The 54436-nt window shown below is 58.2% G+C and carries 61 protein-coding genes (1 of these 61 cut by a window edge); 19 read left to right on the plus strand and 42 right to left on the minus strand.

The window, feature by feature from the left end:
- The first annotated feature begins 751 nt into the window (after positions 1–751).
- Complete coding sequence (locus D8U71_RS24625) at positions 752–1726, plus strand: D-glycerate dehydrogenase (RefSeq protein ID WP_130888890.1); 975 nt, start codon at positions 752–754, stop codon at positions 1724–1726.
- A gap of 139 nt (positions 1727–1865) precedes the next feature.
- On the plus strand, positions 1866–2375 hold the full coding sequence (locus tag D8U71_RS24630) for a DUF2165 domain-containing protein (RefSeq protein ID WP_130888891.1): 510 nt from the start codon (positions 1866–1868) through the stop codon (positions 2373–2375).
- An 18-nt stretch (positions 2376–2393) separates the two neighbouring features.
- Here D8U71_RS24630 and D8U71_RS24635 read toward each other — a convergent pair whose 3' ends face one another.
- A complete protein-coding gene (locus D8U71_RS24635; RefSeq protein ID WP_130888892.1) occupies positions 2394–3296 on the minus strand; it encodes a DMT family transporter in 903 nt (300 codons plus the stop codon).
- Positions 3297–3436: 140 nt separating this feature from the next.
- Here D8U71_RS24635 and D8U71_RS24640 point away from each other — a divergent pair, with 140 nt between their 5' ends.
- Positions 3437–4312 carry an AraC family transcriptional regulator gene (locus tag D8U71_RS24640; protein WP_071174437.1) on the plus strand — a complete coding sequence of 292 codons (876 nt, stop codon included), beginning with the start codon at positions 3437–3439 and terminating at the stop codon, positions 4310–4312.
- A 335-nt stretch (positions 4313–4647) separates the two neighbouring features.
- Here D8U71_RS24640 and D8U71_RS24650 read toward each other — a convergent pair whose 3' ends face one another.
- The 6 genes from D8U71_RS24650 to D8U71_RS24675 form a co-directional block, all read right to left on the minus strand.
- Positions 4648–7077 (minus strand): TonB-dependent receptor, encoded by a 2430-nt coding sequence (locus D8U71_RS24650; protein ID WP_130888894.1) that lies wholly within the window; start codon positions 7075–7077, stop codon positions 4648–4650.
- 212 nt (positions 7078–7289) lie between these two features.
- On the minus strand, positions 7290–8279 hold the full coding sequence (locus D8U71_RS24655; protein WP_130888895.1) for a FecR domain-containing protein: 990 nt from the start codon (positions 8277–8279) through the stop codon (positions 7290–7292).
- Complete coding sequence (locus D8U71_RS24660) at positions 8276–8842, minus strand: RNA polymerase sigma factor (protein WP_016771621.1); 567 nt, start codon at positions 8840–8842, stop codon at positions 8276–8278. The genes D8U71_RS24655 and D8U71_RS24660 overlap by 4 nt, the downstream gene beginning before the upstream one ends.
- A gap of 1 nt (position 8843) precedes the next feature.
- Complete coding sequence (locus D8U71_RS24665; protein WP_122610800.1) at positions 8844–9170, minus strand: DUF3325 domain-containing protein; 327 nt, start codon at positions 9168–9170, stop codon at positions 8844–8846.
- Positions 9170–10753, minus strand: a complete 1584-nt coding sequence (locus tag D8U71_RS24670) for a PepSY-associated TM helix domain-containing protein (protein ID WP_130888896.1) — start codon at positions 10751–10753, stop codon at positions 9170–9172. Before D8U71_RS24670 ends, D8U71_RS24665 begins: the two co-directional genes overlap by 1 nt.
- Positions 10750–11055: a DUF3649 domain-containing protein gene (locus D8U71_RS24675; protein ID WP_041479671.1), complete on the minus strand. Its 306-nt coding sequence runs from the start codon at positions 11053–11055 to the stop codon at positions 10750–10752. The genes D8U71_RS24670 and D8U71_RS24675 overlap by 4 nt, the downstream gene beginning before the upstream one ends.
- Before the next feature lie 145 nt (positions 11056–11200).
- Between D8U71_RS24675 and D8U71_RS24680 the strand changes: the two genes are divergently transcribed.
- The 3 genes from D8U71_RS24680 to fecA all read left to right on the plus strand — a co-directional run bounded on the left by D8U71_RS24680 (position 11201) and on the right by fecA (position 15082).
- Entirely contained in the window at positions 11201–11731 is a 531-nt protein-coding gene (locus D8U71_RS24680) for a sigma-70 family RNA polymerase sigma factor (protein ID WP_122881974.1), read from the plus strand.
- Complete coding sequence (locus D8U71_RS24685; protein ID WP_130888897.1) at positions 11728–12660, plus strand: FecR domain-containing protein; 933 nt, start codon at positions 11728–11730, stop codon at positions 12658–12660. Before D8U71_RS24680 ends, D8U71_RS24685 begins: the two co-directional genes overlap by 4 nt.
- Positions 12661–12748: 88 nt before the next feature.
- Positions 12749–15082, plus strand: coding sequence for a TonB-dependent Fe(3+) dicitrate receptor FecA (gene fecA / locus D8U71_RS24690; RefSeq protein WP_130888898.1), 2334 nt, complete (start codon positions 12749–12751; stop codon positions 15080–15082).
- A gap of 275 nt (positions 15083–15357) precedes the next feature.
- Here the strand turns inward: fecA and dcm are convergent, their stop codons facing one another.
- The 7 genes from dcm to D8U71_RS24725 are packed head-to-tail and all read right to left on the minus strand — an operon-like array spanning position 15358 to position 19912.
- A complete protein-coding gene (gene dcm / locus D8U71_RS24695; protein ID WP_130888899.1) occupies positions 15358–16209 on the minus strand; it encodes a DNA (cytosine-5-)-methyltransferase in 852 nt (283 codons plus the stop codon).
- Positions 16170–16370 (minus strand): Com family DNA-binding transcriptional regulator, encoded by a 201-nt coding sequence (locus tag D8U71_RS24700; protein WP_130888900.1) that lies wholly within the window; start codon positions 16368–16370, stop codon positions 16170–16172. Before D8U71_RS24700 ends, dcm begins: the two co-directional genes overlap by 40 nt.
- Positions 16371–16372: 2 nt before the next feature.
- Entirely contained in the window at positions 16373–16882 is a 510-nt protein-coding gene (locus tag D8U71_RS24705; RefSeq protein WP_130888901.1) for a DUF4376 domain-containing protein, read from the minus strand.
- On the minus strand, positions 16876–17886 hold the full coding sequence (locus D8U71_RS24710) for a glycine-rich domain-containing protein (protein WP_130888902.1): 1011 nt from the start codon (positions 17884–17886) through the stop codon (positions 16876–16878). The genes D8U71_RS24705 and D8U71_RS24710 overlap by 7 nt, the downstream gene beginning before the upstream one ends.
- Positions 17886–18437, minus strand: coding sequence for a phage tail protein I (locus D8U71_RS24715; protein WP_130888903.1), 552 nt, complete (start codon positions 18435–18437; stop codon positions 17886–17888). Before D8U71_RS24715 ends, D8U71_RS24710 begins: the two co-directional genes overlap by 1 nt.
- Entirely contained in the window at positions 18430–19551 is a 1122-nt protein-coding gene (locus D8U71_RS24720; RefSeq protein WP_130888904.1) for a baseplate J/gp47 family protein, read from the minus strand. Before D8U71_RS24720 ends, D8U71_RS24715 begins: the two co-directional genes overlap by 8 nt.
- Positions 19535–19912: a GPW/gp25 family protein gene (locus D8U71_RS24725; protein ID WP_130888905.1), complete on the minus strand. Its 378-nt coding sequence runs from the start codon at positions 19910–19912 to the stop codon at positions 19535–19537. The genes D8U71_RS24720 and D8U71_RS24725 overlap by 17 nt, the downstream gene beginning before the upstream one ends.
- A 93-nt stretch (positions 19913–20005) precedes the next feature.
- On the opposite strand from D8U71_RS24725, the gene D8U71_RS24730 reads away from it, so the two are divergent.
- The gene (locus D8U71_RS24730) at positions 20006–20875 is read left to right on the plus strand and encodes a hypothetical protein (protein ID WP_130888906.1); all 870 of its coding nucleotides are present in this window, start codon (positions 20006–20008) and stop codon (positions 20873–20875) included.
- Here D8U71_RS24730 and D8U71_RS24735 read toward each other — a convergent pair.
- From D8U71_RS24735 to D8U71_RS24755, 5 genes are read right to left on the minus strand one after another with little or no spacing between them, the layout of a single operon-like run.
- Positions 20872–21405, minus strand: a complete 534-nt coding sequence (locus D8U71_RS24735) for a phage baseplate assembly protein V (RefSeq protein ID WP_130888907.1) — start codon at positions 21403–21405, stop codon at positions 20872–20874. The genes D8U71_RS24730 and D8U71_RS24735 overlap by 4 nt on opposite strands.
- Before the next feature lie 22 nt (positions 21406–21427).
- Complete coding sequence (locus D8U71_RS24740; protein WP_130888908.1) at positions 21428–22462, minus strand: late control protein D; 1035 nt, start codon at positions 22460–22462, stop codon at positions 21428–21430.
- On the minus strand, positions 22450–22656 hold the full coding sequence (locus D8U71_RS24745) for a tail protein X (RefSeq protein ID WP_130888909.1): 207 nt from the start codon (positions 22654–22656) through the stop codon (positions 22450–22452). The genes D8U71_RS24740 and D8U71_RS24745 overlap by 13 nt, the downstream gene beginning before the upstream one ends.
- Positions 22656–23534: a phage tail protein gene (locus tag D8U71_RS24750; protein WP_130888910.1), complete on the minus strand. Its 879-nt coding sequence runs from the start codon at positions 23532–23534 to the stop codon at positions 22656–22658. Before D8U71_RS24750 ends, D8U71_RS24745 begins: the two co-directional genes overlap by 1 nt.
- Positions 23534–26110, minus strand: coding sequence for a phage tail tape measure protein (locus D8U71_RS24755; protein WP_130888911.1), 2577 nt, complete (start codon positions 26108–26110; stop codon positions 23534–23536). The genes D8U71_RS24750 and D8U71_RS24755 overlap by 1 nt, the downstream gene beginning before the upstream one ends.
- Before the next feature lie 18 nt (positions 26111–26128).
- Between D8U71_RS24755 and D8U71_RS24760 the strand changes: the two genes are divergently transcribed.
- A complete protein-coding gene (locus D8U71_RS24760) occupies positions 26129–26389 on the plus strand; it encodes a hypothetical protein (protein WP_130888912.1) in 261 nt (86 codons plus the stop codon).
- 59 nt (positions 26390–26448) lie between these two features.
- On the opposite strand, the gene D8U71_RS24765 is transcribed toward D8U71_RS24760, so the two are convergent.
- Positions 26449–26763, minus strand: a complete 315-nt coding sequence (locus tag D8U71_RS24765; RefSeq protein ID WP_130888913.1) for a phage tail assembly protein — start codon at positions 26761–26763, stop codon at positions 26449–26451.
- 162 nt (positions 26764–26925) lie between these two features.
- On the opposite strand from D8U71_RS24765, the gene D8U71_RS24770 reads away from it, so the two are divergent.
- Positions 26926–27219 carry a hypothetical protein gene (locus D8U71_RS24770; protein ID WP_130888914.1) on the plus strand — a complete coding sequence of 98 codons (294 nt, stop codon included), beginning with the start codon at positions 26926–26928 and terminating at the stop codon, positions 27217–27219.
- A 48-nt stretch (positions 27220–27267) separates the two neighbouring features.
- On the opposite strand, the gene D8U71_RS24775 is transcribed toward D8U71_RS24770, so the two are convergent.
- Both D8U71_RS24775 and D8U71_RS24780 read right to left on the minus strand, forming a co-directional pair.
- Positions 27268–27627 (minus strand): DUF6124 family protein, encoded by a 360-nt coding sequence (locus D8U71_RS24775; RefSeq protein WP_122746585.1) that lies wholly within the window; start codon positions 27625–27627, stop codon positions 27268–27270.
- Positions 27628–27747: 120 nt separating this feature from the next.
- A complete protein-coding gene (locus tag D8U71_RS24780) occupies positions 27748–28113 on the minus strand; it encodes a hypothetical protein (RefSeq protein ID WP_122692007.1) in 366 nt (121 codons plus the stop codon).
- 785 nt (positions 28114–28898) lie between these two features.
- Between D8U71_RS24780 and D8U71_RS24790 the strand changes: the two genes are divergently transcribed.
- Both D8U71_RS24790 and D8U71_RS24795 read left to right on the plus strand, forming a co-directional pair.
- The gene (locus D8U71_RS24790) at positions 28899–29096 is read left to right on the plus strand and encodes a hypothetical protein (RefSeq protein ID WP_130888916.1); all 198 of its coding nucleotides are present in this window, start codon (positions 28899–28901) and stop codon (positions 29094–29096) included.
- Between the two features lie 390 nt (positions 29097–29486).
- A complete protein-coding gene (locus D8U71_RS24795; protein ID WP_241664256.1) occupies positions 29487–30014 on the plus strand; it encodes a hypothetical protein in 528 nt (175 codons plus the stop codon).
- A 19-nt stretch (positions 30015–30033) separates the two neighbouring features.
- On the opposite strand, the gene D8U71_RS24800 is transcribed toward D8U71_RS24795, so the two are convergent.
- Positions 30034–30615 carry a hypothetical protein gene (locus D8U71_RS24800; RefSeq protein ID WP_130888917.1) on the minus strand — a complete coding sequence of 194 codons (582 nt, stop codon included), beginning with the start codon at positions 30613–30615 and terminating at the stop codon, positions 30034–30036.
- 923 nt (positions 30616–31538) lie between these two features.
- Here D8U71_RS24800 and D8U71_RS24805 point away from each other — a divergent pair.
- Together D8U71_RS24805 and D8U71_RS24810 are read left to right on the plus strand one after the other, a co-directional pair.
- Positions 31539–32264, plus strand: a complete 726-nt coding sequence (locus tag D8U71_RS24805) for an HNH endonuclease (protein WP_130888918.1) — start codon at positions 31539–31541, stop codon at positions 32262–32264.
- A 57-nt stretch (positions 32265–32321) separates the two neighbouring features.
- Positions 32322–32825: a hypothetical protein gene (locus D8U71_RS24810; protein ID WP_130888919.1), complete on the plus strand. Its 504-nt coding sequence runs from the start codon at positions 32322–32324 to the stop codon at positions 32823–32825.
- Between the two features lie 346 nt (positions 32826–33171).
- On the opposite strand, the gene D8U71_RS24815 is transcribed toward D8U71_RS24810, so the two are convergent.
- The 9 genes from D8U71_RS24815 to D8U71_RS24855 all read right to left on the minus strand — a co-directional run bounded on the left by D8U71_RS24815 (position 33172) and on the right by D8U71_RS24855 (position 42760).
- The gene (locus D8U71_RS24815) at positions 33172–33696 is read right to left on the minus strand and encodes a phage major tail tube protein (protein WP_130888920.1); all 525 of its coding nucleotides are present in this window, start codon (positions 33694–33696) and stop codon (positions 33172–33174) included.
- On the minus strand, positions 33697–35121 hold the full coding sequence (locus tag D8U71_RS24820; RefSeq protein ID WP_130888921.1) for a phage tail sheath subtilisin-like domain-containing protein: 1425 nt from the start codon (positions 35119–35121) through the stop codon (positions 33697–33699).
- 5 nt (positions 35122–35126) lie between these two features.
- Positions 35127–35357, minus strand: coding sequence for a hypothetical protein (locus D8U71_RS24825; RefSeq protein WP_130888922.1), 231 nt, complete (start codon positions 35355–35357; stop codon positions 35127–35129).
- Entirely contained in the window at positions 35354–35800 is a 447-nt protein-coding gene (locus D8U71_RS24830; protein WP_130888923.1) for a Gp37 family protein, read from the minus strand. The genes D8U71_RS24825 and D8U71_RS24830 overlap by 4 nt, the downstream gene beginning before the upstream one ends.
- Positions 35797–36231 (minus strand): DUF1320 domain-containing protein, encoded by a 435-nt coding sequence (locus tag D8U71_RS24835; protein ID WP_130888924.1) that lies wholly within the window; start codon positions 36229–36231, stop codon positions 35797–35799. The genes D8U71_RS24830 and D8U71_RS24835 overlap by 4 nt, the downstream gene beginning before the upstream one ends.
- 3 nt (positions 36232–36234) lie before the next feature.
- Complete coding sequence (locus D8U71_RS24840) at positions 36235–37215, minus strand: major capsid protein (protein WP_122692019.1); 981 nt, start codon at positions 37213–37215, stop codon at positions 36235–36237.
- A 12-nt stretch (positions 37216–37227) separates the two neighbouring features.
- Complete coding sequence (locus D8U71_RS24845) at positions 37228–37596, minus strand: head decoration protein (RefSeq protein WP_130888925.1); 369 nt, start codon at positions 37594–37596, stop codon at positions 37228–37230.
- A 2-nt stretch (positions 37597–37598) separates the two neighbouring features.
- Positions 37599–38486, minus strand: coding sequence for a phage protease (locus tag D8U71_RS24850; RefSeq protein WP_122746595.1), 888 nt, complete (start codon positions 38484–38486; stop codon positions 37599–37601).
- A 257-nt stretch (positions 38487–38743) separates the two neighbouring features.
- A complete protein-coding gene (locus D8U71_RS24855; RefSeq protein WP_130888926.1) occupies positions 38744–42760 on the minus strand; it encodes a hypothetical protein in 4017 nt (1338 codons plus the stop codon).
- Between the two features lie 610 nt (positions 42761–43370).
- On the opposite strand from D8U71_RS24855, the gene D8U71_RS24860 reads away from it, so the two are divergent.
- Positions 43371–43607 (plus strand): hypothetical protein, encoded by a 237-nt coding sequence (locus D8U71_RS24860; protein WP_130888927.1) that lies wholly within the window; start codon positions 43371–43373, stop codon positions 43605–43607.
- Positions 43608–43680: 73 nt separating this feature from the next.
- Positions 43681–44919, plus strand: a complete 1239-nt coding sequence (locus D8U71_RS24865; protein ID WP_206663214.1) for a S8 family serine peptidase — start codon at positions 43681–43683, stop codon at positions 44917–44919.
- Between the two features lie 127 nt (positions 44920–45046).
- Here the strand turns inward: D8U71_RS24865 and D8U71_RS24870 are convergent, their stop codons facing one another.
- The 10 genes from D8U71_RS24870 to D8U71_RS24915 form a co-directional block, all read right to left on the minus strand.
- Entirely contained in the window at positions 45047–45523 is a 477-nt protein-coding gene (locus D8U71_RS24870; protein ID WP_130888928.1) for a phage virion morphogenesis protein, read from the minus strand.
- 103 nt (positions 45524–45626) lie between these two features.
- Positions 45627–46427 (minus strand): phage minor head protein, encoded by an 801-nt coding sequence (locus D8U71_RS24875; RefSeq protein WP_130888929.1) that lies wholly within the window; start codon positions 46425–46427, stop codon positions 45627–45629.
- Position 46428: 1 nt separating this feature from the next.
- Positions 46429–47922 (minus strand): DUF935 family protein, encoded by a 1494-nt coding sequence (locus D8U71_RS24880; protein ID WP_130888930.1) that lies wholly within the window; start codon positions 47920–47922, stop codon positions 46429–46431.
- A complete protein-coding gene (locus tag D8U71_RS24885) occupies positions 47919–49526 on the minus strand; it encodes a hypothetical protein (RefSeq protein ID WP_130888931.1) in 1608 nt (535 codons plus the stop codon). Before D8U71_RS24885 ends, D8U71_RS24880 begins: the two co-directional genes overlap by 4 nt.
- Positions 49523–50074 (minus strand): phage protein Gp27 family protein, encoded by a 552-nt coding sequence (locus tag D8U71_RS24890; protein ID WP_041478366.1) that lies wholly within the window; start codon positions 50072–50074, stop codon positions 49523–49525. Before D8U71_RS24890 ends, D8U71_RS24885 begins: the two co-directional genes overlap by 4 nt.
- 2 nt (positions 50075–50076) lie before the next feature.
- Positions 50077–50370 (minus strand): hypothetical protein, encoded by a 294-nt coding sequence (locus D8U71_RS24895; protein ID WP_041478368.1) that lies wholly within the window; start codon positions 50368–50370, stop codon positions 50077–50079.
- A complete protein-coding gene (locus D8U71_RS24900; protein ID WP_041478369.1) occupies positions 50367–50672 on the minus strand; it encodes a DUF2730 family protein in 306 nt (101 codons plus the stop codon). The genes D8U71_RS24895 and D8U71_RS24900 overlap by 4 nt, the downstream gene beginning before the upstream one ends.
- Before the next feature lie 149 nt (positions 50673–50821).
- On the minus strand, positions 50822–51385 hold the full coding sequence (locus tag D8U71_RS24905; RefSeq protein ID WP_130888932.1) for a hypothetical protein: 564 nt from the start codon (positions 51383–51385) through the stop codon (positions 50822–50824).
- 278 nt (positions 51386–51663) lie between these two features.
- Positions 51664–52086 (minus strand): hypothetical protein, encoded by a 423-nt coding sequence (locus D8U71_RS24910; protein ID WP_130888933.1) that lies wholly within the window; start codon positions 52084–52086, stop codon positions 51664–51666.
- A gap of 18 nt (positions 52087–52104) precedes the next feature.
- Positions 52105–52527: a helix-turn-helix transcriptional regulator gene (locus tag D8U71_RS24915; protein ID WP_130888934.1), complete on the minus strand. Its 423-nt coding sequence runs from the start codon at positions 52525–52527 to the stop codon at positions 52105–52107.
- 120 nt (positions 52528–52647) lie between these two features.
- On the opposite strand from D8U71_RS24915, the gene D8U71_RS24920 reads away from it, so the two are divergent.
- The 4 genes from D8U71_RS24920 to D8U71_RS24935 all read left to right on the plus strand — a co-directional run.
- A complete protein-coding gene (locus D8U71_RS24920) occupies positions 52648–52884 on the plus strand; it encodes a DNA-binding protein (RefSeq protein WP_041478373.1) in 237 nt (78 codons plus the stop codon).
- Between the two features lie 247 nt (positions 52885–53131).
- Positions 53132–53434, plus strand: a complete 303-nt coding sequence (locus D8U71_RS24925) for a helix-turn-helix domain-containing protein (RefSeq protein WP_122746621.1) — start codon at positions 53132–53134, stop codon at positions 53432–53434.
- Between the two features lie 9 nt (positions 53435–53443).
- Positions 53444–54373: a hypothetical protein gene (locus D8U71_RS24930; protein ID WP_130888935.1), complete on the plus strand. Its 930-nt coding sequence runs from the start codon at positions 53444–53446 to the stop codon at positions 54371–54373.
- A 3-nt stretch (positions 54374–54376) separates the two neighbouring features.
- Positions 54377–54436 carry the 5' portion of a DDE-type integrase/transposase/recombinase gene (locus tag D8U71_RS24935; RefSeq protein WP_130888947.1) on the plus strand. 1704 nt of this gene lie beyond the right edge of the window, so only the first 60 of its 1764 coding nucleotides appear in the window; it begins with the start codon at positions 54377–54379; its stop codon lies off the right edge, out of view.

The raw sequence follows: 54436 nt of genomic DNA on the forward strand, positions 1-54436 counted from the left end.
GGCCGCCTCCGCTGGCAAGCCAGCTCCCACAGGGACGGGGTGAATCTGGCAGAGATGGGTTGGCAGTGGAGACGCTTTCGCGAGCAGGCTCGCTCCCACAATTCTGGATCGTGTACATCAGCGAGATATGAGTCGGCTGTCAGGCCGCCTTCGCTGGCAAGCCAGCTCCCACAGAAAAGCAAAAGCAAGATCAAAAGATCGCAGCCTTCGGCAGCTCCTACAGTTGGATTGGGTACAACCTCAAGATCAGGTCGGCTGTCAGGCCGCCATCGCGAGCAGGCTCACTCCTACAAAAGCAAAGGCAAAGCAGCGCAGCTGCCCGCGGCGAAGCCGCCCCACTCAACAATGAGCGTTAGCTCGAGTGCTCTTGATCTTGATCCACCGGCGACGTCGGAAGGCTGAGTGGAGGGATTGATCCGGGCGTGGGAGCGCAGCGACCGTCTGGCGCAGCCAGACACAGCGGAAGGAGGTGCAGCGAAGCAAACCGGAGCCGCTGCGCCCGGATCAGTCCCGGAGCGAAGGGACCCGAGCCTGCGAGGGCCGAACGTAGGAGCTAGCGTTTTTTGCTTACTTTTTTAGGCGCTTGTAAAAAAGTAAGTCGCCGTCAGGCGAAACCGCCAGCCGCCGCACCGAAACCTTCGGATATTCACACCAGACAAACCAAGGCATGGTCGGCCCAGAGGCCGCCAAGACAACCCGAGCGAGAAAATGTTAGCGTGCTTGCAATCAAGCCCCGACGAGCCCAAGCCCAATGAAAAAAACAGTCCTGGCCTTCAGCCGCATCACCCCGCCCATGATCGAACGCCTGCAAGAAGAATTCGACGTCATCGTCCCCAACCCCAAGACCGGTGACATCAACGCCCAGTTCAACGAAGCCCTGCCCCACGCCCACGGCCTCATCGGCGTCGGCCGCAAACTCGGCCGCGCACAACTGGAAAGCGCAACAAAACTCGAAGTGGTTTCGAGCGTCTCGGTCGGCTACGACAACTACGACCTCGACTACTTCAACGAACGCGGGATCATGCTCACCAACACCCCCGACGTGCTCACCGAAAGCACCGCCGACCTCGCTTTCGCCCTGATCATGAGCAGCGCCCGCCGCGTCGCCGAACTCGACGCCTGGACCAAGGCCGGCCAATGGCAGGCCAGCGTCGGCGCCCCGCTGTTCGGCACTGATGTGCACGGCAAGACCCTCGGCATCGTCGGCATGGGCAACATTGGCGCCGCCGTCGCCCGCCGTGGTCGTTTCGGCTTCAACATGCCGATCATCTACAGCGGCAACAGCCGCAAGACCGAACTGGAACAGGAGCTCGGCGCACAGTTCCGCAGCCTCGATGAGCTGCTGGCCGAAGCCGATTTTGTCTGCCTGGTAGTGCCACTGAGCGACAAGACCCGTCACCTGATCAGCCATCGCGAACTGGCGCTGATGAAGCCGAGCGCGATCCTGGTCAACATCTCGCGCGGCCCGGTGGTCGACGAACCGGCACTGATCGAAGCCCTGCAAAACAACCGCATCCGTGGCGCCGGGCTGGACGTCTATGAAAAAGAACCGCTGGCCGAATCGCCGCTGTTCCAATTGAAGAACGCCGTGACCCTGCCGCACATCGGCTCGGCCACCACCGAGACCCGCGAAGCCATGGCCAATCGCGCCCTGGCCAACCTGCGCAGCGCCCTCCTCGGCGAACGGCCGCAGGATCTGGTCAACCCGCAAGTCTGGCGCGGCTGAAAAAAAGGCCGGCGCAACATTGCGCCGGCCTTCACCTTACATAACTTGCAACCGAACAAAAACGCCGGACCCAGCAACAGCAATATAAGCTCTCGCAACTTATCAACTTATTGATTAATTGCCATGGAGAGCCAATCCCGTGAAAACCCTGACCACCGACAAACTCATTCGTTACAGCAAAGTCATCTTGATGGCTTATATAAGTTTCTTTGGCTTGCTGGTGATGATTCATAACTTCACTGACTATGAGTCCAACTACACTTACGTTGCACATATCCTGAGCATGGACACCACCAACGCCAGTGAAAACATCATGTACCGCGCGATCGATTCGCCGATGATCCATCACCGGATCTACTGGTTCATCATCACCATGGAAGTCACCTATACCGTGCTTTGCCTGATCGGTACTTACCAGTTGTATCGCTACATCGATGCATCGCCAGCGGCATTCCATGAAGCCAAGAAGTTTTCGATCATGGGCATATTGGTCGCCATCTTCATTTATTACGTTTGTCTACAAACTGTAGGTGTCGAGTGGTTCGATATGGACACTTCGCTATCATGGAATGCCAAGGACTGGGCGAGGCATATTGTCGACTTCATCTTCCCGGTGATGATCTACATCACTTTGAAAGTTGAGCGCTGAAACCCAGCGCTCGCTTTATCAAGCCAACTTCCCTTGACCCGCAGACAACAGCACTTTCGGTTTACGAAACACCAACACGTTGCCCAACATCACCAAGACCAGCCCGACCAGCGCCGGTGCGGTCCATTGATAACCTTCGGCAAACGCCGACACGTTCAGGGCCACCACCGGGAACAGCACCGTGCAGTAAGCCGCCCGCTCCGGGCCCATGCGCCCGACCAGCGTCAGGTACGCAGTGAAGCCAATCACCGAGCCGGGAATCACTAGATACAACAGCGCACCGACATAACGCGGCGACCAGTCCATGGCGAAGGGGATGCCGTTGAACAGACACCACACCGTCAGCATCGCCGCGCCGTAGGCCATGCCCCAGGCGTTGGTGGTCAGCGGTCGCAATCCCGCTTTCTGTTGCAGACTCGAGAGCATATTGCCGGCGGAAAAACACAATGTGCCGCATAACGCCAATCCAAGGCCGAGCAGGGTTTGCGGGCTGGCTTGATGCCCGGCCAGTTCCGGCCAGAACAACAGCCCCAGACCCGACAGCCCCAACGCACCGCCCAGCAACACATTGCGCGCAATGCGCTGGCCGAAGAACACCCGTGCATTCAGCGCGTTCCACAACGTTGCCGTAGAAAACACCACCGCCACCAGACCGCTGGGTATCCACTGGCTGGCCGTCAGAAAGCACATGAAGTTCACACAGAACAGGCACAGCCCCTGGGCCACACAGACCAAGTGGCCTCGGCGGTTCATCGGTTGCAGGCGTCGGCTGAGCAGCAACAACGCAAACAGCACCAACGCGGCGAGGCCGAAGCGATAGACAATCGACACCGGGATTTCGACCACGCCCAATTGCCATTTCAAGGCAATCCAGGTGGTGCCCCAGATCAGCACGGTCAGCAGGTACAACGACAGGTTCATGGCACACACTCCTTAAACAGGCCTTGAGTGTCTGCCTCGGGCAGCCTTCGACGCTTGCACAATCTTGCGCTTTTGTCTGGCGGCAGGCTGGCAGCGCGGCGTCTACGGAGTAGGATGCAAAGCGTTAGAGAGAACCGAACATGGCCGCTATCGATACCCTGCAAGTCTTTCAAGCCCTCAACCGCTCGCCGAATGCACGCCTTGTGCACAGCGCCGAGCTCGGTGACGGCATGTCTGCGGCCTTGTGGACCAACCACCACGATGCCCAGGAATACGAAGCGCCAAGTCATCACACGCTGTCGTGCTACGTCGCCGGCGGCACCGGCACATTCCGTCGTGGCCAGCCGGGCCGCAAGGGCGGGCCGGACAAGCTGTGCATCCTGCCGGCCGATCATGAATCGGGCTGGGTGATCAATGGCGATATCCGTCTGGCGCACCTGTATTTCAGCGCCGAACAATTCGCCCTCGGTTGCGTCACGTTGCTCGATCGCGAACCGCGCGAGATGCAGTTGCGCGAGCAGACCTTTCTCGAAGATCCGCAGCAGGCGCAGCGCTTCCGGCAATTGCTGAATCTGAACTGGCAAGAGCCGGCCGAGCGCTTGCTGACCAGCAGCCTCGCCCATGAACTGATCAGCCACACCTTGCTCAGCCAGGTCGGTGCGCGCCAGGGCCTGCGCCTCAAGGGCGGGCTGGCGCCGCACCAGCGCCGACAACTGGTGGAGTTCATCGACAACCAGTTGGCCGAGCCGATCAGCCTCGGGCAACTGGCCGGGCTGTGTGCGCTGTCGGAATATCACTTTGCGCGGATGTTTCGCCTGAGCTTCGGCCTGCCGCCGCACCAGTACGTGCTGGCGCGGCGCTTGAGCCGAGCGCGCGAATTGTTGCGCGGCACGGCGCTGCCGCTGGGCGAGATCGCGCTGGCGTGCGGGTTTGCCAGTGCGAGCCATTTTACTAATCGGTTCAGGCAGGTTTTGGGTGGGACGCCGGGCGAGTATCGGCAGGCTTTTTTGCGGTAACCCCATTCCCCTCACCCCAGCCCTCTCCCAGAGGGAGAGGGGGCCGACCGAGGTGTCTCGCACTGTACGTCGACCTGAAACACCGAATCGATTATAGATTCAAAGCAACACGTTCAAGTCGGTGTACCTCTGGAATATCCCACGGTCAGTCCCCTCTCCCTCCGGGAGAGGGAGAGGGGCCGACCGAGGTGTCTTGCGGTGTACATCGACCTGAAAAATCGCATCGATTATGGATTCCAAGCATTACTTTCAGGTCGGTGTATCTCTCGAATATCCCACGGTCAGTCCCCTCTCCCTCCGGGAGAGGGCTAGGGTGAGGGGCTTTTGATCTTGCCTCAAAACTCCAGAGTGCTGGAAAGCGAAACCTGCCGCGAATCCCCCATCGACACAAAGAAGCGGCTCGCCGACGAGGTGTAATAGGTGCGATCAAACAGGTTCTTCACGTTCAACTGAAACTTGACCTTCTGCCCTTCAACCATGGTGTCGTAAGTGGCAAACGCATCCGCCACGGTGTAGCTCGGCAGGTCAAAATCATTCACCGCGTTGCCGGCACGCTCGCCGACGTACCGCGCCCCTGCCCCGACACGCAGTTGATCGCCGCCAAACACATTGCCGAAGTCATACACCGCCGACAGCGAGCCGGAATTCTTCGCTACGTTTTGCAGACGCTTGCCTTTGTATTCCGGGTCTTCGGTGACTTCGGCATCGGTGTAGGCGTAGCTGCCGATCAGGTTCCAGTGCTCGCTGAGCTGCCCGCTCAGGTCAACTTCCAACCCGCGTGAACGCACCTCGCCTGCCGCACTGTAAATCGTTGTCGGGCCTTCGGAATTGGCCACCAGTACGTTGCGTTTCTTGATGTCGAACAACGCGATATTGCCGGTGATGCTGCCGGGCATATCCAGCCGCGCACCCAGCTCCCACGACTTGGCTTCCTCTGGCGCGATGCTGCCGTCGAGCACGGTGCTGCTGCCGCTCAGCGGGGCGATGGTCGAGTTGGGTTTGAACGATTCGGTGTAGCTGCCGTAGAACGACAGCGCGTCGGTGTAGCGATACACCAGCCCTGCGCGCGGCACCCACTTCTGGCCATTGCTGTCGGTATTGGCCTTGAACGGCACGCCTTTGCCGGCGTACTGGTCGTACTCCTGAAAACGTCCGCCAGCGACGAGAATCCACTGCTCGTTGAGGTGAATCGAATCCTGCAGGAACAGCGAATCGCTGCGCAGCTTATCGGTCTGCGCACTGTCGGGCGCACTCACCGTAGTGCCCATCACTTCGCGACCATAGACCGGGTTGAGATAGCTGAACGTGGTCAGGCTTTTCTGCCGGATCAGATCCTCGCGGTAGATCTTGCGGTATTCATCATCAACGCCGAATACCAGATCATGCTGCATGCCCAGCACATTCACTTTGCCTTCGAGGCTGGCGGTGGTGAAACGATCGGTGCTGATCGCATTCTGCGTGCCGTCCATGCTGCGGGTCAGTGTGCCTTTGTTGGTGTCGATCGCCGTCACGCGCACCTGGCTGGCGTCGTAGGTTTCACGGTTCCAGCTGTAGCCGAAGTGAGCTTTCCAGTCGTCGTTGAGTTCGTGGTCGGCTTCGAAATGGTACAGGTCCGAGCGCCCTTCCATGTCGTTGAACGGCTCATCGAGACGCTGCTTGCGCGAGATATCGAGCGGATGATTGGTGCGCGGATCGATCAAGGTGCCACGGTCGAAGGGGGTGAGAAACTCGCGGTGCTCGTAGGCGAACAACAGCTTGGTGCGCTCGCCGTACCAGGCCAGCGACGGTGCGATCAGCGTCTCGCGATGGGTGCCGAAGTTGCGCCAGTAATCTTCGTCTTCATGATCGACGACCATGCGATAGGCGAAGCCGGAATCGCCCAGCGCCCCGGTGCTGTCGAAGGCGCCACCGCTGCCGTTCTTGCCGTCACCGTAGGTCGAACCGCGCACGGTCACGGCGTTGTACTGGGTCAGTTCCGGCTTCTTGCTGACCAGGTTGACCACACCACCCGGATCCTGAATCCCGTAGAGCAACGAGGCCGGGCCCTTGAGCACTTCGACGCGATCCACGGTCGCGTTCATGCCACGGCCCTGCACCAGCGGCATGCCGTCGCGCATGATCGAGCCGTTGCGATTGTCGCCGAAGCCGCGAGTCATCACCGAGTCCTGGGTACTGCCCAAGGTGTTGCCCTGGGTGATGCCGCTGACATTGGCCAGCGCGTCGTCGAGATTGCGCGGCGCCTGATCGCGAATGACCTGCGCCGGGATGACATTGACCGTCTGTGGGATTTCTTGCAGCGACGCCGATGAGCGCATCACCGAACTGGTTTCCGGCGGCTGATAGCTCATCGATTCGTCGCGCGTGGACGTGATGGTGGTGGCGCCGAGATTGAGCGCGCCTGCGGTCGGCATCGGCTCCAGCGCCAGGGTATGACTGTCGGTGCGGCGAAAGCTCAAGCCGGAGTTGCCGAGCAGGCGATGCAGGGCCTGTTCGGCGCTCATCTGGCCGTTGACTGCCGGGGCATTGAGACCGTACGGCGCTTCGTCGGTGTAGACCACGCTCTGCCCGGTCACGCGGCTGAAATCGCTCAGGGCCTGCGGCAACGGTTTGGCGGCGAGGGCAAAATTGAATTGCTGTTGCGCCTGATTGCTCACCGCTTCTGTCGCCAGCGCGATACTCATCGGCAGCAATGCCAACGCGGAAAAACTCAACGCAGACATGCCCAACCACTGTTTGACCGAACCGGATTTTGCCCTGGACTTCATTGCTCAATGACCTGTGTAGAACCGCAACGGATGCGAATGGCTCGCAGTTTCAGTCACTACACGGATGGGGCTCGGGGTTACCTCACCTTTAATTTGAAAATATTTTTCGGGGAATTTGTTGCCTGGGCTGACGCCTTCGCGAGCAGGCTCGCTCCCACCTTTGGAATGCGTACCCTGTGGGAGCGAGCCTGCTCGCGAAGAGGCCGGCAGCCTCAGCGCAAAATAATCAGCTGCCCCAACACCCGATGCTGCTCAAACCCCAACACCCCCTGCAGCGAATTGAGCACCGCTTGCGGATCCTTGCTCGGGAAACTGCCGCTGACCTTGCGCGCCGCCAGCTCATCGTTGAGCAGCACAATCCGCCCCGGGTAATAGCGGCGCAGATCCTCGACGACATCGGCCAGCGTGGTCTTGTAGTAAGTCAGCCAACCCTGACGCCAGGCCAGTTGCGCTTCACTGTCCACGGCATGCAGTTTTTCCGCAGTGCCGTCGGCATAAGCAACTTGCTGGCCGGCCGTGAGAATCTGTTGTTGGCCATGCTCATCCGCCGTCACCGCGACACGTCCGGACAATACCGTCACTTGCGCGCCGTGGAGTTGCCGGCGTACTTCGAACTGCGTGCCGAGCACCCGCGCCTCGCCCTGCTCCGCCGCCACCACAAACGGATCGCCAGTGTGAGTGACGCTGAAGAAAGCAGCGCCTCTGATCAATTTCACGCGGCGCTGGCCATGACTGAAATCCACAACAATCGCGCTGTCGGCATCCAGCGTCACTTGCGTCTGATCGGCCAGTGTCGCCGTGCGAATTTCCCCTGGTGCCGAGACATGATCGGCGCGCAGATCGTCGAGCCAGCGTTGCGCCTGCCACCCCGTGCCGAGGCTGATCATCAACAGCAGACACGCGGCCAGCGCCAGTGCTCCAGACCAACGCAACATCAGCGAACGACGCGGGGCATCCATCGCCCGCAGATAACCTTGCAGCGCGAACGCATCTTCATCGGCCAGCGTGCGCGCGGGGCTTTCGCTGAGTTCCCAGATCACCTGCGCCTGCGCATACGCTTGGGCATGGGCCGGGTCGGCGCGCAGCCATTGGCTGAAGGTCAGTTGATCGCCAGTGCTCGGGCGGTCGTGCAACAGGCTCAGCCAGGCCAGCGCGGCCTGCTCCTGGGCCGGCGTCGGTGTGATCGGATCGGATGGCTTCACGGTGCTTTCCCTGGCAGGCGTGGCGCGGGGTCGCGCAGGCTGGCCTTGCAGGCCTCGAGGGCGCGCATCATATGTTTTTCCACGGCACTTTGGGACAGGCCCATGGCCTTGGCGATCTCAGCGTACTTGCGCCCGTGAATGCGATTGAGCAGAAAGATCTGCCGGGTACGCTCGGGCAAGGCGCGCAATGCTGCTTCGACGTGACGCAGATCATTGCCGGCTTCGAGGGCGGCCTGGGGTTCGCTGCCATGGCTGTCGGGTTCGTCCGGCTGCCAGCCTTCATTGACTCGCGTGCGCGTGCCTTCGCTGCGCAGATGGTCGATGGCGATGTTGCCGGCGCAGCGCAGCAGATAAGTGCTGAGCTCTTCGACCTGCACCAGCGGCCGCCGCCAGAAGCGCAAAAACAGATCCTGGACCAGATCCGCCGCCGTCGCCCGACAACCGACGCGCCGATTCACCAGCGCCTCCATTTGCGCACGCTGGGACAGAAACACCTGAAGAAAATGCGCACGCGCGCCACGCGCTTCATCGTCACGCGATTCCGGTGGCAGACCGATCAGCACTTCAGCACTGCGCCCAGGCGGCGACCGGGCTGGCCAACAGGCTCAAGCCGGCCAGGGCCATGGCCAGACGCGGGCGATACGGCAGCAACAGCACTAATGCCAAAGCGCTGAGCATCAGCACCGCGAACCAGTCGACCAGACCGAAACTCCAGCCACTGGCCGCGACCGCCGCCCACAGCGAAAGCGCCAGCAACAGCCATCCCGCCAGCGCCAGACCCTGACGGCGGCGCGTCGACGGTTTGGCGCCGAGCAATTCGGCGTGATGACGTGGCATCGACAGGCACAACGCGGTGAAGCCGGCATAGGTGAGCAACAGGGCCAGCAGCATCAGTTGGCCCCCTGTTCGACTGTGATCGAGCGAGGCGAAGAACTTGCTTTGCGAACGCTGACGGAGTCGCCCGTACGCTGCATCTTGCGCGCAGCCCAGCCGAGAAAAAGCCCCGTCGCCAGACACGTCAGATCAAGTCCGGCCAGTGCCCAGTCGCGCTGCATCAGGGTCGCGCCAAGATTCCACGGTGTGGTCAGCGCATTGATCAGCGGCACCGCGATAAACAGCGCGGCGCCGAGCGTCAGCTGTTCGATCCACGCCTTGCGCCCCGGACGCAACACGGCGTGCACCACACTCAGACCCCAGGCTATGAAGAACGCATTCACTTCCCAATCGGCCCGCCCCGCCAGACTCACCGGCAACAGTCGATTGGCCAAAAAGAACACCGCCACCGCCGATACCAGGCCGGCCATGCTGGCGATATTAAGCACCTCGACCAGGCGCAGTTCGAACGGCAGCGCCGCGCTTTTCACGTGCTTGAGCTGCCGCTTGCCGAGCCAGATCACCAGCCCGGTGCCAATCATCGCCGTGCCAGCCAGTCCGCAAATGAAATACAGCCAGCGCAACAGCGGCCCGGCGAAATGCCCCATGTGCAGACCATAAAACGCGCCACCCACCGCCATCGCCATCGGTTGATCGGGGGTACTGCTCAGAAGCTGTCCGGTGACGCCGTTGAAGGTCACCGCCCGGCCGAAATCATGCACCACCCGATCGCCCGCGCGGGACAGCACCACCGTAGCGCTGGCATCGCCCGGATTGCTCACCGACAGGCGCGCGGTGTGGCCGCCCGACCACTGCTCGCTGGCCTTGGCCAGTAGCGGCGCCATGGCGGTCAGCGGTGCGGCGACATCGGCGCGCTCGGGCGTCTTCGAGGCGGGAAAGACTTCGTCGTAGAACTTGCGCACGTCGCTGCCGTAAGAGGCAACGATGCTCGCCGGCATAACCATCGACATGAAAATCACCAGGCTGCTGTAAGTGATCATCAAATGAAACGGCAGCACCAGCACGCCCACGGCGTTATGCCCGTCGAGCCAGGAACGCTGGCCCTTGCGCGGGCGGAAGGTGAAGAAGTCCTTGAAGATTTTCTTGTGGGTGATGATGCCGCTGATCAACGCAACGAACATCACCATTGCGGCTATAGTCGCCAGCCAGCGCCCCCACGGGTAAGGCATCTGCAACTGGAAGTGGAAACGGTAAAAGAACTCGCCGCCCATGCTTTCGCGGCCCTGCACCTCGGCCCCGGTCTGAGCGTCGAGAGTTCGGGATTCGAAGCGGCCGCGCTCGCCGGGTTTGCCCGGCGCCTGCTGCCAGCGCACCGTCAGGCCGGGGTCGCGGGCATTGGGCAAATCGATCAGCCAGCGCGAGGCACCGGCGGCGTGTTGTTGCAGATAATCTTGCGCCAGCGCCAGGCTCGCTTCGCTATCAAGCGAATGTGCAGCGATTTCCGGCTGCATCCAGTGGCTGATTTCATCTTTGAAATAAGCGAGCGTGCCGGTGAGAAAAATCGCGAACAGCAACCAGCCGAACACCAGCCCGGCCCAGGTGTGCAGCCAGGCCATCGCCTGCCGGAAGCCCTCTTTCATGCCAGCCCCAGACCGCGCGCGGCACCGGAAACGGTGGCGAGAATCACGCTCGGCACCAACAGGCCGACCCACGCCGACCACGCGCTGCGGCAGGCAAAACACCAGAGCACCGCGACCAGATAGACCAGAAAGGACACGGTCATGCCAGTGACCACCGCTTCGGCGCGGTTCAGCGGCAGCCACAACGTCAGGGTGACACTGGCCAGCGCCGCGACCAGATAGCCGCCGAAAATCGCCGCCAGCACTCGCGAAGTGACGGCCAGACGATAGGACATGGGAAGGGTGGCGAGTTTGCCTTTCATGTTTCGACCCTGAAACGGAAACGTTCGGCCGACAAGCCGAATCTACAGGCGAGCAATATTAATGATAAATATTCTCATACGCAAAAGCATCTGATTGCCGGACACTCTCGCCAGCCTCTACAATGCGAACCGTTCTTGTTCTCTAATGCACGTTCTCTACGCAAGTTTTGCGTCCGGAGTGATTTCGTTGCCGCCCGCCCATCCCGTCGAATCGCTCTACCATGCTCATCACAGCTGGCTCACCGGCTGGTTGCGGCGCAAGCTCGGCTGCCCGGACAGCGCGGCGGATCTGGCTCAGGACACGTTCATCAAGGTGCTGACCGCCCGCGAACCACCGATGATCATCGAACCGCGCGCCTTTCTCACCACTTTGGCCAAGCGCGTGCTGTTCAATCATTACCGGCGCCAGGATGTGGAACGCGCCTACCTCGAGACACTGGCGCAGATGCCTGAGATGGTTGCGCCGTCGGAAGAGCACAAAGCGATCATCCTGCAGACGTTGATCGAACTCGATGAGCTGCTCGACGGCTTGCCGCGCCAGGTCAAACGCGCCTTTCTGCTCGCGCAGGTCGATGGTCTGACTTATCCACAGATCGCCGCAGAACTGGGCATCTCAGTGGCCACGGTCAAACGCCATCTGAACAAAGCGGCCATGCGCTGCTATTTCGCCCTGTGAATCGCGCGCCGGACTTCTCTGCGCAAGTCGCCGAACAGGCGGTGCACTGGTTGCTGGAAATGCAGCAGGGCACCCTCACCCCGCGCCAGCAGCAGGCCTGGCAACAATGGCTGGATGCGCACAGCGAACACCGCCGGGCGTGGGAACACATGCAACGGGTCAACCAGCGCTTGCGCGGCGTTTCGTCGCCGTTGGCCCACGCGGCGTTGAACGGACCGAAGTCCGGCAGCCGCCGTCAGGCGTTGAAAATGTTGCTGATTCTCGGTGCCGGCTCAGCGGCGACCTGGGGCATGCGCGAGCACACGCCGTTGCCGTCGCTGCTCGCCGATTACCGCACGCCGGTGGGCCAGCGGCGCAAGATCGGCTTGGGCGGTGCCGATTCGTTACAGCTCAATACCGCAAGTTCCGTCGATGTCGATGACGCGCAGCGTACGATTCGTCTGCTCGAGGGCGAAATGCTGTTGAGCGCTGCAAATCCGTTCGAGATACGCACGGCACACGGCGTGCTGAAAAGCCAAGGTGCGCGCGTCAATGTGCGGCAGTTTGCCGATCGCACGCAGATCGCCCTGTTCGAAGGACGAGTCGAACTCATCGCCAGCCAGCGCGCGCCCCTGCTGCTGCCGGTCGCGCGGCAGTTGAGTTTTACTGCCAGCTCCGTCAGCGCGGCCAAACCACTGGACGCCAACAGTGGTGCGTGGACTGACGGCATGCTGGTCGCCGCCCATATGCGCCTCGGCGACTTCCTCGAAGAGCTTGGCCGCTACCGGCGCGGGCAGCTGCGGTGCGACAGCCAGGTTGCCGATTTGCTGATTTCCGGGACGTATCCACTGGATGACAGCGAGCGGATTCTCGACCTGTTGCAGATCAGTCTGCCGGTCAGAGTGAAGCGCTTTACCCGTTATTGGGTGAGCGTCGAAGCGCGGGTGTAAAAAAACGCCAAAACCATGAGCCGTTTTTCAGATCTGGCGTGACAGAGAAGGAAAGCCCCCTTGATTCCACCTTCTCAGGATCATCCACATGCAGCCCACCCGCCTTACCCCACTGGCCCGCAGCCTGCGCAATCTTCTGCTCGGCGCCAGCCTGAGTTTCACCGCCTTGCCCGCTGCGCTGGGCGCCGAAACCAAGGTTTATCACATCGCCCCGGCGTCGCTGGAAACCGCGCTGAACCAGTTTGGCCGTGAAGCCGGCGTGCTGATTTCCTTTGGCTCGCAAGTCACCAGCGGTGTGCAGAGCCGGGGTCTGGAGGGCAATTACACGATGCAACAAGGCCTCGATGCCCTGCTCGAAGGCACCGGCCTGCAAGCCCGCGCCGAAGGCGACAATGCCTTCAGCCTGCAACCGCTGGCTGACGCGGCGCTGGAGCTGGGCACCTCGACCGTAGTCGGCGACTGGCTCGGCGATGCGGCGCAGATCAATGTCTTCGAACACCCCGGGGCACGTGATGTGATCCGCCGCGAAGAATTCGAACGCCAGGGCGCGACCCAGGCCCGCGATGTGCTCAACCGCATCCCCGGTGTGAATGCGCCGGAGAACAACGGCACCGGCAGCCACGACATGGCGCTGAACTTCGGCATTCGTGGCTTGAATCCACGCCTGGCCGCGCGCTCGACAGTATTGATGGACGGCATCCCGGTACCGTTCGCGCCGTATGGTCAGCCGCAGTTGTCGTTCGCGCCGATCAGCATGGGCAACATGGATGCGGTGGACGTGGTGCGTGGCGGCGGTGCGGTACGTTACGGCCCGCAGAACGTCGGCGGCGTGGTCAACTTCGTGACCCGGGCGATTCCGGACGAGCCAACGGTCAAGGGTGGTTTCCAGACTGAAACCAGCCCATCGTCGAGCCACGACGGTTTCAAGACCAGCGCCAATCTGCTGGCCGGCGGCACCAACGCCAACGGCCTCGGTGGTGCGCTGTTGTACTCCGGCACCCGTGGCGGTGACTGGCGCGAACACAGCGACACCGAGATCGACGACCTGATCCTCAAGGGCAAATATCAGCTCGACGAAGCCAACAGCTTCAACGCCATGGCCCAGTATTACGAAGGCAAGGCCGACATGCCCGGTGGTCTCAACGTCGCCGATTACGATGCCGATCCGTATCAATCGACGCGGCCGAAAGATCAGTTCTGGGGGCGCCGCACGATGTTCAACTTCGGCTATCGCTATCAGGAAGATCGCCGCGAATTCACCGCCAACACCTTCTTCACCAAAACCCTGCGCAGCGGTTATCTGGATCAGGGCACATTCCTTTCGCTGTCGCCGCGCGAGTACTGGGTACGTGGCCTGGAAACCCGTTTCGCCCAAGGCTTCGACCTCGGTCCGAGCAGTCACGAAGTCGGCGTCGGCTATCGCTACATCAACGAGGCCGGCCACGAACTGCGTTATCGCACGCCGATCAGCGCCAACGAATACCCAACCACCAGCAGCCGCAACGACCGCGACACTCGCGGTGGTACCGAGGCCAACGCGTTCTTCGTCGATGACCGCATCGACATCGGCAAATGGACCATCACCCCGGGCGTGCGCTACGAGATGATCGAGTCGCAACAGACCAACAACCTGACCAACGTCAAATACAAGGGCGACTACAACACCGCGCTGCCGGCGCTGAACGTGCTCTATCACCTCACCGACAGCTGGAATCTGTATGCCAACACCGAAGGCTCGTTCGGCAGCGTGCAATACAGCCAGATGCCCAACCGCGTGAGCAGCGGCGAGGTGAAACCGGAAAAGGCCCGCACCTGGGAACTCGGCACGCGCTATGACAACGGTGCCCTGCGCGCGGAGATCGGCGCATTCCTGATCAACTTCGACAACCAGTACGAAAGCAACCAGACCAACGACTCGGTGATCGCTCGCGGCGAAACCCGCCATCAGGGCATCGAGACCAGCGTCAATTACGCGCTCGACGACTTGAGCCCGGCGCTGGCCGGTTTCGATGTCTACGCCAGTTATGCCTATGTCGACGCCACCATCCGCGAGGACGGGCCGAACAAAGGCAACCGCGTGCCGTTTTCCTCCAAGCACAAAGGCACGATTGGCGTCGGTTATACCGAAGGGCCATGGAAGATGAATCTGGACAGCAGCTTCCAGAGCGACCAGTTCGCCGACAACGCCAACACTTCGAAAGAAAGCGCCGATGGCAGCACCGGCAAGATCCCCGGCTACATGCTGTTCAGCAGCCGCGCCGGGTATGACTTCGGCCCGCAGTTGTCTGATCTGAATGTGGCGGTGGGGGTGAAGAACATCTTCAACACGCAGTACTTCACACGCTCGTTCGATGACAACAACAAGGGCAAGTACGTGGGTGAGCCGCGGACGGTTTATGTGCAGACGACGGTGGCGTTCTGACCGCAGCCCATTGAAGATCAAAAGCCCCTCACCCTAACCCTCTCCCAGAGGGAGAGGGGACTGACCGAGGTGTATTTACGATTTACGCTCGCCTGCAATATCGAGCCGAACGCTGGACTTGAAAACAACCGGAATCGGCCCCCTCTCCCAGAGGGTGAGGTGATGCCGCGCGCATAAAACCATGACCATTGCGCGCGGTATTTGGGGTTTGGTTCTTTTGCACGGGGTGCAACGGAATTGCAGGATGGTAGCGGGATTTTGATCCCGCTGTGGGGTTAGTGGGCTTTGATTAGTTTTTCGGCGATCCATTGCGCGATTTGCGGGACGACGGCGTTTCCGGCAGCGAAAGCTTCTGCAAGGTTGGACGCATCCAGTCCAAGGCAAAGCCCATCATCGTCAGACGTTCGCTGCCGCTCAACCATCTGATGCCATCCGTTCGGGTGAGCGACGAAAGTGGTACAGCCCATAGCGATCTGGGAGCCGGCTTTGTTTGCCAATAGAGTATTGGCAGCCCATGCATCCGCGGGCCGTGGCCAGGGTTGCGATTGAGACGCTGGAGGTATTGCGTCCACTGGCGCGGCGTCAGCCAGCAGCTCGATGGGGGGCATTCGGTGATGACCGGCGACCAGGAATATTCGGCGACGTTGCTGGGGGACTCCGAAATATTGAGCATTAAGCACTCGCCAGCATCCCACATACCCGCTGTCCGCAAGGGCCCGGATGACTGTTTGAAAGTCTCGGCTATCGTTGATAGCGAGCAAGTTAACGACGTTCTCAAGGACCACCCAGCGAGGTTGTGTTTCTTTGAGGATGCGTATGACTTCCCAAAACAGGCCGCTGCGCTGGCCTTGCAGGCCTCGGGTGTGTTGGTTGCCGGGGCGGCTGCCGGCGTTGCTGATGTCTTGGCAGGGAAAGCCTGCGGTGATGACGTCGACGGATTGCAGATTGTGGGCGCCGCAGTGGCGCACGTCTTCGTGTTGGGTGGCATGCGGAAATCGGTCGGCAAGGACAGCCCGGTTGGTGGGGTTGAGTTCCACTTGCCAGGCGGTGCGGTAGCCTGCTTTTTCGAATCCTTCATCAAAACCTCCTATGCCTGCGAACAGGCTTCCAATGGTGGGCTGGGGCACGGCTGCGCTCTTGTGGGCAGATGCTCAGGGCATTCGGATAGGAGGCTCGGGGCCTTCAGATGATTGAGTGTCCGGCAGCGCGGGCACTTGATTTGCAGTTCGGTGAAGCTTTGGGCGGCGGCGAGTTTGCGGTGGCATTGGCCACAGCGGATGTCTTGCATGTTTATGTCCCTGGGGCGGTTGGCCAGCCGTGGTCGAGCATGTCGGGGGAGTAAGTGCCTTTATTCAACGCGTCGAGTAATTCGAATTCACGGTTGAAGCAACCTTGTATGTGGCTGCGCACGGCAGTGGCCAAGCCGATCAGTTGTGTCGCGGTAAGTTCGACCGGGCCGTTTAGGGTTTTCCAAGTGCAGGTGTAGTTGGGGTCGATCAGCGCTGATACCGCCGCTGCCGTGATCAGGGCTTGGCTTTCGCGGCTGGTCTCAATGGATATCCGGTCGAGGGTCAAGCCGGCTGTTTCGTGCTGGTAACGTGCAGCGGCGATTGTTCGTGAATGATCGATGGTCGGCGCTGGTGCCGGTGAGAACACACCATCTATCCACTGCATGCCTGGTTGGGTGTAGCGCGGACAGATCACCCAGATCAGTGCGGGATGAAATCTGTCCGTTGGGTCGATGGTGGTGATTTCAGCGACGGTGGCGTTTTCAATTCGAGCCCATGTGTTGGTCACCATTGGATGGTCACCCGGCCAGCCGCGCCATTGGGTGCCACGCTGGCGCCACGGCCGCCGCCGCCATGCCCAGGTGTTAAGGGCGCGGTGGGGTCATCCCACGAAGCGCCGGACTCACCACCTCCACCTGCGCCGCCTATAAAGCCAACATTGTGAGCGCTGCCGACAGGATGGCCTCCGAAGCCAATGGATTCGTTTTCATCGCCCCCTACGCCTACGCCACCATGAGGTGCCTGACCATCGAGTCTTCCGCCGTATCCCTGGGTTGCATTGAGGTAAATGCCGAAAGACGACGTCCCACCGTTCCCACCTTGGGTGTTCATATGGGACGCCCCGATACCGCCCGCGCCGACGGTTATCGTTACGGATTTCAGGCCACGTAAATCGACCAGTTTTCTGGCGATGCCTGCGCCCGATCCTCCCGACGGGCCTGGATGGGTCATGGAACGTGCGCCACCACCGCCGCCGCCAATGACGACGACCCATGCCTTGGTCACGCCTGAGGGTACATCCCAAGTGTAAATCCCGGGCTTGGAGTAAACCTTGCAGCCGCGGAACGGGAAAAGAGCGGCAAGCGTATGGGGCGTCACAAATGTGTTGGTTTCAACGCCTGATCTAACGGCGAATTGGATCGCGATCCGCGCGATTCCCGATGCTCTTTCGGTGGCTTGTACCGTTTTGGATGCGATCGCCTGATGAACCCCCAGCGCGTTGATCGGTTTGTGCGTGTCAGTGCCTTCTTCAGCTTCGTATTGGCTGGCGAAGGCGACTGCGTAATCAGACAAATAACGAAAGGCAGAGCGCGCGTAGGTCAGCTGTTTGGCTTTGCCCACCGACTCCGTCCCACTGATCAACGCTTCGATCTTCTGTTTTAACCAAACGGTGCGATTGCTCAGTTGTTTGATGGGCAGATTGGTCACGCCCTCGGGGCCGCCGACGACGGGGTCGGAGGTCTCGATCTGGTAGACGCCGGGCGTCCATTGGTTGGTTTCGGGTAGGTCGGCCATTAGCTGCTTCCGTGGTTGTATTGGCCGTCGTAACGGGCGACTGCGTTGTAGCGGATGGCGACAGCTTGGTAGTCGAGTGAGACCAGCCGGCAGCGCGCCGGGGCGACGGATAGAAGGACGCGGCGTATGAGTACCGCTTGATCGTTGGTGATGGTGCGTTTGAGGATGACGCGGTACAGCGGCCAGACAGTTGGCGGGCTCGGCTGGTTGTCGGCTTGGGTTTGCGGGCCTTCTTGCAGGGTGACTTCGCCGAAACCGAGCAAGTAGATGACTTCGCGGATCGCCCACGGGGTGCCCTTGAAACGGTGCAGTTCGATGGCGTTTTTGATGAGGTTGCGCTTGGCTTGCTCGGACTCGGCCAACTGCCACGCGGCTTCGTCCAGCAGTGAGAACTGGTCGGCCAGGTGTGGTAGCAGCCTGGGTTTTACCAGGTCGATCAGGTAGACGAGCATGGCGTTGAGGTCGAGATCGGCGAGTGACTGGTCGAGCAGTTCGCACAACAGCGTGAAGCGCGCGTCGCCGGCCAGCGCAGGGGTTAGCGGGTCAGCCATCGGCGATCCCGGCGTCAGTCAGCTTGATGGCGGTGCAATGTGCCCATTGGTTGCTTTGAAGCTCACGCAGGTTGACCGGTTTTTTTACGTCCGCGCGGTAAACGCCGGGCACTTGCAGCGCGGCGGTGAGTTGTTCCGGGACGAGATCGTGCCCCAGCGCGGCGCTGCATGTTTGGGCATAGCGTGTAGCGGCGGCTTTTGCTGCCGCCATCACGGCGCTGCGGTCGGCGTTTGCATACAACGTGAGGTGGGCGGTGATCTGGTAGCGGACCTCGATGGGCGCGGCCGCGATTACGGTGTCGCACAGCGGCCGCAGTTTTTCGCCGCTGATTTGCTCTGTGATGTCTTCCAGCAGTTGCGGCGACGGCAGGCCATCGGCGGTCAGCGGAAAGAGCGCAACGTGACCGTCGGGTTGGCCTTCGTCGGGGCCGTGGACGGCGACATCGATGATGGATTGGTGCACGGCCAGCGTGTGATAGCGGTAAGCGGCGCGGCTGCCGGCGTTGCTGAAGGCCTCGGGCGCCAGGATGATGCGCTCGCGGTAGCGGTCGTCGTTTTCGTCTTCGGCACCGTTGGCCGTGGTGGTTGTGTTGCTGGCCGTGAGGCTTGGGTCTGGCGCGTTGATGAGCGCGCTGATCTGGCCGAGGGTCCAGCCATTGCCTTGCTCGCCCAGCGTCTGGCACGTGGCGGTGACCGACACTTCGGTCTGATCGGCTGGCAGCGTTACGTCACGGTCGGTGGTGAACACGACTTTGGCGTCTTGCGTGCTGACGCGTGTGCCTACCGGGATGAGCAACGCTTGAGCGGTCGCGGTAGGCAGACTGAAACGCACGGTGCACCGGGCGGCTTTGGCCAGCAGACGCGGCGTGGCAACCAGTTCGCCCAGATAATCGAGGATCGGGCCGCGGGCGAAGCGCACCAACAGTTGTTCGCCAGCGTGTTGAATGCTCATCTGCAAGCGGGACACGGCGTAGGCGATTTGATCGATGTACAGCCGCTCGATCTGTGCCGGGTACAGGGTTTTGCCGGATGCTTTCTCGTAGCGGGCGATCAGATCCGCCTCCAGCGCGGCGGGGTCGATATTGATGAATTCGGGTTTAGGCAACGCGCGCATACGGCACCTCGGTGAGCTGCTGGCGCTGGCCGGTGATGCGCCATTGCACGCGGGCAGTGATGTGGTGGGCGCTGATCTGGATGTGGACTTGATCGACCGAGACGCGCGGCTCCCACTGGCGCACGGCGTCGAAGGCTTCGCGCACCAAGTGCGGCGTGACGCGATCGGTGGGCCAGTCAAGGTAACGGTGCAAGTTGCTGCCGAACTCGGGACGGTGCGGGTCGCTGCCTTTGGGGGTGGTGAGGATGATGCGCAGGGATTGGTCGATGTCGCGCAGGCCTTCGACGATCTCGCCGGTGGTGCCGAGTGCGGGTTGCCAGTGGGCTGCGGTGATGTGGGTGTGGGGGATGGGCGTATTCATGGGCCCATGGTGCTAAACCTAAGGGCGCCGAGCTTTTAATCGCATTTAAAGAGATGCACTATCTCGCACTATTACAAATAAAAAGGGCATGGAATGAGCCGGTTTCTTCTCTACATAGACATCTTGGGGTTCTCTGACATGACCCGAGATGAGCCTCGAAAGGTGGCTAGGGTCTATTCGATTCTCGATACGCTCAATGCTCATCATCAAACAAATTTCAGTACGATCGTTTTTTCAGACACCATCTTGGTTTACAACACGGCTGATGCTGGAAGTGATCACGCGCGAGAGGATTGCGTTTGGCTGCTGACAGAGTTCGCAGAGGATCTTCACCACCGATTGACGGGACAAGACATTTATTTTCGTGCCGTTTTGGTTGAAGGCGATTTCACTCATTACAAGCTAGAAAACGTCGAATGCTTTTTCGGGGGGGCGCTGATTGATGCGCACAATGCTGAGAAAGGTATTCCTTCGCTCGGCCTCTTTATGAGCGCCGCCTGCGTCAAATACAATCGTTTTTTCCGTACTGCACCGTTCAGCGATCAGTTCGAGTTTGTTTATCTTAACCGCAGCCTAGAAGATCTGAACAAGCTATCCACGGGTATATATCCCTTCGACCTCGAACTGCCAGGTGACGACTACGCACCCTATGTGCCTTGGCAGGTACGTTTTTTGAAAGATGTCCACTTTCAAATGCGCTCACATAAATCCCCGCTCGTGAGAGTGAAATTTCTGACTGCTTGGGATTTTTACTACAAACGTTACCCGGAGATGCTGCAAGCGCTGATCGAACACAATTTCGACCTCTCGGCCCTTGGTCCCGCCGGCACATGGAAGAGTTTGGAGCAGACAATGGAAAGTGACATCAAATACTTCAAACGCATTGGCAGTGGTACCGCTCTCTCAATGGCCCTCACACAAACCTACAAAAAGAAGAAGCCCACCCCCGCGAAAAAGCTTTAATGCTTGTGGTGGTTCGAGTTTCCCCCATCATCCGTGACTGTGCCGTTAGCGTGAATATTGCCTCTAACAAGTAGGTTGCCATTAAACCTGACCTGCTGGACGTCAAGAGTTGCCGACGGCGTTTTCACCAGAATTGATTCATTCGCTTCAATTGTGATTTTGTCTCCGCATTTCATACTCAACGCGCCAACACACTCCAACCTCATAACCCCCGCCACCCGGTCATACGCCACCACCGTCCCATCGCTATACCGCACAAATTCCGTGTCCTCATCCACCACCGGTGGGGGCTCCGCCGTCGAATAAATCCCGCCCAAACAAACCCCGCCCACGCCATCCGCGTCCAGCAGCACCGCCACCTGTTCGCCGATCTCAGGCATCAGTGGTCGGCGTTGGGTGCCTTGGGTGTTGCGTTGGGGAATGTTGAGCCAATAAGTCTGGAGGCCGTCGCGGTCGTCGAGGCGTACGCGCAGGCGGCAGGTTTGGTGGTCCAGGGCGGTGACTTCGCCGTATTCGAGTTGGGTGGGCATGGGCTCTGCCTTCAGTGAGTGGTTAATGGTGTGAGATGCGGGCGACCTGTTGGGTCGTGGTGTAGCCGGATTGGCGGGTGATGCGGTGGGTGGATGAGGTGATGAGGTAGCGGCCGTTGAGTTGGCCGGTGGTGAGGAGCCGGATGACGTTGCCGCTGGTGAGGTGCGGTTGGCCCTGGGTGGTCCATTGGCCGGTGGTGCGTTGGCGGTTGGCTTGGGCGAGTTCGGCTTTCGCTTTGGCCTGGGCCTGTTCGGTGGAATTGCTGCGCTGTCGGCTTTTGTGGGTGTCGGCACTGGTGGTGGTTTGGCTGGCGCTGCTGGGGGCGGCGACGGTTTGGTTGTTGACCAGCGTGTAAGTGATGAGCTGTTTCTTGGCCGGGTCTTTATGTTTGATTTCGATGGCCTTGGGCACCGTTTTGATTTGGTCGCGCAGGTTGATATTGGCCAGGTCTGTAAGGCGATGCGTGGCGACGGGCGCGGCCTGCGCCAATCGTTGAATGGCGTGGAAGACCAGTTGCCGGCCGGTGATTTTGAAGGCGTAGTCGTAGGTTGCGGCGAGGTTGCGCAGGAACGTCAGGTCGGTGTCTTGCTGGGTCAGGCGGTCGAGTGGAATGGGCTCGATGTGGCCGACCAGAGTTAGGCCTTGGCGAGTGGCGACCTGTTGAGCGATGGCGGCCAGGGTGAGGTCTTCGTAGGCGCGGTGTTCGACGGTGCGCAACGGGCCGTTGATACCGGTGGCCAAGGCATGAATGGTGATGGTCGAGGGTGGGCCGTTGAGTTCGACCTCGTCAATTTCCAGCCGGCCGAGGGTCCGCAATGCTGCACCTTGCCAGCCGATCGCCAAGGTCAGCGTATCGCCGTGGCCAGGGTACCAGGCATCGCGCCAGCGGCCTTGAGTGTCTTCGAGTTCGACCTCCAGACTGTCGGCGCTGCCGGTCAGGTGGTCGGTGTAGGTCAGTGACAGCAAATGCTCGCTCACATCGCGGGTGATGTTGCGCTGCTGGTAAGTCAGCACAAAGCGCGCCTGCAAAACGTGTTGCGGGTTTAGCGCATCCATGGCGGGACGTCCTGGGCGGTGGGCAATGCATTAAGTAGCGGAATGGCCAAGGTCAGGCCCGAGGGCAACGTAGCGCTCAGCGGGACGTTGGGGTTGGCTTCGACGATTGGAAAGTAGCGGTGAGCGTCGCCGTAATAACGCCAGGCCAACTGATCCCAGCGCTCGCCTTCGGTCGTCAGGTGCAGAATGAACATCAACGCCTCCGGGTCAGGATGTCGGCGGCCAGCCCGGCCAAGCGATCGCTGGCGCCGTCCAGTACCGTGACAGCTTGGTCAAGAGCTTCATGTGAAGCGCCAAAGCGATTAACGATGCTGGCAAGGTCGACGGGATTCAGGCAATCGCGGGCACCCATGACACTGCCCAGCACGTCTTCGCCCAACCGGGACAGGTCAGCGCCGTCACGCAGCAACCCGGCAGCGCTGGCGAGACCTTGCAGCGGCTCGATGGCTTGCGCAGTGACGCCAAGCAACTGCGGGACCTGAGCGAGAATGTCCTCGGGGTCGCCGTCCTCGGCCCACTGATAGAGGATCTGAGCTTGGTGCAACACATTGCCGGCGGTTTTGGCGTAGCGAATGACGTTCTGTGCCGTACTAGGTGCCGCCGCTTGGCGCGAGATGACGCCGGGTGAATCCATGGCCGGCGCCGTTTCGCGGGCCGTGGGATCGAGCAAACCGGGCGTATGAGCCTTGCGAATAAACGCGCCGGTGTACTCGCGCAGGCTGATCTGCAACGTGGCGGCCAGCAACTGCCCAGTGGCCGAAGTGCGGCGGATGACGTTGCTCAAATGGGTGATGACGTACGGGCCCAGGTATTCACCGCTGCCCATCACCCACGCCAACGGCTGGTGTTGAGTTTTGGCCAGACGCAGCGCGCGCAAGCGCTGCTCCGGTTCGCCCAATAGCGGGTGCAACTCGAGCGTCAGTTGGCACTCATCGAGCCCTTCGCCGACCCACTCCAGCAACGGTTTGCCCTGCATACGCGGGTGCTCGGCCCAGTCGGCGGCGCCGCTGTGTTCAATGGCACTGACGCCGCCGGCCACGGTGAATTCGATGTCGCCGAGAAGGGCAAACATCAGAATCCACCCTGGGCTGACGGCCCGTAGCTACGACGGCGAGCATCGTGAAGGTAGCGCTCCATCATGCGCGTCCACTCACCGTACGCGGCTTGCAGCCCTTGGTTGATAGCTTCAGCCCCGGCGCCAGCGGGCACGTTGATCTGCGGCGAAAAATGGAAGGTCATGCTGGTCGCCGCGCTGGTGGCCGAAGCGCTGTCGCCGCCCATGCGGCTGGCCCTGGACACCTGCTGAAGGTCCGGCGGCGCCATGTCGACGCGGCTCTGCTCGGCCATGCCCAGCGCGGCCTGCTTGACCAACCCCGCATGGGCAGCAATGCCCAGCGCCGCGCCTTGGCTGATGTTGGCGCCGTAACCGATGAACACGCGGCTGGGCGACTCGATGCCCAGGGTTTCAGTGAACCAGCCTTTGATGGCCGAGCCGATGCCGACCACGCTGTCTTTCACCGCGCCGAGACTGTTACGCAGGCCATCGACCAACCCGCTGACAAGCATGCCACCGAACTCCGTGAACGTGCCCGGCAGTTCGACGCCCAAGTAATTCATCACCCCGGCAAACGCACGGTAGATCAAACCCAACGGCGAGAAGTTGACCAGCAGCGCCAAAATGCCCATCAGCCCGCCGTTAAAACCGGTTTTGACCTCCGCCCACAACCCGGTGAAAAACGCTTTGATCGGCTGCCAGTGTCGATAGATCAAATACGCCGCCATCGCGATCCCGGTGATCAACAGACCGATAGGGTTCATCATCAAGGCTCGGCCCAGCCAGAGAACGGCTTGGCCTGCCAGCTTCAGGCCAAACAGCAACGTACCGCCCAACACCTTGCCCAACAACAAGGCACCGTGCGCCATCAGCTTGAGCGGGCTGGCCAGCGCCATGAGCAGGCCGCGCGTGAATAGCCCGGCGTACCTTCCCACCGCCAGCAGGCCCGTACCCAGTCGCTTGAGCCCCGACATCAACGGCGCAAATCTGCCCATCTGCCACGCACTGCGCAGCAAGGTAAAACGCGCCGATAGCGCCGTCACCGTCGTGGACATGGCCACCAACGGCGCGACGACCAGATTGGCGCCGTACGCCAGGCCGATAAATGCCAACTTGCCGAGCAGCAGACCGCCGACCAAACCGACGACACCTTTGATCAACGCCGGGTGCTCACCGGCCCATGCCGAAAACCCCCGCATCAGCGGCACCAGCGCTTGGCTGATCTCGACGATCGCTGGCAGCAACGCGTTGCCGACAGAAATACCGATGTCGGCCAGGTTGATGCGCAGCGCTTTCAATTGCTCCTTGGTACTGCCCATCCGTTTGATCCAGTCGTCATCAAGCACGCCTTGGTCGGCGGCGTTGCGGCTGCCTTGCTCGATGCCGGCCATGTCGTGCTGATTGGCCAGCGCCGGGCGGATGAACGACAAGACCTGCTGGTCGGCAAACAGCTCACCTAACTTGTAGGCCTGATCCAAGCGCGCCAGCGCCGTTTGCCGCTCCTGCTGATCGTTGATGGCCAGCGCCTTGCCGTACTGCGCGGCGGCGTCGGGGGCGTCTTTGCCCAAATGCTGGGTGAGGATGCTGAGCATGGCTTGCGCTGGCGACAAACCTTCGCTGACCAGATTGTGCAGGCTGCCTTTGAGGTCGATGCCGGCCTTCTCGAACGCCTTGAGGGTGTCGGGTGATGTCAGCTTGGAGAGAAAGTTTTTGAAGTTGTTGGCGGCTTCGTCATTGCTGCCGGCACCGCGACGGGCGATCTGCAGTGATGCGCCGATCTGCGCCACGGCGCGCTCGCCGGTGATGCCGAGGGCGGCGAACTGCGGCGTTAATTGCGGCAGCCACTTGGCCATGTCGGCCAGCTCGAATTGCCCGCTTTTACCGGCAAAGGCCAACATGTTCATCGAGCGCTCAAAGCCTGCCGCGCCGATGTTCAGGTTGTCGTTCAGGGCGATGGCCACCGCGCCGAGGTGCTCCATGCTGGCACGTGTTGCGGTGGCGGTTTTGGCCAGGACTGGCGCGTAGTCCGTGAGCGCCTGGAGGTTGTCGATGCCGCCGGCGACCAACACAGCGGTACCGTTGGCGACGTCGGTTTGGGTCTGATTCCAGGCCAGCGCGGCGCCGCGCATGGCCATGCTCAAGCGTTGCTCTTGCGCCGGGTCGAAACCGCCGCCAATGGCGATGTCACGGGTCTGGTCCTGAAAATTAATGGCGGTTTTTATCGACTGCACAATGGGCGCGCCCAACGCCGCGCCGGTGCCAATCGTCTCCATGGCTTGGCCGCGCAACTGGCTGCGCTGGTTTCTGAGCGCATGACAGCGCGCCAAACTGGCGTTGAGCTGCTGTTGTTTTAGATGCAATTGATCAAGGGTATGGCCGACCGCGTCGTACTGGCGACGCAACTGGCCGATGCCGGCGCCGCCACGGGCCAATGACGCCGCCAACTCGTGGCCCAGCTGTTGCTGCTTGAGCGTGAGCCCATCGACGGCGCGGCCCAAGTGGCGCACGGTGGATTGCGCCGACCCAAACGCAGCGTTGAGGCTGCCGGAGACGACGGCGCCGATTTTTAGACCGATGAGGACTTCGTTGGCCATCGTTGCTACGCTTTGGTCATGTTTGAAAAAACCGCGTTCCGCACTGCCCACACCCTCTATGCACTGGCCATTGGCGCCGGTGTGATCGGCCTTGCCTGGGTGTGCCTGGTGCATTTGCCGTGGTGGGCGGCGATGGCGGCGTTCTGTGTGGGCTTGCCCTTGCTGGCCATGGTCGCCGCCCCCTTGGCGGCGGGCGGTGCGCTGGTGGCGGGCGTGGCAGTCGGTTTGCTGGCAGTGGTCAGCGGCGCGCTGGCTCGGCGTGTTCGAGCCGGCGATTGATCTCGCGCTGACAGACCTCGACCCATCGCCAGTACTCGACCATGTCGAGCCGTTCGATCTCAGACGGCGGCAACCTCAGCACCAGCAGCAGCGCTTCGTCCCAGGACTGGAGCAAGGTTTCGGCCGGCTGCCATTTCCCGCAACACCTCGGTGGCGAGCGTTGAGTCGGCAATGTCGAACTCACCCAGATCTTCAAGGGTGATGCCCAACAGCTTGGCGACCAGCAGGTCTTCCATGGCGCCTTCGTCTTTGGTCACCACTTGCGCGGCGCTGATGTCTTTGCGCTTGAGGCGTCTGATAGGCAGTGCCGACAGGAGCTCGCCGCTGGCGCTGGTGAAGGGGAATTTGAGGGTGAAGGTGTGGGTGTCGGTCATCGTCATGGCTCCGGGTTCAATACGGGTCTATCCGTGAAGACGTGATGATGAAGCGGTTTTATGTGACTGCCTTTTAATCCGATTTAAAGAGCCCGTGATGAGCGGAAAATTGACTATGATCACCCAGCCAAGGCGCAACTCTGCGCCCAAAAGGAGAAGGCAGTGAGCGTTGATAACAAAGCAGAATTTAATGTGCTGGTGGGTAAGATTCTAAGGATGTTGGTAGATGCGTGCCCTGCGCAAGTCAGACTGAATGCTGGAGTCTTCGGTCTCGAATCTGGCTCGTATGCCAGCGGCTTTTACGAACCATCATCACAGGAGCAATTTCTAACCGAGACGCTGCAATGGTTAGTCGCCGAGGGTTATATCCGAGTTGAGTCCAACAGCGATTATTACGTTGCGACGTTCCAAACCTTAAAACTTTACGGCTCCGTTCCTAACGCGCTCACCAACTAAGGAAAGCAGTCAGTCGCCAGACTGACTGCTTTTGCGTTCGCATTGGCTCTAGGACGTGGGCACAACGTTATCCAACGCTTTGTTCACGGCCAACTCCCCCAACATCACTACCTGCGCAATGCCCAACAAAGTATTGCGCCGTGAGCCTTCCAGCATCCCGGCGAAATCACCGAGCATCACCGTGGCCGAGGCCAGGGATTCGCAAGCGTTGACCAGCAAGGATTCGGTGTCGGATTCCGGGTTGACCATAAACAACGTGTTGGGACTGTAGGGCGTAGCGTTGATCTTGGCCGGCGCGAGGTAATGGTCGAGCGCGCGCTCGGCGGCGTCGTGCAGCTTTTTTGAATGGAAGGATTCATAAGGCGATACCGATTCGGTGACCGGCGGATGGGACGGTGTCTGTGACATCAGCTGAAACTCCGATGAGAGCCGCTTGAGCGTCTGGATAAGAGGATGCCGCGCCACGGCTGTGGCGCGTCCGCTGGCAGTAAGGGGAGCACGCCCCCTCATGCCTCGGTTGCCGGCTGGCTAGTTCGACACGCGTCGGCTGTCGAGCACGCGATTGACGATCAGCTCACTCAACATGATCACCTGCTGCAACATCAGCAGTGATCGACGCTGTGGGTGATCAATCACGCCGCCGATTTCACGGGCCATGTCATTAGCCGCTGCCAGCGATTCACAGGCTTCGACGAGCAACGTTTCCTCATCCACCGTGGGATCGATGAGAAAGATCCTGCCCGGCTGGCGCTTGGGAATGGTGGTCTTGAGCGTCTGAGGGTCGAGGTAAAAGTTGATGGCGCGAGCGGCCGCATCTTTTATCCGCTGAGGTTCGAGCGCGGGGTCGTACGGAATTGAATCGTCTGCTGGCGGGTTTGGCGTTACTTTGAACATTGATGACACCTGTTTTTGAGAGACTGAGGGAGCCATCACTTTCGCTACCAAACGAAGGGTGATGGCCACGCGCAGGTTGGTAGACCGGTCAAAACAGTAAAACCCGGCGCCCACGGAGGAGCCCCACGCATGGCCACCATAAGGTCCAGTCTCAAAAAGAGACCGCAATCAAGGTGACGCCATACGACTGTTATGAAGACGGGCTACCAAACCCGATCACTTTTCAGTGACAGGGAAACGATAAAGCCGACTCCATAGCCGCACAAGCCGGCGGATTCTGAAGTACCCGTAGGCAGCGGCGCAAGGCGTTGTAGGTTTTTTGGAGTAACAGTTGGTGTAATTTAAACGTGATTGCCAAATCGCGTTTATGCCCTGCAGCGCCTGACTCATCTCATCTTTTTAGGATGTAGCAGATTCCAGATCTTGCGGCTGTCGCGTCGCGTTGTTGCAGGGGCGTATGAACGCAGGAAATGAGCAAAAAAGTTCGCCGTTCGGCCAAGAAAACGGGAGCTGAATGTCCGCGGGGGCCTTGATGAGTTGGCCGTTTGATGACCGATTATGAAAGGCGGCAGCTGCGCGCAGGTTAGTAGGCCGGCAGGAATTAGGGAGACCGGCGCGCCCGAAAGCGCCCTGCGCACAGCCACCAAACACGGAAGTGACCGTAAAGAGACGACTGCAAACCGACGATCAAACCTCGGACCTGCTCAATCCAGAGGCTTTCACACCAGCCCGCAATCGCCATAAAGGTCAGGCAGGGACAACCTGTTCAATCAGGAGGTTGAATCTTGACGCTACAGGTCGCCCTGCCTGGTCACATGGGCGGTGACAGGACATACGATACCGGTGAGCTGACAGATGCGCTGCCGGGGGATTCGGCCTTTTCTGTAGGCAATTGCACCGCAGACAGAAGCCTTGTGACGTTGCGCAGCAACACCAGGGAATATGGCGCACAAGCAAAGCCGAAACTGCTTACCAAGTTTTAAGGTTGGCCTTCGCAATCTTGGCAGTTAATGTGACCTACACAATGGGCGCCCGCCACCCGAACAGGGACGTCCGGCGCTTCACCGGGAATTATTATAAGCAAGACAAAGGAATTTCTCAGATGGAAGAAGAAATCACCCTTAAGCATGATGGGGTCACTTACACCGCTAGCTACACTGTGCTTGGGGATACGTTGACGGTCTACTTACCGAATGGTGAAGCGCGGTCGACAGAGTTGAGGGGCTTACCGGTTGAGTCGGCTGCGATGGTGCATCTGAAAAGTTATGCATGCTCACTTACGTCTAAAATCAGCTGACTAGTTTCAAATCATCGAAGAGCAATAACTTTTCCAAAGTCATGCATCGGTGTATCAAGCAGGCTATTTTGGAGCCATGGATTATGAAGGGGCCGCTTTGAATAAAACTCTAACGCCTGATGACACTCCGCCTTCGACCGCTAATGCAAAAGAGGAAATTCTCGAGGTTCTGCGAGATGCAAAGATACTCGCACGACGCTTTTACCAGCTTACCGGCAAGCCGTTAGGGATCACTGGTGAAGTTGCTGAATATGAAGCAGCGACGAAACTAGGTCTGACCTTGCATTGCGCCAGACAGGCCGGTTATGACGCAACTGAAATTCAAGGTGAACATTTAAGCAGAATCCAAATTAAAGGACGCTGCATCGCCGACCCAGCGAGGCTTGCCGGTAGGTTGGGCTCCATCGATTTGATGAAGCCTTTCGACGCGGTCTTGTTAGTACTCCTTGATTCTGAATTCAATGCCTATGCGATGTATCAAGCTGATCGTGACGTGGTAGTTTCTGCACTGATGAAGCCTGGATCTGTAGCGAGGAACGTGCGAGGCGCACTAGCCCTTAGACAATTTATTAGCATCAGTGCGCTACGATGGCATCGAGAGTAGTGGTTTTGGACACTGGAACTCACTGTGGGCCTAAGCTTAGCCCGCCCTTAGGATTTGCGGAGATTGGGTCACACATAAACGGGTAAGGGCGAATTATGTGCTGGCCATTGATATCTACATATTCAATGAGCAAGCGGCAATTATCGGCAAATCCGTAAATTTCTTTGAGCGGTATACTTCGCTGGTGCTCGACCGGCTTTGGAATAATATACCCAGTGGCTAAACCTCTGTAAGTATGACTTGGTTCCAACAGCTTGCCATCCAAATCGCTTTTCATAAGGTAGCTTGCTGAGTAACCTTCAGTTGTCTGGCCCTCGATTTTTACATTAGATAGAGTTGCAGCGCGGGAGCCCTCATTTGTAACCATAAACGCGACTTCACGGTTACTACCGTCAATGATCACGGACTGAATGATGGCAGTCTTTGGATCTGTAATCTTTTTTATGACCTCGGAAGAAAATATTGATGCAACCGTGAGGATCATGGTGAGCATAATCAAGGGGATTTTGATGAGGCGGCGCCAACCCTGCAGCACGGTGCAATGATGGCATCGCGTAGCGTTGATTTTTATCGATTCTTTGCACTCATCACATTGCTTCATTCAATTCACTTTACGGGGTAATGATGTTGGTTTTTAAAGCTTGGGTATTATTAAGTCTGCGGCATAGACCCTATCCACCAGGGCGTTTCTTCGTAATCGACCGTGCAACCATGGAGATGAAGCTGAAGCGGGGCAAAAAAAAACACCCGCTAGGGTGTTTTTTTCATATTGGCGGGGGAGTCTGCTCTTACCTATCTAACTATGCAGCGAACATTCCATCCTCTCTCAGCGGTTCTGCCGTCTTAACCCCCAGAGACTTGACGCCATTGCACTTGCACTTCAGGCTTACCTTCGTTTTCATATTCATTTTTTGCTCCTTTTCGTGGATGAACCTTGAATCGAGAACTCAATCTTCAAAACAGAGAAGATCAGGATGAAAACTAGCAGACCGCCTGAGAGGTCTCCGAATGCCCCACCTGCAAGCAGTAGAGCTGGTAAATCGTTGGATGGCCATAGGCTACCAGACTTTTTGGGAAATGCCAATAGCACTTTAAGCTATGGCTTCTCGATCGATACGACTTGCCTTTAGTGAAAAGTTTTCAGATGATGAGCTTGTAGCTCCCCATCCAAACATGAAAAGCGCCGAGGAATGCTTCGCTGAAGTTTGCCCAATAGCACTTGCATTGCGGAGTTGGATTCTCGCTCCTCTATTTGTTCAGGGCGAAATAAAGCTGGCGATCATAGCTCTGTATTGGCTTTACGATTCACATCCTAGACTGATGGTGGACGCCGCTTGTCGTTGAAAAAGATCTCGCTAACGATCGCAGCGAGACGTACTTGAGTTTGCATTGTGATTTATTTGGGGGCTTTTTAAAAAAACTTCAGCTAATAGTAATAATGTCTGATAGGTTTGGGGCTGCATTAATACAGCCTTTACATCAAAAGTCTCTCGCAATCATTAGCGAGTTTTATGAGAGGTTGTAATGGCGTTCTCGGCAAAAACTGCAAATATCATAGCTTATCGTTCAGGCTATATATGCAATAATCCGTTGTGCAATGTGCTTACAATTGGTCCTGCTGTAGCTGACCCTTTACTAAGTCTGAAAAAAGGTGAGGCCGCACATATTTTAGGCGAAAAAGAAGGCGCGCCGAGACATGAGGCAATTGGAGATGCGTTGCTTAATAGCGCAGAAAATGGCCTATGGCTTTGCGTTGGCTGTCACACACTCATAGATAAAAATAACGGCGTAGATTATAAAAAAGAAACTTTAATTGAATGGAAGGAGGCTCATGAAGAGCTTATTTCTGTGCTCCTTAGAACTCATCAGAGCCCTCTGCCGTTGGTGCGGCGCTTTAGTTCCAACTCAAAAATTGCTCAAGATATAGTAGATACTTTATCGCATCGAGGAGTGATGTTTCAATCGTATTCTGCAGAAAATCCAACCCATGTTATTGAGTCAATAAATCAGATCAAGTTGCGCCTAAGTAGGTGTTTACGACAGATTGATTTAGACAAAAACCTTAGAGATCTATGCGAGGATCTCATAAGTGAATGTCGTCGATTGCTAAATGATAACTCCAAAGATCATCTGGGCTTATTTTCCTATGTCGATGTCATTAGAATACGAGCCGGCAGAACTCTATATCGTTTAAAAAATGAATACGGCTGTGAAATTACTGGGCCTATAGCATCTATTGTTAGGCAGTAGCTTTTTAGAGCAACTAGATTCATTCCTTCCCGCTTGCTGACTTTGAGAGTTTTTGCCATGTCAATTTTTGTTAAAGCCATGCATCGTGATCGTTATCAAGAGGGCCTCATCCATAACACAAATAGCTATAACTATTCTAGATCCGCAGGCGTGACTAATAGGGAAGATAGTCGCCTCTTCGATCTAATAATATCAATATCTGAATCAACTGGTACAGGCTTTGGTTTGTTGGTTTCTTTCGCCATCAAGTCTCACCGGAAATTGTTGTCTGAATTGACTATAGACTTAATCCAGATAGGAAAGCCATTAGACCTTCTTCTGGCTGAAGAGTTAAAGCCGTCAGGAAAAATGGTAGAAGCGTCACAGCTGAAAAATTTAATGGATTTAGCTTCGCGCGCGGATCTTCAGGCTCCAAATGGTAAGATTTCCTGTCGTTTTTGGGAGCATCTTTATGAAGCTGTACGTTGCAGGGACTTTCAGGATAAGCCCAAACGACTCAAATCTTTTTTTGTGTTCAGGGATTTAGAACAGCATATTGGTACAGGACTAAGCACGAACTAGGTGAAGTCATATGTCAAGTTAAGATCTTGCAGTCTCGTGTCGAATTCGAAGCGGATATGACAATATTGGACTCGGTAGATGAAACATATAATTATGCCCAAGCGTGGCCAGAAATCACTCGATACTGGCGTCAGGAGCTGAGTGAAAACCCTAGAATAGAAGTTTTGATCCAGGGACGGTTTAAAATTCTTGCGATGTGCAACTGACGAGTAACATTCGTGGTTTTCAGCAAGTATACGATGTTAGGGGGGGCGGTGCAGTTTTACCGCCCAAGAGGGAAAAGAGTTGAGGTGCGATCCCAAGCCGAGTGCTTTTTTACCCATAAGAATATATGAGTTTTTAGCTCCTATAATTGCCCCACGTTTTTTCGATATCTGCTCAACTGATCCTCCCCACCCACCCGAAAAATATTCGCCAAATAATCCAGCAACACCACCTCTTCACCATTGATCATCTGCCGCACGTACGTCGCTGAAAACGGCGTCTCGTACTTGGTCGGATCCCGCGGCTTATGCGTGCCCAACTGGTACTCCTTCCCGGTGATGGTCATGGTCGTCACCAGCGGCACTTCGTTCACCAGCCCGCCGTTATTGAACACCTGCACGTTCGAGCGACACTGCAACTGCACGCTCTTGAACGGCGTGACGAGTTTTCGCGCCGCTTCGATGTAGAGGCTGTTCCAGGTGATCTTGCCTTCCAGCTTGTCGATGCCATCGGGCAGTTCGATCAACCCGACCATGCCCAACCCCTGAAAGTCGCTCATGACGGTTTTGATCGTGCCTAGGTCGATCTCTTCGCATTTGCCGAAGAAGCTGGCGCCGTCCAGGTAGAGGTTGGCATTGGAGATGCGGTGTGCGCTAAAGCCTGCCATTTACAGAGCCCCCAGGTTGACGAGGTAGTCGCCGGTGATTTCGGTTTCGAAGGTGCCGCGTTCGAACGGTGGCGGCACGCTGAGTTTGTAGTTGAACAATGCGTGCCCCTGCGCCAGTTGGGTGCTGAGGTTGCGCGCCGGGTCGTACCAGCATTCGCCGCCGAGCAAGGCGCCGTCGCCGATGAGTTTGCGCAGGAACAGGTTGACGCTTTCGGTGACGCTGGTGATCAGCGCGGTGGTGATCGGCTGGTCGACGAATTGCAACGCGCTGTAGCGGATGGATTCGTCGACGACGTCTTTGGTGCGGCGTACGTTTTCGAAGTTGCGCAGGTGGGTGACGCTGGGCCATGCGGCCGTGCGATTGCCCCACAGGCGCAGGCCGGTGCCGAAGGCGTTGAAGACGGTGGTGATACCGTTTTCGTTGAGCAAGTTGACTTCGCTGTTGGGGTCGTCGATGCGCGCGGTCAGTGGCCGCTCCAAACCGATGACGCCGAGCAGCGGCTGGTTGGAGCTGCTCCACCAATAGCCCAGATCATGGTCGACTTTGGCGCGCAGGCCGGCGGCGCGGATGGATAACGGCTGCAATCGTTCGCCGTTGCTGGGCGCGTCGTAGACCCTGACGTGCGGGTAGCACAGGCGCACGCGGTCACTGCTGGTGTTGAAGTTGATATGGCCGGCCGGCCCGCGCCCGGCGAGCACTTGCTGGACGGTGGCGCCGATCGGTGCATCGACGTAAGCGACGCCGCCGACCTGACCGGCCGCAACGGCCAGGGCAGCCGTGACCGCGCCCAAGGTGCTGAAGCCCGGTGCGATGAAGATTTTCGGGAAGAAGCCCAACTGGTTGTAGCTGTCTTGAAAGGCGCTGAGTCCCGTGCGCCGCCCCGCTGGGTTGAGGGCGCCGATAATGTCGGCCGGGGTGACTTTGCCCGGGTCGGTGTAGCTGTATTCGGCGTTGATGTGGGCATCGAGCGGGATGCTGCCGGTGGGCAGACGTGTGACCTGGCCGCTGTGCAGCGACACGGTGTAATCAATGCCAACCTGGTAGGTTGCTGCGCCATCGACGGGGGTGAGTTTCAGGCTTTGCAGGTCGCCATGTTGCAGTTGCAGCGTGTTGTTGTCGGCGAACGGTTTGAGCGATTCGGTGACGGTGCTGTAGTGAATGGCCGGGTTGAGCACGTTGACGACCAGCACGGTGCCGGCGCCAAAGTCATAGATGCCCTGCAAAGCTTCGGGGATGCTGTAGCCGGCCGTGTGCGGGCCGAACTGGGCGGCGTGGGTGTCGTTCAGGCACAGGGTCAAATCGTTGATAGGCCCGGCGGGCGCTGTACCGACCAAGGCGATGACGGCCGATTTGACGACGCGTATGGGGCGCGGGCCGCGTTCGACTTCGGTGGTTTCAATGCCGTGCAGGTAGTTGGCGGGCATGGGCGTCAGTCCTTGGCGAGGGATAGCGGCTTGGGCGTCTTGCCGGCCGGTCTGGATGGGGTGGGCAATGGTTGCAGGTGTTTGAGTGCCAACAGTACGCGGGTGTAGTCGTGGGCAGCGGGCAGCTCGACCGGTTGGCCGGGGTGCAGTTGCACGTCCAGCGTTTCACGGTGTTCATTCAGGCGCAGGGTCACGCTGCTGGGCGGCCCGGTGTAGAGGTAGCGGGACAGGTTCATGGGCAGCCCTCGTAGGCTTGCAGTTGGGCGGCGCGGGTGGCGTAGTCCTGGGCGTATTGCCAGACGCCGTTGCTGTGGCCGATGAAATGCTCGGCCAGCGGACGGCAGGCCTGGTCGGCGTGTGGCGGGCACCACCCGGTAAGGCTGGCGCGCAGGCGGTCGAGGTAGCTGATCACGCCATCGGCGCCGTTGAGCTGACGAAAGATCAACGTCAGGCGCAGCACCAGCTGACGCGCCTGGAAGACCGCACCCGTGCTCTCGCTGTGGCCGAACGTGGATTTGCCGTAGGCCAGCAACACGGCGCCGCGTGGGTGGTTGAGGCGGTAGAGCTGCGGATTTTCAGGGAAACGCTCGACCAGCAGCTGGGCGCCGAAGTCGGCTTGTAAGCGATCGAGCATGGCGTCCATCAGTTGTTCGGTTTGGCTGTTGGTTGATGCGCTCATCGGTAACCCGCCCAGAGCTGTGCGCTGAAGTGCGGCGGACGTGCGCGCACGCGGATCTCACCGGGCTCCGGCACGGCGTGCCCCGTCGGCAGGCCGAGGGTGACGACGCCGTCGCGGATGCTCTCGAGCAATTTGAGGGTGTCTTTGCGGGCACTGATAACGGCGTCGGGCAAGGCACCTTCGGGGCGGCGCTGGTAGAGCCAGTGGCGGGCCAAATAAATGACCGCATCGCGCAATACGGTGGGCACCGGATCGAGTGGCAGGTGGTAGCGGCCACGCAGGTAACCGTCGACCAGTTCTTCGGCCTGGCGGACGCTGCTGGCGATAACCTGTTCGTCGGGCTGGCGCGCGCCCGGGTCGTCGTTGGACAGCTGCGTCAGGGTCATCAACGGAATGGCGTTGCCGAGGTCTTCGCGGGTGCAATAGCGCATGGCTCAACCCGCCTTCAATTCGACCAGTGCTTCGGGGAACAAGCACAGGGCCAGCGGGTTGGCCTGGGCTTCGAGGTCCCAGCCTTTGCCCATCTTGCGCGGCTCGGCCTTGCTGTAGAACGGCTGGCCGAGGGTGTTGACGGTTTCGTTGTAGTTGGCGGGCGCGTTGAACAGACGGAAGACACCGCGCGCTACCGGAAAGACCTGGGCGACGTCGGCCGGGATAAAGCGCTGACCGCTGACGGTGACGTCGTATTCGATGAACTCAATGCCGCCGAAGGTGAAGCCCGAGCGCAGGTCGCCACCGAGCCGGTCTTGCGCTTCTTGATAGTGGGCGAAGGCTTCTTTGACTTTGGCGTGGTCGGTGAAGGCGTCGAACCAGTCCGGCCCGCAGAATGAGCGGAAGCCAGTAACCATGACGCCGCCGAGTTTGGATTCGGCGTGACGCTTGGCGTCGAGGCAGGCTTTGCGCACGTTGGTGCCGGCGCTGCTGAGGGCGACGGTGACGCTCTTTTGCTCGACGGCAAATTCATCGAACAGGTCGAACAGCACCGAGCCATCGGCGTCGAGCAGTTTGCCGCGCAGTGCGCCGACGCGCTGAAATTCACGGGTGGTTTCGATGCTGTTTTTGAGGTCTTGCAGGTGGTCGTTGATGACGGTGGCCATGGGTGCCGTGGCGCTCTCCTGACCGAAGGCGGCGATGCCCTGCAATTGGCTGGGCAGCAGCGGCCGGCTGATGGGCAGGTGCAGGGTTTCGAAGGTGCGGCGCTTGCGTTTGTTGCCTTTGACCGGCGCGGGATCGTCGTTGCGTGAGGTGTTGGGCACCAGGACCAAACGGCCTTCGCGCTCGTCGATGATGACGCTGGTGCTGGTGACACCTTTTTCGTCGAACAGGCCCATGGCGCCGACCTTGCCGGGAATGGCCGGGAGTTTGTTAACGGCGGCGGTCAGGTTGGCGACGGTGAAGAGGTCTTGCAGATTCATGGGGTGGCTCCGTTAAAGGGTGACGCGGGCGACGATGCCCAGGGCGTTGAGGTCGTCGAGGGCGGCGGTTTGTTGTGGCTCGGTGATGCCGGCCGGCCAGACCAGTTCTGCCCGCGCCACGACAGCACCCCGGGCGATGACCACGGCAGGCGCATCGCCGGCGCTCGCGTCGACGCGTTCGGCCAAGACAGCCACGGCTTTTTTCGCCGGCCCCGCACCGCTGGGGTCAAGGACCTGGTACTTGTAGGCAACCTTGGCGAGCACTTGGCCCAGGGCGTAATCACTGCCGCCCAGCAGCGTGACGCGGTCTTTGCTCCACCCGGGGCTGACTTGCACCAGCAGCAAGTCGCCGAGGTCTTTGGGCTGGTTGAAAGTGGCCATGGTCATTGCCCCCGCTGGGTGCGGGCTTCGGCATCGGCCAGCAACGGGTTGGTGCTTTGCGAGGCGGTCTGGCCGGCGCGCTGCAAGGTGGCGACCTCGCTGAAGCTGATGGCGCCGGTGAGGTCTTTGAACAGGCTTTTGAGGCCATCGCTCAACGGCTGACGCTGCTCACCCTCACCAAAGTGCAACGGCGTTGCACTGAGCTGCGCGGCATCGAGGGTGGCGATGACCACAGGCGCGTGCAGCGGCTTCATGCCGGCGGCAACGAGTTGCTCGGCGTAGGCGACGCTGGCGGTGTGGACGGCCTGCTGCACAGCAACACGTGCGGACTGGTCGCGTTGGGCGAGTTCGTTTTTTAGGCGCAGGTTCTCGGCCTGGAGGGTGTCTGTGTCGGGTGCGGTGATCGGCGGCGCTTGCGGAATAGGTTGAGGTGCCGGTGCTGGGGCGGCTGGCGCGCCTTCGCTGAAGTGGATGACGCCAGGCTCTGCTTCGGCGAGCTCGATCGGGCGCAGGCCTTTGACCGCCGGCGGCTGGGCACCGAGGAAGCCCACGTGGCGCAGGTAGTAGACGCCGGGCACGGGGTTGTTAGGCGCGGTTGGGTGGTAGAAGGACGCGGAGATCTTTTTGTAGCTGCCGGCGGCCAGTTGCTCGGCGAAGGTCGGATCGATTTGTTGCGGGGTGGCGATCAGGCCTTCGGCGGTTGCGCTGAGGGATTGGACCCAGCCGGCTGCGGGGGCGTCGTGTTTCGGGTGGCCGATGACTAAGGGCGCTTCGTGGAGGGTTGGATTGTAGGCGGCAACGGTGGCGGATAGGTCGGAGGCGGTGAAGTTTAGGGTGGTGCCGCAGGAGGCGGTATGGAGGCCGGGTTTGAAGATGTGGAGGGGGTTCATGGTTTAGCGCTGCGTTGGGGAGATATGCAGAGCTTGGGCTTGATGATGGGTTTGGGCTTTTAATCGGATTTATAGGGTGGACTGCGTGGATTGCTGAAGATGTGGCGGAAACTACGTACGCGTATGGCGGCCTGCTTGTTTATAAAGCATTTACCGCTGATGCCCCGCGCAACCTTGAGCGGTTGCGGGGAACACGGTGTTATGAGCCTTCACGGCCTGTTGTGATTAGCCTTCGCTCTCTTTTTCGCGGTGCCGGATTAGGTCTTCGAAACATCCAAAACGAAAACATCGATCAGTCCAACCAGTTCTGGTGGCAGCGTCTGTTGGATGCTCGCATTTAGTTCTTGCGCAGTATTTATAGTTGTATTTTTAAGACCGGCGACCTTTTCATGAGGGCCGAACCAGATCGCGAGGTAAATGCCCTGTTGCTCTGCGTCTGGGTGAATTGAGTAACGATCATAGAGTTGTGCACCTGCGGCCGTGTATAGCTCTTTATGCCACTGCCCCTTTACCTCGACCACCAGCAATCTTCTTTTACCGCCAATGAATTTGGCGGCAGTAAAATCGCTGCGGTTTTCACTTTTCATCTGGTGCTCCGACGTAATCGTGATGCCTTGTGCCTTGAGCGTTAAATCCAGACGTTCGGCAATGACTTCGGTGGCTTTGACTTCGCCCAAGCGCACGTCGCCGTTATAAAACCGGTCTGCGGGGTTGAACTCCCCACCGTCTATGGCTTTCTGAAAGTCCTGAAGTTCTTGGAGGACGAGTTGGCGCAAACCCTCCACGTTCACGACTGCATCGCGATCAAGTCGATTTACAATCTCGCTTGGTGTGGGTGGCTCGAAATCTCTGAGAGCTTTTTGCCTGATTTTTCCAGCTAGCAAGCTTTTTAGGTCGCCGCACATGTCAACAAAACGCGTATCTGCCAAAAGCCGTTTTAAGACTATAATTGATTCGTCGATATCACATGCATATAGCATCCCAATCATATCAGTTAAGAAACGATATGCCACTTCGTCTTTCGGGCTTTCTGAGCCCCAACTACTCGGCAGATGGACCTTAGGCCACTTATCAATAAAGCCATCAAGGATGGTTTCAATTTTGGTTGCGGTGAGTACAGGCCAGGCTGAGTGATCGCTTCGATTAAAGCGACCGGAATGAGCATTAAGTGTGAACACATTGTCTTTATCAGACTTCAACCAATTCCAATATTGATTTGGGGTTTCTTCAATAAAATAAAATGCACGAACCAACCAGAATATGCGCTTTTGCTCAAGGTCTTCATCGGTCGTGAGCGTCGGCCAGTCGAGCATAAAACCCGCACATTTTTTTGAAATTATTTCGATAAGAGCGCGACGATCACCAAACTCAGCGGCAACTTCAAAAAGCGTGTCCATCGGATCGATAGCTAAGTCAGCAAATCGCCCGAGCCATTCTATCGAAAGATCTGCTCTTAAATGACTGAAAATTTCGTCGCGGCGCAAAAGCCACACATCTGGGTGCTTGCAGGCTTTCTGAGCCAGTTGCGGCTCCAAGTACTCGCGTAAGTAGCTCTCAGCACTCGTTCCCGCAACAAAAATTAGCCTGTCGATTTCAGCCTTTAGCGCATTCCGATCCTCCTCGATAACCGAGCTGTAGTGGCGATCAATACTGGTTCGTAGTGCGGTTAACAAGCGGATATCTACGCTCTCTAGGCTCCCTTCACTGCGCATGATCTCTAGGCATGCCGCTAACAAAACCATTTCAGCGTGTAGAATTTTCCCCGAACATTGTAACTCTGCAAATTTTGCTAATTCAGGAATCAATGAATCAATGAATCCAAGGCAATTTCTGAGGGCGGTTCGGACGAGCTTCTCGTCACCTACGCTTTCCTCAATTTGCTCTGGTCGCGTTAGAGTTAGTTGGGCGAAGTGAAACAGGCTCTGCCAATCGCAACCGCTTTGAATGAGCGCTTGATTGTCTTGGTAATATTGGATGCGCGCGGCACGCCGTTCATCTCGTTGCCGCTGTCTACGTTTGACTTTGCGATTCAGTCGCGGAAATCGAGCTTTATCAGAAATTTGCTTATATGCTCTGTTGGATCTTACCCATTCCTTCATAAACAGGGGCTTCTCCAACGCTTGTTCACGCATGTGTCGCCTTAGGGGATCCGACCCTCGCTCCGTTTTATAGCGATAACGTTGATGTGCAGCCATAAAGGATGCCCAAAGTGATGTATTGTCGCTGGAAAATGCCAGATCAATAATGAATTCGAGATCACGATATTGGAGTTGCAAGCCTGAATGAGAGTACATCTCAAAATTTTCTATTCTTGTCTCGAATATCACGTCTCTGTCGATCAAGTCTCCAAAAACATGAGCTATGATTCCTTGTCGTAGGGCATCATCACTTTGGAGTGTCCTCACTGCAGCACTATGGCTGGCCACTTGATGATGAGGAAAATTTAGATTCTTAAGCCACTGCCAAACGCGCGGAGGATCGAAAGGCGCAGAAGCTAATTCGAAATAACTATCAAGCATTAAGCCAATTATTTTGCTTATGGCGTCTCGACAGCTGCATTCGTAACGCTCTTTACCGCAAGTGCAAATTGCTGAGAGAGATAGTTCATCAAGTAACAGCTCAATTAAGCTTGGATCTAATATTTCAATTAGCTTTCTGATGAAATAGCTCGTACCAACTGTTCGCGCCAGTTGATCTATCGGCACGGGGTAAAGCTTCTTACACGCTTTAAAGAAATTCGACAAGTAAGTAGCCCCAAAAATATCCGGGCCCAGCGTCGTTATAATATTCGTTGCGACTTTTAAGGACGCGCTAGTAGCCTCCGTTGTTAGGATATCAATATCTGGATGATGATCATAATTATTCAGTTCAAGCAAACAGCTACTGGCGAGTAGGCGGGTATGTTCGCTTTGGTCAGACGTCAAGACGAGCTGACGCAGTTCATCTGTCAGATGTTCTGTTGCCGGTGACCCCACCAGTAATTCGAGGACCAGATCGCGCAAATGCCCGTCGAGACCTGGAGCAAGAAGAGGCTTAATTTCTTTCAGGACATCTTCGGTAAAAAAGCCAGCTGCACTGAACCGACGCCACGAGTCACCCCGTCGAAAATAAGGATCTCTCGTTTCAACTTCTTTTAAGCACTGTATGAGCAGGCGCTTCGAGGAGTGATGAAGTTGAGACGGGTCACCGTTCGCGAGCACTGCGTAGGGATCAAGTTCAATCGCTGTCTCCTGAATAGACCTGTTGCCTAGCGCGGCTAACCATCCCAGCAGACCCCTGAGTTCGTCCCGGACTGTGGAGTTAGGTGCAATGATGGGTAAGCATTTGTGAATCGTCAGATGGTCAGACGGATCAGCTATGCGCTTGGCCAAGTAATCCGCGGCACAGTATTCAGCGACAATCTTGTGAACCGGGCGATGCTGATCTGCGGTGTCCCCAGGTTTGAAAAGCCGTGTTGCCAGGATGCCTTCAGCTGCGGTTGGGCTCTCAAACAAGGACGTAAGCAGTGGGTAGATTCGGTCCGCCGTTGCTTCGCTCGTTCCGATACCTTCTGCCCCTGACAGCAGAAGCTTGGCGAACACCTCAGACGACAAATCAATTTTTTGTGTGATCGAAAGGGGCTGGCTGGCCCTTGATACCGTGGCATTGGCCTCCTTCGCCAAACGTTCGACTGCTTGGGAGAATATATTTCTCTTGTCGGTGAATCGACTACCGCTCTCTATGTACGCGTCTGCAAACATTTTCAAGAACTGGGGATTGGGCAGGAGCGCGGCCAAGTCAAATCTTTCCACTTCCGCTTGGAACGCTGCGAAGTCTTGACCTGGAGCATGGTGATGAAACACTTGTTCCTGTTCCGCTTCCTCAAACTCAACCAGCCTTACCACGAGCGGTGAGAACCCAAGATACTCCTCGAATGCACTGGTGGCCGCGGTGCCCCATTCGCTGGATCTGCTCGAAATTATCACGCACGTCGGCCTAGCTTTACTGGCATTGGCCAAGAGATCGTGGATGCCTGTTTGATCGATTTTTGCCAGCTCGTCAAAAGCATCGATTACAAGCGCAGAGCCTTCTACATCGGTGCCTACTCGTTTGAATTTATTTGCGGTAACGACAGAGGTGCCCAATTTCTGAGCCAAGCTCCCCATGAGCTCAGTTTTTCCACCACCGGGCTCAGCCAAGACAACGACGTAATTCGAAGCAGCCAATAACGCTTCTTCACTGTAGGTTCGGTCTTGGTTGGTAAGTCTGCGCGGGAGATAGAGATTAGAACTCATAGTGAGAAATTCTTGCTGTTGTGTGTAGAGAGCACCAAAATTACGGCGCCAGTTATTTGTGAGCTGCAGAGAAATCTGACACATCCTCAGACGATATTAGCTCTTTTCGTCTAGGTGTGGGTTCATGGCGTAAAATTTAGTTGGAGTAGTGGCGTTCTTAATAAGGATTTAAGATAAAGTGGCGAGATAAGTAGTGAAGCTGCATTGGCAACATATCTCTGCCGACATAAAAACAATTAAAAATAGCTTCTGCACTTAGCAAACAAACTTTCTGTGCTGGCGCGATGGATGCACTTTAACTATCGAGAAACCGAAGCATAGCTAGCTTCGCAACGTATCCAAACCTATATCAAAATTCTCTACCAATCGTCAGCTCGGCTTAACTGTTAAGTAAAAGAGACACTTTCCATTGCTGGTGTATCTTCAACGCTTCACTCCTTCTTTATTAATCAAGCATTTAATGTCTGTCGACACCACGGACGAATGCGAACTATCCATTATAACGAAAAAATATAGCGATTTCGGAAGCGTGCTGCTGAGTTGGATCCATACTAATGCCCGCAACATCTGACTGTTACGATTCGGTAATTCAAATAAAAAAGGAGCACTCATGGAACTTTCACAAGAAGCAATTAACCAGATTGACAAAGAAATGAAGGCTGCAATAGATAGTCAAGGCGACATGCTGCCTGCGGACATTAGCGCAGAGTCACTTTGCAATAATAAGGAGCTTATCCTTGGATTTCTCCAGACGCTGACCGGCCTCATTCCAAGTGTATTCGGAAAGCTAGCTGGCCAAGGTGTTCTGATGGCTGCAAAAGCTTGGTTTAAACACAAAGGCTGCTGAATAGGACGGCCGCATTTTGCGGCCCGTCTTGCAGCTCTCGAGCGGTCGTTCATGCTTTAAGGAGCAATTATCCATGATCAGAGACTCCCAGTACGGCCTCGGCTTTTCTGAAAAGCAGGTCGTCATTCAAACCGATATAGTGCTGGACGAAAAGCAAAAAAATTCTATCGATAATCGTAAGGTGTTTGACTTCGGAACCTCTCAAACCTTTGATGTATTAGAAAAAGTTGATTGGGGTTTTGATGCAGACCATCTGACTATTCGTGATGTAGAAAATATAAAAAACGATCCTAAGACTCTTGCTATCGCGCCAGTCATGCCAATGCAACTTATCGGTCCACTCGACATCCCGGCTCTGGATGAGGTATTGACAAGAAATTCTGTGGCTTGGGGAGTTACAGCTGTTGGTGCAATTGGTTCAGCTTACTCTGGAAAAGGCGTAACCATTGCGATACTCGACACTGGTATTGACTTGGATCACCCGGCGTTCCATGGGATTGAATTCGTCGTTAGAAATTTTACCGAAGACGGTGCTGAGGATGACGTTACCGATGCAAATGGCCATGGCACGCATTGCGCGGGCACTATTTGTGGACGGGACGGTGAGTATGGCCGTATAGGCGTGGCGACGGGGATCGATAGAGTGTTGATTGCGAAAGTCATAGGCGTTCGAGGTGGTGATAGCGAGCAGGTCGTAAATGCAATCCAATGGGCTGCCGAGCAAGGGGCAGATATTATCTCCATGTCATTAGGGATTGATTATCCTGGAAAAGTTAAGCAGTTGGAAAAAGTGCTTCCAATCGAGTTGGCAGTCTCTCGTGCACTAGAGGGTTATCGCGCAAATGTGATTCTGTTTGATCGACTTGCTTCTTTGATGCGAAGCAGGAAAATCCTTATCGTGGCCGCAGCCGGAAATGAAAGCAGAAAAGATGTTAATCCGGAATTTGAGGTCGGCGTCAGCCCACCGGCAGTTGCTGAAGGGATTGTTTCTGTCGCTGCACTCACGCAGACCAGCGATGGACCACACTTCGACATCGCCTCATTCTCAAATGTGGGCTCCAACGTTGCCGCACCGGGTGTGGGTATTCTTTCTGCAAAAGTTGGCGGTGGTGTCAAAAAACTCAGCGGTACTAGCATGGCGACTCCCCACGTAGCCGGAGTGGCGGCACTTTGGATCGAGGAGTTGAGAAGCAAGGGTGGGTATAATTATTCCGCTCTCATCGGCCGGTTGGTGGGGAATGCGGCCAATAATGTTTTCGTGCCTGGTTTCGACTTACTCGATGTCGGAACAGGGCTCGTCAAGGCTCCTTGACGACAGAGTGTTCGCTGGTTGGATAGCTGCCGAGCTTTTTGTGTGTAAAGAGCATGCGAGGGTTCTAAACTTTAATGAGGCGCCCACTTTGAATGCCGCCGAGAAAGCGTAGGTGCTGTTTAATAAGTTACTGGCGCGTTGCAGCCTGAAGATGGTTCAGCGCATGTTCGAGGATGGAACGATCGGTTTCGGCTTGAAGCAAGCCTGAGGCATCCATAGGTAAATAGGGCCTAGCTGGGACGTCCCCCCATAGGTTTGGAAAACTCGCCTGCTCGCCTCCGAATTGCATCATCGCCGCATACGGTTTGTTACTGCCCACGACGGCCGAACTGTCGGTCGCATGCGTGACGATCGACGCCGCCAACCCTCCCGCGCTGACCTGCAGCATCTGTCCCGGCCAATGCCCCTGTTTTGCCCGCCGCTCGATGGTGACGTCGGAGAGTTCGGGCCATTCGGGGCGGCCTTCATGTTCGAAATTTTCTTCGGTTTGGCTGGCGAGTTCGGCGGCAATGGCTTGCATCAGCGGGGTGAGGTCGCCGATGTCGTCTTCGATTTGGTCGAGGGTTTGTTGTAAGCGTTGGTGATTTAGTTCGATGGTGAGCATGGGGGGCCTGTGTTTTGGGCAATGGTCCGCTTTCGCGAACAGGCTCGCTCCCACAGAGGCTTTGGGGCGGGTCAGTTGGTCATGTGTGGGGCGGTGGCTTGCTTTAGGGCTTGATGTGGCCTGTGCCGGGTGCGTGGTTGAAGCCTGGGTCTGGGTGAAATGTGAATTCATGGCCTTGGGCGTTGGTCAGGCGGATGCCGGTGACGGTGGCGGTTCGGGTTTCGCCGGTGTGTTTATCGATGCCAGTTTTCAAGGTTTGGGTGAAGGTTTTGCCGTGGCTGGTCTGGATGGTGAGGCCTCGGCGTTGGACGGCGGCTGCGGTCAGGGCGATGACACGGCAGCGGCAGTTGAAGCCGTTGGGTGGGTAGATGGTTTGCCAGATGGGGTCGTCGTGGCGGAAGACCTGCCCGTGCATGGCGCGGTGGCTGGGGCGGGTTTTGCTGTCGAGGATGGAGACGAGCATCCAGTACGGGTGGGTGGCAGTGGCAGCTTGCATGCTGGTTTTGCGGCCAGCCATGTAGGCGCTTTGCAGGTTGGTTTGGTAGATGGTTTTGAGGCGGCGCGGGCTGCCGAGTTGGACGGGTTGGGCAGTGCCGTCTGCTGCGACGATGATTTGTTTGCCCCACCAGCCTTGGGCTTGCAGGATGGGTGTGAGGTTGGCGGTAAATTGTTTGAGGGTCTGGCCTTGTTGCAGGGCTGTTTCCAGGGCGGCGCGGATGTCGGAGAGCAGGTCCAGGCGCATGGCTTTGGCGACGGTGAAGGCTTGGCGGTGGGCCTGGTCGAGCAGGTCTTGCCAATGCCAGGTGATGGTGTAGCCCTTGCCGTGCAGGTAGGCGATGGCGTTGGCGGGTTCGAGGCCGAAGATGGCTTGCAGGTGGCTGGGGTTGAGGGTGTGTTTGGCCATGTCAGTCTTCCCGGTCGGCGGTGGCGCTGAGGTGGCCCCAGGTGTTGGCGATGAAGATGAGCCGGGCCAAGTGTTGTTCCAACGCTTGGGTGTCCATGTGGGGGTTGGCCTCGGCTAGCTGTCCGAGCGCGTCGGCGTCGGTCGGGCTGTGCTCAAGCGCAGCGATTAACGGCGCGATGGCGTGTTGGCTGTGTTGGTGGAGGACGTTGGCTGGCAGACCATTGATGGCTTGGTCGAGGGCGTGCTGGTCGAGTGCGGAATGACTTTGGTACTCGCTGAATGCGGGCGAGCCGGTGCCGGTCGGCGTGTTTTGCAGGTCGCCTTCTTGCAGGTTGTAGGTGCGTTGCCAGTAGGCGTTGGTGAATTGGACGCCGGATTCGGTGAGGGCTTTGTCGCGCTGGGCGAGGCTTTTGTCGATGTCTTCTTGTTGCCACAGCTGATAGTTCGGCGCGGCGACTTGGGGGCCGAAGTTGAGGTCGACGACGTGACGAATACAGGCGTTGAGCGCGGCGGCGACGATGCCGGCGTCGCCGTCGCGGATGTCGTGGGTGACTTCGGCGCCAGCAGTGGCGCTGGCGCGGTTGCTGTCTTTTTCGGTGGTCTGGTTCTGGCCGAGCATGGCGACGTTGATTTCGCTGCGACAGTATTCGAGCAGTTGGCGGTAGACGTCGGCGCTGCCGGCTTTGCCGGCGGCTTCGATGATTTGCACGCTGGCATCATCCGGGATCGCAGCGACGGCGTCTTGGACCATGGCTTCGAGGCTGTCGAGTAGCAGGTCGGTTTCTTCATCGTTGGCGCCGCGCGGGTGTTTGCCGATGACCCAGGGGCTGCCGTATTTTTCGGTGAATTGAACCCAGAATTTCAGGCCGCCGCGCATGAAGGTCGCCGGCCAGAAGCACATGCTCAGGTCCGGGAAGCCATAGGGGTTGGCGTAGGTGGCGTCTTGGCGGGCAACAATGAAGCGTTGCGGGTTGCAGGCTTCGCCATCGTTGCCTGCGTCTTTGGCACGAAAGCGCAGTGCGTTATCTGGATCGTAGAAAAACCATTCGGCCGGTTTGCCGAGCAGGTCTTGCGGCACCAGGTATTGGCCCACGGGCTGCCACAGCAGTTCGACCGGTTGGTAGCCATACAACGGCGCGTCGAGCAGTTCGCGCAGGATGCGATCGAGGTCGAGGTCGGCAAGCCAGTCGCAGACGAAGCGCTCGACTTTTGCTGGTGCGTCCGCGCGCTTCAGCCCGCGTTCCAGTGAAAGGACGGCGGCTTTGCGGCGGCGGATGTTGCCGCCGACCAGGGCGCTGCTACGCAGGTCACGGTAGATCTGAATGTCTTTGCCTTGGGCTTTGAGGATGGGGTCAGGGTTTGGCAGGTGGCGGCTGAAGCCGCCGGGTTCGATGCGCCCGCGGGTGGCGATGTGGCGGTTGAGCGCCGGACGGCGCTGGGTGTCGGTGAAGTTGACGAATTCGGTGGGGCTGACCCACAGGCCTGGGCTGTTCATGCGTACCCTTGGGTGATGTGTTGGCCCTGACGTGGGCGGCGGGATTTGACGCTGACGGGGCCGGCGCTGACTTCAAGTGTGGCGAAGTGGGCCAAGGCACCGGCGCCGGCGAAGTCGCCGTGGCGGTAGAGGTCAGGGTCTTTGAGATCTTGTTGCCGGGCTTTGGCAATCATGGGGATGCCGTCGACGGTTTCGATGGCGCGGATGTCCTGGTGCAACGAGTCGTCACGCGGCAGCGTGACGCTGGCGTCTTCGAAGAGTTGGACGAATTTGGGCATCCAGGCGCCGTACCAGGCGCGGCTGATTTTGACTTGGTGGATGCGGTTGTGGCCGAAGGCGTCGGCGGTGTCTTCGGCGAGAGTTTCGCCATTGCCGGTGGCATCGAGTGCGGCGCCGATGAAACGCGGCAGGCCGCGCAGGATGTGAAAGAGAATCTGCTTTTGTTGGCGAGTGGGCACTTTGTGCAGTTCGACGACAAAGGGCACGTCGCGGTGCCGGCGCTGGTCGACGGACATCGGGCAGATGATGGAAAAATCGCGGTGCCGCGCGTAGTCCATGCCGAGGAAGTGGCGTAGTTCTGGCGCATGGGTCTGGCGCATGACGGGCACCAAGTGGCGTTCTATCCAGTCGGTGACGTAGGCCTCACGGCGATGCACGGGTTGTTGGCTGAAGGCGTCGTCGAGGGCCAAGCGCAGGACGCTGCGACCCGCGCGCATGGCTTCGTCGATCCACACGCCGGGGATGCATACGCCGTTGCCGTCGCGCGGAATGGCGTCGAGTTCTTCGCGCATTTGCGCTTTGCGCGGGCCGTAGGCGTGGCGGATTTTTTTGTACCAGGCCTCTTTGCCTTCGGCCGTGGGTTGCTCCCCCGCCATGTAGCAGACGCGCTCATAGAGGCCATTGGCGACGGCGTCGTCGAAGGTGGCGCGGTAGACCTTGGCGCTGTCGCCGTAGCGCTGGTCGCGGATGTCGCTGACCATTTGGTTGAAGGCGTTGGCTTTGCCGTTGTGGGTGCTGATGATGACGATGCGCCCGCCCCAGATGAGCAGCGCGGTGGCGGCGTCGAGCACGGCGGAGACGTTACGGTGGAAAGCGGCTTCATCGATGATGACTTTACCTTGCAGGCCACGCACGCCGGCGGGGTTGCTGGAGAGCGCGACGATTTTGAAGCCTGAGGCGTAGCGGATGCGGTAGGCGTTGATGTGCCGGGTGTGGCCGCTGTCGTCCTGATCTTCGAATAAAAATTCTTCGATGTGGCTGACGCCGGACGCTTGGGCTTGGGCCATGACGCGGCTGAATTTGGCGCAGTAGCCGATGAATTCGAGGCCCTTTTCTTTGGTGTCGCCGATGTAGAAGCAGTCCATGCCGCCGGCGGTTTTTTGTGAGGCGGCGGTGATGACGCTGTCGAGGGCTTCGGCGAAGGTGATGCCGGTGCGCCGGCCTTTCTCACACAGTTTGATTTGCGCGTCGATGGCCAGCCATTGGCTTTGGTGGGCCATGAGCAGGCCTTCGGCTTGCGGATGATAGTCGGCGGGGATCTGCCGAACGCTGGGCGGCAGTTCGTCCCATTCGATGACGCGCAAAGTGCTGGCGGCCGGTTTCATGCTTTGACGCCGAGGAAGGTTTGGCGCCAGTACTGGGCCTGGTCTTCGCTCATGCCTTGGGTTTTGACGGCGTGGTCGAGGGCGGCGGCTTGTTCTTGCAGCAGGCGTTCGCGGGCGGCGGTTTCTAGGGTTTGGCGCTCTTTGACGCTGAGCGTGCGCGCTTCCATGGTGGCTTTGGCGGCGCGGGCCAAGGCGGAGATTTCGGCGATGGTGACGTCGTCTTTTTCGTGGGCGCCAATGGCGGCCTGATAGGTCAGGGTCGAGATGGCTTCGACGAGCAGAACGCCGGTTTTGTCGGTGGCGTCTTCGCCAAAGGCACCGACGAAGGCTTCGGCCATTTCGCGTTGTTGGCGGGCTTTGTCGGTGAGTTGGTCGAAGCCGACTTTGAAGCGTCCCAGGGCGCTGCGGCTGGGGGGCTTTTGGCTGGGGTAGCGAGCCTGGATGTCGGCGAGCATGGCGTCGAGGGTGAGGCGGTCTTCGCGCAGCAGTTTGTGCAGGTAGGCTTTGACGTCGGCCGGCAGGCGGTTGATGGTGGATTTGCCGGCCATGGTCAGGCTCCGGGCCGTTGGATGCCGGGCACGCGGGCGCGGCCGGCGGCGATGTCTTGGCCGCGTTCGGTGAGGGTGGCGACGAGGACGGGGCCGACTTCGCTGAGGCTGACGGCGTTTTGTTCGGCGAGCCATTGCAGTTCGGTTTTGGTCTGGTCGCGGCTGGTGCTGTGGCCGTAGTGGTCCAGGGCGGTGTTGAGGACGGAGCTGTTGGCGCGGTAGCCGGGCATGTCGGCGAGCAGGCGCAGGATGACGAGACGGATGTCGTGCCGCAGGTAGTCGGTGTAGGCAGTCATGGCTTTTCTCGCAGCAGGTAGTCGTTGATGCGGTCCAGGGCGCGGGCCAATGGGCTGAGGGCGTCTTTGACGCCGGTGAGTTCGGCGCGGATGGCTTTCATGTCACCAAGCAGGTCGGCGATGGCGCTTTGGTCTGGAAGGTGGCGTACGTGTTCTTCGAGGGCGACGATGCGGGTGCGCAGGTCATGTAGTTGTTGGGCGCTGGCGGCTTGGCGTTTGGCGATCCAGGTGTAGAGGCTAAGGACGGTGAGGACCAGCCATTGGACGATTTGGCCGAGGGTGTTGAGGTCATCGAGGGTCATGAGGTGCCCCGGCGGGTGTCGGGGGTGTTGCGCGGGGTTTGGGGGTGCATAGGGTTGCCTCCGGTCGCGGCGCCCCGGGGTTTGCGGGGGCCAGAAATACACACGCCGCTATGGTGGGCGGCGTGGGTTTGGAGGGCTTTTAAATGGGGTTAGGGAGCGGTTGGCGACGTATTGTTGGCTTTCGGGTTTTGTATGTCGCTTTCGCAGAAATCAAAGAACTGAGCTACGAGAGTTTGAATTGGGCCGATTTTAGGTAATTCCTCCTTAGTAAACCCCATCGCTCGCATGGTTTCGTTGTGGCAGATGGCATTCAAGACGTGGAGGACGGGAGGCTCTTCTGCTTCGATGGACAACCGTCTGCCTGCGACGTCAAGCAAACGCTCTTCCGATTCCGCACCGAGCATTAGCTTTTCTAACTCCACATATTTGCGCATAAAGTCTGTGTGGTCCCTCGCGCGGGAAGCGCTGCTAAGCACCAAATTTATGGAAGCAAAAACGGTTACAAGGCCAGAGGCAATGAGCGCAATCTCCTTTGAATTCTCTTGGAGCGTGCCATAAACCGCAACGGAGCCAAAAATCAATGACAGCATGTTAGAAATTTTATCTAACCGGTCAAAAAATGAACGGCGTCGCTGGTGATATCGGATGGAGCGACGCACGCTAAAAAGCGCTGCATACCAACGGTCGGCTAAGGCTTCCGTTGTCGTCTCCATCGTCACTTTCCCCTACCCGGGCGCTTTGGCGGAGTGAGTGTGTCTACCACGTCAGAATTTCCCCTTCTTCTTTTGTCATCGGAGCTTCGACTCGACCCGCTTTCATCTGACTTGTTGGTGTTGCCACGACCCTGATCTTTAGGTTTGTCATGAATGCCACTCTTTTCCTTGCTCACTGGATGACTCCTTTCTTGGTTTAGTGTTGAGGCGAGTTTGACTGTAGGTGATTGCCAGGAAATATGTATCTATTTCCTGAGGCCGAAACGAGTTTTTGATGCTCATTCCGCTGCGACGAGCATGAGCGCGAGACAACCGAACGCACCGGTGGCGATCAGCGCATAAGTTTTAAGGGCTTCGGGCAGGTGATCTTTCATCGAGAAGGTAATGGCGGCGATGCTGATGCAGGCGATGCCGGTTTTTAGCAGGCGTCGGTTGTGGTGGTATTGGCGGATGAGCGCTGTTTGTTGGGCGGCGAGTTGATCGCAGTTGATGCAGTGGGTTGGCTGGGCGCATTCGCTGGGTGGCGGTGGGTGTTTGGGGGGGTGGCTGTCGAGGCTGGGGTGGCCGGGGTGGATGTGGCCTCGGTTGCCTTTGATTTTGATGGTGAGTTGATGATCTTTTCCGTCCGTGGGGAGGTGTTGTATTTGTTCTGAAAGCCTGGCTGACAGTTTGCTGACCAGGTCTTCGTCCTCGCTTGGCATAGCTTTCCTTTTTCTATTTCAGCGATTGATGACCAACTTGAGGATGCGCTCGACGCGCGGTTGGTCGAATTGTTGTTCTTGGCCGAGGGCGTTGTAGATCTCGGCGGCCACTTCGGCCAGCTTTTTGGCGGGCCAGCGCCGGCCGGCCTGTTTGGCGGCGGCTTCGAGCATTTCGATGATGCGCCCCAGTTTTTCCCCGTCGATGGGCGCCCAGGCCGTTGCCGCCGGGTTGGGCACGAGGATTTTTTGCCCGGTGATGATGAAGTACAGGTCGGCGCCGGCTTGGCCGATGGCGGCCATGTAGTTGGTGTCGGGCACGCGTCCGCCTGCTTCGTAGAGCACTTGGGTTTTTTTGGTGACGCCGGCCAGGGCTGCGAAGTCGGTCTGGTTGAGGCCTAGTCGTGTCCGCTCGGCGCGTAGCCGCTCACAAAAGGAAACCATTCGGTTACCTAAATCCTTTTACTTGGAAACCGTTCGGTTCCATCATTAAACCACACCGTCCAACGACGAACGGCTACTTAGTCGGCACCAAGGCGGGTGCCGTTACCCCGGAGGGATTTTATGACGCTACGTACTGCTGATGAGGCCAGAGCTGAGCTTAAGGCTAAGGGTATTTCGATTACTCAGTGGGCGATCGCGAATCGCTTTTCGCCCAACCTGGTGTTCGAGGTGTTGGGTGGGCGCAAGAAGTGTGTGCGCGGTCAGGCGCATGAGATTGCTATCAAGTTGGGCCTTAAGGCCGGTGAGATTTGTGTCGACCCGGCGGCGGCTCTTGAGTCCTCGCGTTTCGTGGCGTGAGGTGCTGGATGACTGCGCATTTCGGTTGTGTGGAATCTACCGCTTTTAAACATTTGTTGAGACTGCGTGCAGACGAAAAAAAGAACTTTCCTACAAAAATCACACTATTTGCCACTTTTTTGCGCCCGCCCGCTCGCTCGCCCAATGGGCGGAGGCTGCTGGGTCTGGTTTTAAGCGGCGCCCATCTACCCGGTTTTGTTGTGCGATTTGTGTCGGGGCAGATCGGCGCGGGTTCGTGGGTGCGATCGTGAGCCGGCCGATGTCGGCGTCGGTTCGGGTGTTGCGCGTGTTGAAGGCGCTGAAGGGCCACACGGTGACCGGGCTGAGTAACTCGGAGTTGGCGGCTTTAACCCACGACAGTCCGAGCAATATTACCCGGGCGATGCAGACGCTGATTGAGGAAGGGTTGGCACTGAAGCTGGATAACGGCCGCTTTGCTCATTCGGTGGGTGTGTTGCAGATCGCGCAGGCGCATGCCGAGCACATGGCGCGGTTGACGGGACGGATGCAGGAAATCAATCAGCGTATTGCTGCTGGATCGAGGATTTAAGGAGGTTGTATGGCACGGAGCAAGGGTAGTTGCGCGCAGGCGCTGGAGTTGCCGGCGCTGGATGGTGAGCGGCTGACGGCGGATCAGAATGCGATGGCGTCGTTGCAGGCAGTGCACGGCGCTGAGCGTGATGTGGTGAATCAGTTGTTGGGCCAGTCGCAGATGGCGGGTGCGCTGGAGGCGTTTTCCCGCACGGTGCGGATTTCGAAGTTGGCGTTTGTGAAGGAAAACAAGCTGTACCGGGCGTTGGCGGGCACTAAAAGTCCGCACGGTGCGCAGGTGTTGAGCGGCACGTGGGAGGACTTTTGCGGGTTGTTGGGCCGCTCGGTGGATCAGGTGGACCGCGATATTGCGAATGTGCGGGCCTTCGGTGAGGAGGCGCTTGAGTCGATGTCGCGCATGGGGATTGGTTATCGCGAGTTGCGCCAGTACCGCCAGTTGCCGCAGGACCAGCAGGCGGCGCTGGTTGAGGTGGCCAAGGCTGGCGACAAGGAGGCGTTTGTTGAGTTGGCTGAAGACATTATTGCCCGGCATGCGCAAGAGAAAGCGGCCCTGGGACGACGCCTTGAAGAGACGACGGCGGATTATTCAGCGCAAAGCGAGTTGATGGCGAAGAAGTCTTCGGAGCTGGATGACGCACGCCAGGCGCTGGAGCGCTCGCGCCAGCAGGTGCAGGCGATGCCGGCCGATGAGGTGGCGAAGGCGTTGCGGGCTGAGGTGACGGCGATCGGTTTTGAGGTGGAGGCGTTTGTGTTGGGCCCGCTGCGTGAGGGGTTTGCGAAGTTAGCGGCGCTGGCGGCTGACTGTGAGGATCATCGGGCTTTTCAAGCGGGCCTGATTGGACAGTTGGAGGTCACGCTGGGAACGGTTCGCAGTGAGTTCAATTTGCTGAGTGCGGCTAACGGCAACGCGGCTTGGCTGACGGCTGCGGAGGCTTGAATGATGAATCCTGTAAAGGTGCAGCAGTTGTTGGACATTGCCCGTCGGTTGGATGCGGCGGTG

Origin of the sequence: Pseudomonas sp. Sample_21 (assembly GCF_004307525.1) — a bacterium.
GTDB classification, from domain to species: Bacteria; Pseudomonadota; Gammaproteobacteria; order Pseudomonadales; family Pseudomonadaceae; genus Aquipseudomonas; species Aquipseudomonas atacamensis.

Bases quoted from the DNA above. Each gene is read 5' to 3' on its own strand.
- D8U71_RS24625 (WP_130888890.1), top strand. From the start codon at position 752: ATGAAAAAAACAGTCCTGGCCTTCAGCCGCATCACCCCGCCCATGATC.
- D8U71_RS24635 (WP_130888892.1), bottom strand. From the start codon at position 3,296: ATGAACCTGTCGTTGTACCTGCTGACCGTGCTGATCTGGGGCACCACC.
- D8U71_RS24640 (WP_071174437.1), top strand. From the start codon at position 3,437: ATGGCCGCTATCGATACCCTGCAAGTCTTTCAAGCCCTCAACCGCTCG.
- D8U71_RS24650 (WP_130888894.1), bottom strand. From the start codon at position 7,077: ATGAAGTCCAGGGCAAAATCCGGTTCGGTCAAACAGTGGTTGGGCATG.
- D8U71_RS24665 (WP_122610800.1), bottom strand. From the start codon at position 9,170: ATGCTGCTGGCCCTGTTGCTCACCTATGCCGGCTTCACCGCGTTGTGC.
- D8U71_RS24670 (WP_130888896.1), bottom strand. From the start codon at position 10,753: ATGAAAGAGGGCTTCCGGCAGGCGATGGCCTGGCTGCACACCTGGGCC.
- D8U71_RS24675 (WP_041479671.1), bottom strand. From the start codon at position 11,055: ATGAAAGGCAAACTCGCCACCCTTCCCATGTCCTATCGTCTGGCCGTC.
- D8U71_RS24680 (WP_122881974.1), top strand. From the start codon at position 11,201: ATGCACGTTCTCTACGCAAGTTTTGCGTCCGGAGTGATTTCGTTGCCG.
- fecA (WP_130888898.1), top strand. From the start codon at position 12,749: ATGCAGCCCACCCGCCTTACCCCACTGGCCCGCAGCCTGCGCAATCTT.
- D8U71_RS24700 (WP_130888900.1), bottom strand. From the start codon at position 16,370: ATGCAAGACATCCGCTGTGGCCAATGCCACCGCAAACTCGCCGCCGCC.
- D8U71_RS24705 (WP_130888901.1), bottom strand. From the start codon at position 16,882: ATGGTGACCAACACATGGGCTCGAATTGAAAACGCCACCGTCGCTGAA.
- D8U71_RS24710 (WP_130888902.1), bottom strand. From the start codon at position 17,886: ATGGCCGACCTACCCGAAACCAACCAATGGACGCCCGGCGTCTACCAG.
- D8U71_RS24715 (WP_130888903.1), bottom strand. From the start codon at position 18,437: ATGGCTGACCCGCTAACCCCTGCGCTGGCCGGCGACGCGCGCTTCACG.
- D8U71_RS24720 (WP_130888904.1), bottom strand. From the start codon at position 19,551: ATGCGCGCGTTGCCTAAACCCGAATTCATCAATATCGACCCCGCCGCG.
- D8U71_RS24725 (WP_130888905.1), bottom strand. From the start codon at position 19,912: ATGAATACGCCCATCCCCCACACCCACATCACCGCAGCCCACTGGCAA.
- D8U71_RS24730 (WP_130888906.1), top strand. From the start codon at position 20,006: ATGAGCCGGTTTCTTCTCTACATAGACATCTTGGGGTTCTCTGACATG.
- D8U71_RS24735 (WP_130888907.1), bottom strand. From the start codon at position 21,405: ATGCCCACCCAACTCGAATACGGCGAAGTCACCGCCCTGGACCACCAA.
- D8U71_RS24740 (WP_130888908.1), bottom strand. From the start codon at position 22,462: ATGGATGCGCTAAACCCGCAACACGTTTTGCAGGCGCGCTTTGTGCTG.
- D8U71_RS24745 (WP_130888909.1), bottom strand. From the start codon at position 22,656: ATGTTCATTCTGCACCTGACGACCGAAGGCGAGCGCTGGGATCAGTTG.
- D8U71_RS24750 (WP_130888910.1), bottom strand. From the start codon at position 23,534: ATGTTTGCCCTTCTCGGCGACATCGAATTCACCGTGGCCGGCGGCGTC.
- D8U71_RS24755 (WP_130888911.1), bottom strand. From the start codon at position 26,110: ATGGCCAACGAAGTCCTCATCGGTCTAAAAATCGGCGCCGTCGTCTCC.
- D8U71_RS24760 (WP_130888912.1), top strand. From the start codon at position 26,129: ATGTTTGAAAAAACCGCGTTCCGCACTGCCCACACCCTCTATGCACTG.
- D8U71_RS24765 (WP_130888913.1), bottom strand. From the start codon at position 26,763: ATGACCGACACCCACACCTTCACCCTCAAATTCCCCTTCACCAGCGCC.
- D8U71_RS24775 (WP_122746585.1), bottom strand. From the start codon at position 27,627: ATGTCACAGACACCGTCCCATCCGCCGGTCACCGAATCGGTATCGCCT.
- D8U71_RS24780 (WP_122692007.1), bottom strand. From the start codon at position 28,113: ATGTTCAAAGTAACGCCAAACCCGCCAGCAGACGATTCAATTCCGTAC.
- D8U71_RS24795 (WP_241664256.1), top strand. From the start codon at position 29,487: ATGGATTATGAAGGGGCCGCTTTGAATAAAACTCTAACGCCTGATGAC.
- D8U71_RS24800 (WP_130888917.1), bottom strand. From the start codon at position 30,615: ATGAAGCAATGTGATGAGTGCAAAGAATCGATAAAAATCAACGCTACG.
- D8U71_RS24805 (WP_130888918.1), top strand. From the start codon at position 31,539: ATGGCGTTCTCGGCAAAAACTGCAAATATCATAGCTTATCGTTCAGGC.
- D8U71_RS24810 (WP_130888919.1), top strand. From the start codon at position 32,322: ATGTCAATTTTTGTTAAAGCCATGCATCGTGATCGTTATCAAGAGGGC.
- D8U71_RS24815 (WP_130888920.1), bottom strand. From the start codon at position 33,696: ATGGCAGGCTTTAGCGCACACCGCATCTCCAATGCCAACCTCTACCTG.
- D8U71_RS24820 (WP_130888921.1), bottom strand. From the start codon at position 35,121: ATGCCCGCCAACTACCTGCACGGCATTGAAACCACCGAAGTCGAACGC.
- D8U71_RS24825 (WP_130888922.1), bottom strand. From the start codon at position 35,357: ATGAACCTGTCCCGCTACCTCTACACCGGGCCGCCCAGCAGCGTGACC.
- D8U71_RS24830 (WP_130888923.1), bottom strand. From the start codon at position 35,800: ATGAGCGCATCAACCAACAGCCAAACCGAACAACTGATGGACGCCATG.
- D8U71_RS24835 (WP_130888924.1), bottom strand. From the start codon at position 36,231: ATGCGCTATTGCACCCGCGAAGACCTCGGCAACGCCATTCCGTTGATG.
- D8U71_RS24840 (WP_122692019.1), bottom strand. From the start codon at position 37,215: ATGAATCTGCAAGACCTCTTCACCGTCGCCAACCTGACCGCCGCCGTT.
- D8U71_RS24845 (WP_130888925.1), bottom strand. From the start codon at position 37,596: ATGGCCACTTTCAACCAGCCCAAAGACCTCGGCGACTTGCTGCTGGTG.
- D8U71_RS24850 (WP_122746595.1), bottom strand. From the start codon at position 38,486: ATGAACCCCCTCCACATCTTCAAACCCGGCCTCCATACCGCCTCCTGC.
- D8U71_RS24855 (WP_130888926.1), bottom strand. From the start codon at position 42,760: ATGAGTTCTAATCTCTATCTCCCGCGCAGACTTACCAACCAAGACCGA.
- D8U71_RS24860 (WP_130888927.1), top strand. From the start codon at position 43,371: ATGGAACTTTCACAAGAAGCAATTAACCAGATTGACAAAGAAATGAAG.
- D8U71_RS24865 (WP_206663214.1), top strand. From the start codon at position 43,681: ATGATCAGAGACTCCCAGTACGGCCTCGGCTTTTCTGAAAAGCAGGTC.
- D8U71_RS24870 (WP_130888928.1), bottom strand. From the start codon at position 45,523: ATGCTCACCATCGAACTAAATCACCAACGCTTACAACAAACCCTCGAC.
- D8U71_RS24875 (WP_130888929.1), bottom strand. From the start codon at position 46,427: ATGGCCAAACACACCCTCAACCCCAGCCACCTGCAAGCCATCTTCGGC.
- D8U71_RS24880 (WP_130888930.1), bottom strand. From the start codon at position 47,922: ATGAACAGCCCAGGCCTGTGGGTCAGCCCCACCGAATTCGTCAACTTC.
- D8U71_RS24885 (WP_130888931.1), bottom strand. From the start codon at position 49,526: ATGAAACCGGCCGCCAGCACTTTGCGCGTCATCGAATGGGACGAACTG.
- D8U71_RS24890 (WP_041478366.1), bottom strand. From the start codon at position 50,074: ATGGCCGGCAAATCCACCATCAACCGCCTGCCGGCCGACGTCAAAGCC.
- D8U71_RS24895 (WP_041478368.1), bottom strand. From the start codon at position 50,370: ATGACTGCCTACACCGACTACCTGCGGCACGACATCCGTCTCGTCATC.
- D8U71_RS24900 (WP_041478369.1), bottom strand. From the start codon at position 50,672: ATGACCCTCGATGACCTCAACACCCTCGGCCAAATCGTCCAATGGCTG.
- D8U71_RS24905 (WP_130888932.1), bottom strand. From the start codon at position 51,385: ATGGAGACGACAACGGAAGCCTTAGCCGACCGTTGGTATGCAGCGCTT.
- D8U71_RS24910 (WP_130888933.1), bottom strand. From the start codon at position 52,086: ATGCCAAGCGAGGACGAAGACCTGGTCAGCAAACTGTCAGCCAGGCTT.
- D8U71_RS24915 (WP_130888934.1), bottom strand. From the start codon at position 52,527: ATGGTTTCCTTTTGTGAGCGGCTACGCGCCGAGCGGACACGACTAGGC.
- D8U71_RS24920 (WP_041478373.1), top strand. From the start codon at position 52,648: ATGACGCTACGTACTGCTGATGAGGCCAGAGCTGAGCTTAAGGCTAAG.
- D8U71_RS24930 (WP_130888935.1), top strand. From the start codon at position 53,444: ATGGCACGGAGCAAGGGTAGTTGCGCGCAGGCGCTGGAGTTGCCGGCG.